Origin of the sequence: Deinococcus hopiensis KR-140 (genome assembly GCF_900176165.1) — a bacterium.
GTDB lineage: Bacteria > Deinococcota > Deinococci > Deinococcales > Deinococcaceae > Deinococcus > Deinococcus hopiensis.
In genome coordinates, this window is sequence record NZ_FWWU01000009.1 from 85,001 (window position 1) to 139,612 (window position 54,612).

Consider the following 54,612-nt stretch of genomic DNA (forward strand, 5'->3'; position numbering starts at 1 on the left):
ACTGGCCCAGTGGGCCGATGAGACCGAGCTCCTCGGCCATCCGAATGAACCGTGTAGGTGGGACCGGTCCGTACCGCCGTGAGTTCCAGCGGAGCAGGGCCTCGAAGCCATGGAAACGTCCACTTCGCGTCTCCTGCACTGGCTGGTAACACACCTGAAATTCGCCGTGTTCGACAGCATTTTTAAGTTCGCGTTCCAGTTGGAAGCGCTCGCTCGCCTGGTCTTGCCACTGCGGGTTGTAAAAGCGCCAGGTATTCCGCTCCGCCCGCTTGGCCTGGTACATCGCGAGGTCTGCAAACCTCAGGGCCTCTTCGAGGTCAGAAGTATCGTCGGGTAAGCAGGCCACACCGAGACTCGCGCTGAGCGAGAGCCGCTCGCCCATGATGTCCAGAGGTGCGGCCAGGGCTTGAAGGACCCGCTGCGCCGTCCGTTCCGCATGCCGGAGTTCAGAGAGCTGGGCCAGCACCAGCACAAACTCGTCGCCGCCCATACGGATCAGCAGGTCAGGGGGACCAACGCAGCGTCTGAGGCGTTCAGCCACCTGCATCAGCACCTGGTCTCCCACCGTGTGGCCGAACGAGTCGTTGATCTGCTTGAAACGGTCGAGATCGATGAACATCACCGCGAGTTGTTCTCCCCGGACCAGGGCTTCCCGGGCCAGTGCGGGCAGTTGAGTCTGTACCACGCTGCGGCTGAGGGCACCTGTCAGGGCGTCATACCGCGCCTGCTGATCGAGCCGCCGGGTCAGTCGCCGGTTGTGAATCTCGGTGAGCACAAACCGGAGCAGGGCCAACACCGCCACGACGGCCGTTTGCAGATGGGGTGACCCAGCGTGTGCGGAGCCGTTCAGCGGCTGCGGCAGGGGAACGACAAAGGCCACCACGACGGCGACGTAAGGCAGAAGCGGCAGCAACAGCGCGGTGGTATCGGCGAGGACGGCCTGCACACGGGGAGGCAACGGCGGACGCCTACCCGGCTTCAGGGTGTCGCTGGCGGCCCAGCCGAACAGGAAGGCCGCCCAGCTCCAGGTCAGGTCCAGCCAGCCCCCGACCTGGTAGTGGCTGTGGGTGACCAGGGTACCGTAGCCTACCGATCCCCACAAAAACAGCAAAATCCCGAGTCCCAGCAGTGGGTTGTGCCCGCGGGTGGCTTCCCGGGGGCTCCACAGCGCCATGGCGAGCGCGACCGCGATCATCAAGATGTCGGTGGCTGGGTAGGCCGTGGCGAGCAGCAGGGCCAGCGGCTGCCCAGCGTAGGTGTGCCAGGAAACGGTCACATAATCGATCCACAGCAGGTGGGCGAACGTGACGATGAGCAGCGCGATGTCCAGCACGAAGGTCAGGCGTTGCAGACGACTTGCTGGCGGCTGGAAAAACTGCAGGATGCCCAGCAGAAACAAGACGGGCAGCAGCACGAACCCCAGGTCCGCCACGGAGGGGAAGGTGGTGCGGCCGAGCAGGTCCAGAACGGTGAAGACGACCTCACCAGCCGCCCAACAGACCAGACCGGCCGCGATGGTGCCCCACGCGCGGCGCTGCTGGGGTTGTCCGCGAACCGCCCGAAAGGCCAAGGCCGCGGCCAGCAGGTAGGGCAACAGAAAAAAGAGATTCCCAAACACCTTGCGCGTCAGCCCCGGAGGAGGTGAGGCGGCGACCCACAGGGTATGTCCCGCGGCGATCAGGAACAGGAGCGGCAGCAGCCGTCCGCGTCCCGCACCGGTGAAGTTCGTCCTTTGCCCCATCCTCCACTTATAACGGCTGTAGTAGAGAAAGTCTTGATGGGCACCAGGGATGTCTGGCCCCATCCGTTTCAAGCCCCTGTGCCCGCCCCCGCACCCTCGTCCGCTCGGCTTGATTTTTTCAGGAGGTTCACCGGCGGCCGTGCAATACGCGTTTCCTGGAGCATTTGTCCGAATGGCGCGTGGAAGGGCACCCCTCACGGCGCCATTCTCCCCCACGCGCGTTTCGCTCGCCGGACCCGGTCAAAAAGAAGTCCGCACGTTGACACATGCGCTAGAACGCCCCGTCCCCAAACACCCGCCGAATCTCGGGCACCCCCCGCCCCAGGCTGAGCAGCACCAGCAGCAGCAGCCTGGCCTTGTGGGCGTTGAGAAAGCTGGCGGGAATCGCCCCGGCGTTTACCAGGGTCGCGCCGCCGCCCGCATAGCCGTAGACGGGGATGACGGGGCCGGCATGGGTCCGGGTGGCAATCACCACAGGTTTAGCTGCGCGGGCCGTACGGGCGATCAGGGGCAGCAGTTCGGCGGGCAGGTTGCCGGTGCCCAGCGCAGCGATGACCAGCCCGTCAGCCCGCGCCTCGGCCTCGGCGTAACCCTCGCCGGTCCAGCCCGCGTAGGCGTACAAAATCTCCACGTGGGCAGTCAGTTTGGCCGGCGCATAAGTCGGCCGCAGTTCGGGGGTGGCGAAGTAGCGCAGGTGAGGGGTGTCTCCGGTACGGTCGATCCGGCCAATCGGCCCCGGGTAGCCCCCGAAGGCGTCCACCGCGGTGGTGTGCACCTTGGTCACCGTACGGGCATCGAAGATGTCTCCCCCAAACACGGCCAGCGGACCGCGCCCCTGCGACTGGGCGTGCAGGGCGACGTGGGCAGCGTCCAGCAGGTTGCCGGGACCGTCCCACGAAACCTCCGCCGCGTGACGCATGGAGCCGGTCAGCACGACGGGCACGTGGGTGGCAAGGGCCAGATGCAGGAAAAAGGCCGTCTCCTCCAACGTGTCGGTACCATGGGTGACCACGAGACCATCGTGTGTTTCCGCCAGGCCCTCGATCAGGTGCGCCAGCAGCAGCATGTGCGCGGGTGTGACGTGCGGGCTGGGCAGCTTGAAGGGCTGGTGGTCCGTAATCTCCACGCCCCTGAGGCCGGGGACGGTGGGGGCCGACTGCGGCGTGACGCCCACGCCGTCAGGAGCAGGACGGCTGGCGATGGTGCCGCCCGTGTGAATGACCGCGAGGCGTTTCATAGAACTGGCCTATTGTGACTGCTGGAAGACAGAGGGGCGACGGCAGAGCGCAGCCGCCGACGCGTCTTCTCTGCCACCCTTCAGCGCCTTCGCCATACAGTCAGCACGAGCGCCACCACGAACACCACTGCCGTCAGCGGCAGTTCCGCCACAAGGGCAGCGGGCAGGGGGGCGCCGCCCTGGGTGCGCTGCACGGTGCCGATGCCCAGCCACAGGAAGGCCGCGAGGGCTGCCGTGAGCAGTGTGGTTGCGCTGACGCCCCTCATTCCCGCGCCGAGTCAATCAGTGCCTGTGCGCCCTGCCCCAGCATGTCGGATGCGAGTTCCGCGCCCAGGTCGGCGCATTCGGCGGGGTCGCCGGAGGTGGTGGCGCGGATGACCTGAGAGCCGTTCACCGCGCCCACCCAGCCTTCCAGCGTCAGCATCCCGCCCTTGAGGTTGGCGTGGGCGCCAACCGGAGCCATGCAGCCCGCTCCCAGTCCGGCGAGGAATTCGCGCTCGGCGGTGATGCGGTCGTCCGTGGTGTGGTCGTGGATGGCGTAGGCCACCTCGATGTTCAGGTCGTCGTCGCTGCGCGTTTCCAGTGCCAGCGCGCCCTGCCCCGGCGCGGGCAGCACGATGTCGGGGTCCAGAAACTCGTCGATGCGGTGACGCATCTCGGTGCGGATCAGCCCGGCCGCGGCCAGGATGATCGCGTCGTAGTCAGGGGTGCCCAGGGCCGCGAGGCGCGTGTCGATGTTGCCGCGCAGATCCAGAAGTTGCAGGTCCGGGCGGTAGGCCCGGAGGAAGGCCTTTCGGCGAACGCTGCTCGTGCCCACGCGCGCGCCCTGAGGCAACTCCGCCAGGCGCTTCATGCCTTCCTTGCCGATCAGCACGTCCCGCGCGTCCACCCGTTTGGGGATGGACGACACCTCCAGGCCTTCGGGCTGCTCGGTCGGGAGGTCCTTGAGGGAATGCACCGCGATGTCGATGCGTTTTTGCAGCAGCGCGTCCTCGATCTCCTTGACCCAGAAGCCCTTGTCACCTCTGGCTGCCATCGACTGCAGGCTGGCCCGGTCCCGGTCGCCCTTGGTGCTGATGGTCTGAATGCGGAAATCCGTTTCCGGCCATTCCTCCTTCAGGCGGGCCACCACCCACCGCGTCTGCGCGAGCGCGAGTGTGCTGCCGCGCGTTCCTACCGTCACCGTCCGCATAACCTGGGCAGTATAAGGGGTCAGGGCCCGGGCACGTGCCCCGGGCCCTGACCCCGCTCCTGCGAAGGCCTTAACCCTTGCTCGGCAACCCTTACAGGTCGTCGTCGCTGTCGGGGCCGTCGAGCTCGGCGGCTTCCAGGTCCGTTTCTCCGGTTGTGGTGGGTTGCGGGCGGATAAAGCGCAGGTAGTCCAGCCAGGGCGGCGTGTGCTCCAGCTGCCGGATCAGCAGCGCGATCTGCGCCGTGTGGCGCACCTCGTGGGTCATCACGTGCCACAGCAGCTGATCGAGGGTCACCGTGTCGCTGGCCGGGTCGTCCTGCACCAGCTTGACGGGCCGGGTGAGGTCCGGCTCGGCGTCCAGCAGGGCGCGGGTACGGGCGCTGACCTCCTGGCTGTAGGCGATGATCCAGCCCAGCTCATACTGCTCGGCGCGCGGCTGCACCCAGTCGTGCGGATAGTTGCTCGACACGCCCCCACCCAGCGCGATGCCGTGGACCCAGTGGTCTTCCACGTCCACGATGTGCAGCAGCAGGTCCTTGATGTTGCGAAAGCGGTCCCCGTCGATCAGAGGACGGTCCAGGTCTGCCACCGGGAGGGCCCGCAGGAAGTTCTGAAGCTGCTCCCGCGCCGCAGACAGGTAGGCGTAGTACTCGCGCACGTTCATGGGTGCCTCCCAGCATACTCCGCGGCCGCGGGAAGCCGGGGAGAGGCGGGCGTACCCTCCATCCCACCCTGCTTCAGCAGCGGCGCGAGCGTTTCCCGCACGTCCTCCACGGTGTTCACCTGCACCAGCGCCTCCCGCAGTTCCGGGTGGTCCGGCAGGTACCCCGGCAAGACCTTGCGCAGCGCCCGCACGCTGGGCACGCCGAAGCGGTCCAGGCCGTAGAAGTCCGCGTGCAGCTGGGCATGACGCAGGGCGGTGGCCGCCCGCTCGGGGGCGGGGGGAAGCGCGTCTTCACCGGTGGCGAGCGCCCGGAAGATCCAGGGATTGCCCACCGCACCGCGCCCGATCATCACGCCCGCCACCCCCAAGCGCAGCCTGGCCCGGGCTCCGGCAGCGCTCGTGATGTCGCCGCTGCCGATCACGGGAACGGGCACGGCGCCTGCCACCCGCGCGATCGCTTCCCAATCGGCCTCACCCGTGTAGCGCTGGGCACTTGTACGCCCGTGGACGGTCAGCAGTCCGACGCCCGCTTCCGCCAGTCCCTGCGCGATTTCGACGCTGCGGTCATGGTCCCAGCCCAGGCGGATTTTGGCGCTCACGTCCAGCGTGGTGGCCGAGCGCATCGCCTGCACCAGGGCGTACGCCACCTCCGGCGTCTGCAGCAGGCAGGCGCCGCCCTTGCCGCGCACCTTGGGCACTGGACAGCCCATGTTGAGGTCGATGGCAGCGGGAGAAAACCACGCTTCGGCCTTCTGGACAGCCCGCGCCAGAATGTCGGGCTCGGCTCCGAAGAGTTGCACTGCACGCCGCGTCTCGCCCGGATAGGGACGGCCCAGCGAGAGCTTTTCCGTATCGCCACCCAGCACCAGGCCCCGGGAGCTGATCATCTCGCTGACGGTCCAAAGCGCGCCTTGCTCGGCGGCCAGCTGACGCAGGGGAGCGTCGCTGTAGCCGGCCATGGGCGCCAGCACCGCGCCAGGCCGGGCAAGCTGATGGGCATAGAAGCCGGGACCCCCACGACCAGGACGGGTGGGGACGGCGCTGGTCTGGTCTGGCCTGATTTGGGCAGCGCTGATGGGGCCGGGGCCGCTCGTCATGGGGGCAGGGTAGCGTAAAGCCTGCCCCCCCCGTTCAGGTGAAGCGAGCATCAAGCGCGGGCTGCGAGCAAATTCACCCACGGGCCGGGAGGAGGAGGCGTATGCTGAGGGCCGTCCGGTTTCTGCGCATCCCTATCCTTGATCCACTCCCGGACGGGAGGCTTCCACCTTGAACGTCACGCCGCTGGCGCTTCACCACGCACCCCTGCTGCACGCGCTGTATACCGCCTCGCCCGGCTACTTCGGGCTGCTCGGAACGCGCGTTCCAACGCTAAGCGAGGTGCAGCGCGACGTGGAAATCGCCCTGCTGGACCCCCGCCGCCGCCTGGAACTCCTGCACGACGAGGCTGGAGAACTCGTGGGCAGCCTCGACTGCAAGCTCGACTACCCTGAGCCTGGTGATCTGACCATCAACCTGCTCCTCATCCGGGAGGACCGACAGTCGCAACGCCTCGGCGAGCGGACCGTGCGCGACCTGGAAGCCCGGGTCCCCCCCGGCACCACCCGCATCCTCGCCAGCGTGCTGGGCAACAACCCGCGGGGGGCCCGCTTCTGGGAACGCCTGGGCTACCGCTTTGCCCTCGACGCCCGCCCCGCCCTGACCTGGTACGCCAAGCCCGTCGCGCAGCCCCACCGAACCAAGGCGAAGCTGCTGGGGCTGGCGAGCGATTAGCTGCGCAGGGCGTGGGTTCCGGAGGTCAAGCAGGGTGACCGCCGGACTGCTGAAGCTGGATGGGCGGTTAGACAGTTGGGCGGTCAGACTTCTAGACTCACGCCGTGATTGTCAAATACGGCGGCAACGCCATGAAAAGCCTGGAACTGCGCCGCGCGGTGGCGGCAGAGATCGCGGCGCTGCGGGCCGACTTTCCCGTTGTGGTGGTGCATGGGGGCGGCCCGGTGATCGAGCGGGAACTCGCGGCGCGCGGGATAGAGAGTGAGTTTCGCCAGGGGCTGCGCGTCACCACCCCCGAGGCGATGGACGTCGTGGAGATGGCCCTCTCGCAGCTCAACAAGCAGCTCTCTGAGGAGGTAGGCGGCGCGGTGGGATTGATGGGCCGCGACAGCCGCCTCTTGGTGGCCGAAGTGCACAGCCCCGAACTTGGGCGTGTGGGCCGGGTAACGGGAGTGAACGCGGCCCTCCTGCGGACGCTGCTCGGTGCCGGGATCACACCCGTGGTGGGCTGTGTGGCGGTGGGCGACGGCGGAGCGCTGAACGTGAACGCCGATACCGCAGCCGGAGCTGTGGCCGGCGCGCTGGAGGAAGGCATCGTCTTCCTGACCGATGTGGACGGCGTGTACCGCGCCTACCCGGACCCGGCGAGCCTCGCTTCCCACCTGAGCCGGGCGGAGGCCGAGGAGGGCATCCGTGCGGGTTGGATTGCCGGGGGCATGATCCCCAAGGTGCGTGCGGCGCTGGAGGCGCTGGAGGCGGGCGCGCCCTTCGCCGTGATCGCCAGCGGAATGAAGGCGGGGGTGCTGGCGGCGGCGGCCCGGGGGAAAGCGGGGACGCGGCTGACGCCCTGACCAGCAGGCGAAGAGCAGAGGGCCGAGGGCAGGCCTCCCCACTCACCCCATCACGCTGAAGATCACCGTGACAGGGAGTTGCGTGGGACCGTCTGCCGCCACGTCGTCATTCTTCAGGACGGCGTCCAGGGTGTGGCCCAGGGTTCGGGGAATGCGGGCGCTGCGCCCGTTGCGGGCGTCACGGCGAATCTCGGTGCGGCCAAAGCCCAGGCCGCCGGTGGGGGTGGTGACGCAGGCCCAGTTCGGTGAGGGCGCGCGCCACCTCGGTCGCGTAGCCCTGGCCCGCGTTTCCAGACGAGGAACGGAGGTTCTCGCCCGCTGTGAACGCCCCGGCAGCCCGCGTCAGGTTCTCGGCGGTACCCGGCAGGTCCGGCGGGGCCTGGACCCAGACCGTCCACGGGCGCAACTCGGGCAGCGAGGCGTGGACGGCGGCGTGAACCGCCGGAGCGCGCGGACCTCGCGGAGAACGGGAGGCGGGGGACATGGACTGGACGCCACCGCCCTCCTCCTACGCTCCCCCGCTGAATCGGGAATCAGGGTAATCATGCCTTGGGCGGGCGTGTCAAGCAGGCGTTGGCCGCCCGCCAAAACGGCGGGCGTCAGGGTCGTGAGCGGCAAAAGACGCTTCGTGCCCCAGCGTAAGGAGCGGCGGCTGACGCCCATAAGGCGGCGGTTGGGCGGGTGCGTTGGAGGCCGCCCCTTTCGGCGTCAGGGAATCAGCGTCTCCAGCCTGGCCAACCGCTCGCGCAGCGTCTCCCTGTCTGGCGCGACGAGGTTGACGTGCCCCACCTTGCGCCCTGGACGAGGGGCCTTGTGGTACAGATGCCGCCGGGTGCCGGGCAGCGCGTCGATGGCCGCCCAGTTGGGGGCCGCTCCGTTTGCCGTGCCCACAATATTGACCATCGCGCAGGGCAGCAGCGGGGCCCAATCGGTCAGCGGCAGGCCGAGCACCGCACGCACCTGTGCCCCGAACTGGCTGACCCCACCGCCGTCCTGGGTCAGGTGCCCGCTGTTGTGGACCCGGGGGGCGACCTCGTTGACCAGAAGCCCGCCGTCCGGCAGCTGAAAGAATTCCAACGTCAGCAACCCTTCCAGTCCCCACGCCTCGGCCACCGCGCGGGCGGACTCACGGGCGCGGTCCTCGGTGCCCTCGGGGGCAGCGGTGGGAAACAGGCTCGTGCGGAGAATACCCGCCCGGTGGACGTTTTCGACCAATGGCCCGAAAGCCACCTCACCCGACGCCGTGCGGGCCACCGCGAGGCTGACCTCCCGCTCGAAGGACACGAAGCCCTCCAGCACGCAGGGCACGCGGCCCAGCGCCTCCCAGCCCTGGCGCAGTTCGGCGTCCCCGCTCACGCGCACCTGCCCCTTGCCGTCGTAGCCGAGTTCGGACGTTTTGAGGATGCCCCGCCCGCCCACGGCTTCCAGCGCCCCGGTCAGGTCCGCTTCACCCTCCACCGTCACAAACGGCGCGGTCTCCACGCCCGCCGCCCGCAGCGCTTCTTTCTCCCGCGCCCGGTGCTTGGAGCGGGCCAGCAACTCGCCGCCGGGCCGCACGGGCACCCGGCCCGACAGGGCGGCCAGCGCTTCTACCGGAACATTCTCAAATTCAAGCGTTACCGCGTCGCAGGCAGCGAGGCGCTCCAGCCCAGCGGGATCAGTGTAGGGGGCCCGGAGGTGTTCGGCGCACAGGCGGGCAGGGGCCTGAGGGTCCGGTTCCAGCACCACCACCCGCACGCCGAGCGGCAGGGCCGCCAGGGCGAGCATCTGGGCGAGCTGGCCGCCGCCGAGGATGCCGAGGGTGGGGGAGGTGAAAGGGGTCATTCCGCGCCCGCTTCCACGTGACCCTCGAAAAAGGGATCGCCCAGTACAGCCTGGGTTTGCCTTTCGCGCAGGGCCCTCAGGCGCTCACGCACCGCCTCATCCGTCGTGGCGAGCAGTGCCCCCGCGAAGAGGGCCGCGTTTTTTGCCCCTGCCTCCCCGATGGCGAAGGTGGCGACGGGTATGCCCGCCGGCATCTGCACGATGCTCAGCAGGCTGTCTTGCCCGGAGAGGGCGCGGGACTGTACGGGCACACCGAGCACGGGTACCCGCGTGAAGGCTGCGAGCATGCCCGGCAGGTGCGCCGCGCCGCCCGCCCCCGCGATGATGCAAGAAAAGTTCATGCGCTCGGCCCTCGCCGCGTAAGTGGCGAGCAGGTGCGGCGTGCGGTGGGCCGAGAGCACGCGTACTTCAAAGGGCACGCCGAGATCGCGCAGCACGTGAAGCGCTCCCTCCATCGTCTCGAAATCGCTTCTGGACCCCATCACCACGCCCACGCGGGGGGCAACTCCTGCCTGCTGTCCGTCGGTCACGGCCCGCATCCTACCCGCTCGCCCCCACGGGGACGTTACGGTGGAGCATGCAAATCGAGGAGATGAACTGGGAAGGCGCGGAAGCGTACCTGCGCGTGGATGACTGCTGCGTGCTGCCGCTGGGCTGCACCGAGCAGCACGCCACCCTGAGCCTCGCCACCGACACCATTCTCGCCGGACGGGTCGCGGCGGCGGCGGCGGCGCCGCTGGGCATACCCGTCTTTCCCACACTGCCCTACGGCATCACGCCCACCTTCACCGCCTATCCGGGCACCGTCAGCCTGCGGGTGGGCACCTACCTCGCCCTGCTGGACGACCTCCTGACAGGCCTGCACGCCCAGGGCTTCCGGCGCATCCTGGTGGTGAACGGCCACGGTGGCAACAGCCTCGGTCAGGGCTGGCTGGGCGAGTGGCTGGCCCGGCACCCCGCCGCGCGGGTGCAGTGGCACAACTGGTGGAACGCGCCGCGTACCTGGGCCGCGGTGCAGGCCGTGGATGATCTCGCCAGTCACGCGAGCTGGATGGAGAACTTTCCCTGGACGCGGCTGGAAGGCGTGACCGCCCCCGGGGAGCGCAAACCCATGGTGGACCTTGCCCAGATGCGCCAGTTGCCCCCCGAAGGCGTGCGGGCCCTGTTGGGCGATGGCAATTTCGCGGGCCTCCACGTCCGTCCCGACGAGGAAATGCTGGCGATCTGGCAGGAGGCCGTGGCGGAGACCCGCGAACTGCTGGAGCGGGGCTGGGCGGAATAAAGCCTCGGCCACCCCTCCTGCGCTACCTTCGCCCCATGCCTCCGAATCCCGATCACGACTGGCTGTTTTCCCGCACCCGTGCCGGCCGCGAGCGGGGACCGGTGGGGGCGCGGGCGCTGCTGAACCAGCTGGGAGCGCCGGATGGGCACTTCACCTGCATCCGCGTTGTGGGCACCAACGGCAAGGGCAGCACCTGCGCGATGCTGGAGGCGGGGCTGCTCGCCGCCGGGGTGCGGGTGGGCCGCTTTACCAGTCCCCACCTCCAGCGCTACGAGGAACGCATCCGGATAAATGGGGTGGAGCTGGCCGCCGAACGCACCGCCGCCTTCGTCGACTGGGCCAAAGAACATGCGCCGGACGCGGCCTTCTTCGATCTGACCCTGGCACTGGCCTGCCTGGCCTTCGCAGAAGACCGGATAGAGGTGGCCGTGATGGAGGCCGGGGTGGGCGGGGCTTCCGACGCGACGCAGGCGCTGGCACAGGTGGAAGCTGTAGCCCTGACCAACGTGGCGCTGGACCATGTGGCAACGCTGGGGCCATCGTTGGCCGACATCGCCCGCGATAAGGTGGGGGCGGCAAGGCCCGGCGTGCCCCTGCTGACGACGGTAACGGGCGGGGCGCTGACCGTGGTGCAGGCGGTGACGGCGGAGGTGGGCGCGCCGCTCCTCACGCCGGAGACGCACACCAGGCTGTTCGACCTTCCCCATCCGCCGAGGCTGGTGGGAGCGCACCAGGGCCTCAACGCCGCCCTCGCTGCCGCCACCCTACGCACCCTGGGGTATGCAGCTGGAGTGGAGGCTGCCCTGAATGCCACCCACCCGGCCCGGTTGGAGCGCTTCAAGGTGGAGGGCCGGACTGTCCTCCTCGACGGGGCGCATAATCCCCACGCCACCACAGCCCTCGCCGCCAGCGTTCCCCAGGCGGACGTGCTGCTGTTCGGCAGCCTGGCACGCAAGGACACGGCGGCCACCCTCGCGCCGCTGCTGCCGGTGGCTCCAGTGCGGGTCTTTACAGCACCCGGAGAACCGGCCACCCCACCGGACGAACTGGCCGGACAGTACGGCGGCGAGGCACTTCCCGAACCCCAAGCGGCCTTTGCCCGCGCCCTGGCCCTCACGCCCCCGGGCGGCCTCCTGCTGGTGGCGGGCAGTTTGTATCTGGCGGGCCTGGTGCGGGAGCGGCTCGCTCCCGCTTGACAGGACCCGGCCCGGCCCCTATACTCCCTTTCGCTCTGGGTCGTTAGCTCAATTGGCAGAGCAGCTGACTCTTAATCAGCGGGTTGTAGGTTCGATTCCTACACGACCCACCAGAACAAAGCCCCGCTTGGTGCGGGGTTTTCCCTTTCTTGCCCGGAGTTTCCCTTCAGGTCTCACCGCGCCGGGTGCTCGTCCTGGCGAGACACCTCAGCATGCAGGAAGACTTGGGTCCGCCTTTCCACACCTTGCAATAAGGATGGCGGTTGGTCGGTGACGCAGTTCCGGGCCAACGGGTGCGGACGTGCAAGGCTGCGGCGCAGCGCGGGCAGGAAAAACGGTGACACAGAGTCGAGGAAGTACTGGAGCGGAGGGGACGGAACGGATGATCCGCAAACCGTAGAGCAGGGATGGGAAAGATGCCCGTGTGTGGCCCTGCCGCCCACCTTCTCATCCTGAAAGAAAACCCCCGTCCGGGACGGGGAATCTCTGGCGCACCCTGTAGGACTCGAACCTACGACCGACCGCTTAGAAGGCGGTTGCTCTATCCAGCTGAGCTAAGGGTGCAAAAAGGGGGCCTCCAGAGAGGAGGCCATTTGGAGCGGGATCACGGATTCGAACCGAGGCCAGAAGCTTGGAAGGCTGCTGTGCTACCACTACACCAATCCCGCGAGAACCGCGCGAACACGGTATGTGCTGGTCGAGGCGACAGGATTCGAACCTGCGACCCCTTGGTCCCAAACCAAGTGCGCTACCGGCCTGCGCTACGCCTCGTCCTCATTCGCGCGAAAAAGATGATAGCAGAGAGCCGCGCCGCTGTGTACCTGCCCCGCACGGAAGGGCCACGGGGAAGAGCACGCCCACCCCGGGCACCGATGTGTGCCCTGTCTCGCGGCGGTCCCGGTTCAGGGGACGCTATGCTGCTGCACCGTGAGTGCTGCGGCGCGAGTCAAAACGTACCTGGACCTGGTGAAGTTCGAGCACACGGTGTTTGCGCTGCCCTTTGCCTACGCCGGGATGCTGCTGGCGAGTATGCAGGCCCGGGGCACCGGCTGGCCAGGCTGGTACACCCTGCTGTGGGTGACGGTGGCCATGGCCTCGGCCCGCACAGCTGCGATGGGGGCCAACCGGGTCATCGACCGGTTGATTGACGCGCGCAATCCCCGCACCGCCCGGCGTGAGGTGCCCAGCGGTAAGGTCTCGCCCCGGCAGGCGTGGGTGCTCGTGGTGGTCAGCCTGGCCGTCATGGCCGTGGCCGCCGCGCAGCTCGGCCCGCTGTGCCTGGCGTTGATGCCGCTGGCCGTGGTGTTTCTGATCGGCTATCCCTACACCAAGCGCTTTACCTGGCTGTGTCACGCTTGGCTGGGTGTGACCGACGGGGCGGCGGCGGCGGGTGGCTGGATCGCCGTCACGGGGAAGTTCAGCGTGGGCGCGTGGCTGCTGTGGGCCGTGGTCCTGTTCTGGATGATCGGCTTGGACGTAATCTACGCGACGATGGATTACAGTTTTGACCGCGCCAACGGGATCAGGAGCATTCCCGCGCGCTTTGGCATTCCGCGTGCCCTGCGCGTGGCGGCCGTGAGCCACGTCCTGACCTTCGTGCTGCTGGCCGCCGTGGGGGTGGTCACGGGGGCGAGCGTGTGGTACGCCCTGGCCGTGCTGGTGATGGGCGGCATCCTGTGGTACGAGCACCACATCGTGGACCCGCAGGATCTGGAGCGGGTCAACGTGGCCTTTTTTGACGCCAACATGTGGCTGGCCCTGACGATGTTGCTGGGCGTGGTGCTGGACGTGACGTGGCGGACGCTGACCTGAGGGCGCTCGTTCCACCGGAGGCTGCGAGCGCCTTCCTGGGCGGTGACGAGAAATGGGCCCTGACCCTGCTTTGCCGTACCCGCGATCGCCAGCAGCACGGCTCGGTGGAATGGGCGGTGCTGGAGCGGCTGGCGGGCCTGGTTTTGATTCACCTGCAGCGGGAGGTGGAGGGCACCTTCGCGCTGGAACGGGCCGATGCCGTGCTCGGAACCCAGAAGCGTGACGTGCCCGATCTCGACTGGCTGGAAGCGGCCGGCGGTGGGCCTGAAGAGCGCTAGAATCCCCCAGATGCGGCAGAAGTGGGAGGAGCCGGTTTGATGCTGGAAAGTTCGGAGGAGGAATTCACGGCCCGGTTCCGCGCCTTCGCGGCCGACGGCGAGCTCTATCCCCAGCCCGAGGGCAGCCCCCTGCTTGAATTCGCTGCCGGTGGACGTGTGCTCTATCTGTTTGACCGCAGCGGTCCCTACGCCGCGGTTCCCGGGCCTGCCCGGGTTCTCGTCCACGGCATTCTGGGACCTGGGCAGATCGCGCCGCTTCCCGCAGAGGCAGCGGGCGAGCGGCGCGAGGCCCTGACGGTGGTGGGTGTCTCGGCGGTGGAAGGACGGGGAGAGGTGCTCGCCAGCAGCGCCCAGATCTGCGTGGTTCGGGCCCGCCTGCCCCTGGTCCTGGCGTCGTTCAGCCCCCTCCCGCCGCTGCAGGTGGGCGGGTGGGTCACCTTCCAGACGCTGCCACCGCTGCACGGGTTCGTGCTGTAGTTCACCTCCTTCCACCGGTAAGCTGCCGGTGCCCAGGGTGGTGGGCGGGCCAGAGGAACGTCACGTGGCAGGTGGCTGCACCAACTTCCCGGAAACAGCGCCGGGGAGCGCTCTACCTCCGTCCCCACCACTTTTTGGTCCCTCTGTGACTCGCTCCGCTCGGGGCGATGACGCCGTCATCACGCGTCAACTCTTTTCTTTACCGAACACAAGCGTTGCGGCGGACCGAAAGATTAAACGTCAAAAGAAACAAGAGAAGTCAACTGCTCCATGAGTCTTATGGGGCTTTACTTAAGGAAGGGGCTGAGTCATGATGAAGCCACTCCCCATGAATGATCTCCTCTTGCCTCTGCCTTCCTCTGCGGGGGAGCATCCTGCGGCCTGCCTGGTCACCGTCGATCTGGTGGGCAGCACGCTGCTGGCGCAACGCCTTCCGCTGGAGGTGTACGCGTCCCTGATGGCCGAGTTCGTACAGGTGCTCATCCTGAGCGCCGAGGCGCTCGGTGGCCGGGTGCTGCAGCACCAGGGCGACGCCGTACTCGCCCTCTGGCCAGGAGAACGGACGCAGTCGGGCATCTGGGCCGCGTTGGAGTCCCATGAGCGCACTGGCCGGCTGGGTCTGGCGTCGGCGCTGGGGGTGCAGCTGCAGGTGCGGGCCGGAGTGGCGCTGGGACCGGTCGTGGTGGGCATGGTGGGCGGACAGCTGAGCGCCTACGGCCTGCCAGTCAACTATTCCCGGCGGCTGTGCGACGCTGCCCACGCAGGAGAAACGTTGGTCTGCGAGGGTGTGGTCGGGCAACACGTGGACGGGGCGCTTCTTGCCGCCCGGCCCCTGCCTCACCTGCGCGGATTCGGGCCCGAATGCCGGGCTTATACGGTTCACATGATCAGCCGTCAGTCCCAGTCGCCGCGCAGCGCCTGAAACGACCTGGAGCATGCGTCAAAAAGAGGACTTCTTTTTGACTGGGCCCGGGAAGCGAGCTTGAATGCGCAAGGGGGAGAATGAAGCGGTGTAGGGTGTTCCTCCACGCGCGGCGCCATGCGGACAAAAGCGCGAAGCGGCCCCCTTCCGCTCCGCTCCTCTTCTGGGCACCAGGGAGCAGAACGCGGAACATTGGGCCCATGAAAGCCGGTTAAGGACTGGGGACGGCTTCTCATGAGAACGCTCTCTAGACTGATTCCATGGAACGTAAACCCCTGGTTCTCGTCATCGAGGATGAAAAGGACATTGCCCGCTTTATAGAACTCGAACTCGCCGCCGAGGGGTACGCCACCGAAGTCGCCTTTGACGGGGTGACCGGGCTGAGCAAATTCCGCGAAGTCAACCCGGACCTGGTGATTCTGGACCTGATGTTGCCGGTGCTCGACGGATTGGAGGTCGCGCGCCGCATCCGCAAAACGAGCAACACGCCCATCATCATCCTGACGGCCAAGGACGGCATTCAGGACAAGGTGGAGGGCCTGGACTCGGGAGCCGACGATTACCTGATCAAGCCTTTTTCCATCGAGGAATTGCTCGCCCGCGTGCGGGCCCACCTGCGCCGCGTCAATCCGGCAGTGACCGGTGAGGTGCGGGTGGCAGATCTGGTAATGAACCTCGACGGCCGTGAAATTTTCCGGGGAGGCCGCCGGGTGGAGCTCAGCGCCAAGGAGTTCGAGCTGCTGGAACTGCTGGCGCGCAATCCGGGGAAAGTCTTTTCGCGCTTTGAGATCGAGGAAAAGGTCTGGCCCGAATACACCGGGGGCAGCAACGTCGTGGACGTGTATATCGGCTACCTGCGCCGCAAGCTGGAAGAGGGCGGCGAGCGAAGGCTGATCCACACCGTGCGCGGCGTCGGGTACGTGCTGCGCGAGGAGTGAGCGCCCCGCAGCTCGCCGGCCGGGGAGACGCGCCGTGACCCTGCGCTGGCGACTGACGCTGTTTTACACGGGACTGCTGGCGGTGCTGCTCACGGCGGTATCGGTGGCGGTGCTGGCGCAGATGCAGAACAAATTGATGGCCAGTGTGGACGGTGGGCTGGTCACCACCTACACCCAGTTCACCAACCTGTTTCCGCTGCTCAACCTGCCGATGGTGGGGGAGCAGCCCGCCCGTGGGTTGGAGGTGCAACTCTCGCCTGCCCGCTACTCCTTCCCCGACGAGATCATTCAGTTCGATGGGTTGCCCTTTTACACCGCGGAGAGTCTGGCGGAGGATCTGGACGCCGCACGTACCCCCCAGCAGCGTCACGCGCTGCTGGAGCAGGTGCGCGCCCAAGGGCAGGCGTGGCGGCGGCGACCTATCGGTCTCGATCCGGCGCGCTCCATCCAATTGACCGACGATGAACTCGCGGCGCTGATCGGCGCGCCTGCCCAGCGGCTCACCATCACGCGGCAGATTGAGCAGGCGTACAAAACGGGCAGCGAGACGCATCCGACGCGGTTTCTGGTGGCATTGGGAACGGTCAAGACCGAAGACCAGCTGCAGACCTTCGCCCTGATCTACGTCGGCCGGGACCTCGCGCCGTTGAACGATACCCTGACGCAGCTGCGCAACATCATCCTGATCCTGTTTCTGGTGGGGCTCCCGGCGGCGGGCGTGGGCTCGTACCTACTCGCCGGGCAGGCGCTGCGGCCCCTGCGGCAGGTGCGCAAGGCCGCCGAGGGCATCGGCAGCCAGAATCTGGGCGAGCGGGTGCCCGAGCCTGCCACCGGCGACGAGGTGCAGGCGCTGGCCCAGGCCCTCAACGCCATGCTGGGGCGCTTGGAGGCGAGCTTCGAGGCCCAGCGCCGCTTCACGAGCGACGCGAGCCACGAGCTGCGCACGCCCGTCACGGCCATCAGCGGCCACGCGGGGTACCTGCTGCGCCGCACCAGTCCCAGCGAGGGCCAGCGCGAGAGCCTCAATATCATCCGCAAGGAGTCCGAACGGCTGACCAACTTGATCGCCAGCCTGCTTGAACTCGCCCGCTCGGACAGCGGGGCGCTGACGCTGACCCGGCAGCCCATCCTCTCGGGCCTGTTTCTGGGGGAGGTGGCCCGGGAGCTCGCGCCGCTCGCGCAGGCGCAGGGCACCGAACTGCGGGTGGCGGGCGAGGAGGTGACCTTCGAGGGCGATCCGGACCGCCTCAAGCAGGTCGTTATCAACCTCGTCAGCAACGCGCTGAAGGCGGGGGCCGCGCACATTACGCTGCAGAGCCGTGCCGAGGTGGGCGGCCAGGAAGTGCGCCTGAGCGTGGCGGACGACGGCCCCGGCATTCCGCCCGAACACCTCTCGCGCCTCTTTGACCGCTTCTACCGCGTCGAGGACAGCCGCAGCCGTGATGCAGGCGGCGCGGGCCTGGGCCTGAGCATCGTCAAGGGCATCGTGGACGCCCACGGCGGGCGCATCTGGCTGGAGAGCGAGGTGGGGCGGGGCACCACCGTTCACGTGCAGCTACCTGTGGGGAACGTGCCAGAGCTGGACGAGGACGTGCCGTAGGGCGCAAAGAGCAGCGAGGGGCCAAAGGCAGATTGTTCCGGTGCCCTTGGCCCTCTTTGCCGCTTCTAACCCAGCATCAGCGCGTGAAACTCCTCCATGAGCGCCTCGCCCTCACCTGTGGTGCGGGCGACCACGAAGATGGTGTCCTCTCCGGCGATGGTGCCCACGATGTCGTCGCGGCGTAACCTGTCCAGCAGCAGCGCCACGCCCGTCGCGTGGCCGTCAGCGGTGCGGATGACCAGCATGTTCTCACCCCGGTCCACGTCCTTGACGAAATTCTGAAAGAGGCGGCCGAGTTCTTCCTCCACGTCGCTGTGCCCGGCCACCTGCGCCAGGGCGTAGCGGTGGCGGCCCTTGCCGATAGGCAGGCGCACGAGGCGAAGTTCGTTGATGTCGCGGCTCACGGTGGCCTGGGTGACCTGCACCCCCTCGGCGCGCAGCCGCTCGACAAGTTCGGACTGGGTAGAAATACTCTCGCGGGCAATAATGTCCTGAATACGTTTTTGACGCTGTTCCTTGCTGAGCATTCCTCAGATCCTATGAATATGCAGTGAATAATGCAATGGCGGAAATGTCCCGTGCCTACACAGGGCGAGCATTCTGGGAAAGGCGGACGCGCGCCGCCTCATCCAGCAGCCGCCGGGCCACCTCACGCTTGCTCAGGCGCGGCCACGCCTCGTGTGAACCGTCGGGGCGTACCAGCGTCACCTCGTTGTCGTCGCCGCCGAAAGCCGTGCCCTCCCGGGTGGGATAGTTCAGCAGGATGAAGTCGGCATTTTTACGCTGCGCTTTAAGGGCCGCACGCTCCACGCCCGCGTGGGTCTCCATCGCGAAGCCCACAAGCACGCGGTCTCCCTTGTTCTGCCCCAGTTCCGCGAGGATATCGGGATTGGGAGTGAGGAGAACCGTCACGTCGCCCGCCACCTTGGCCTGTTTCTCACCGGCCCGCTCGGCGGCGCGGTAGTCGGCCACCGCCGCCGTCATCACGACGAGATCAGCCTGTTCCGAGGCCAGGAGGATGGCGTCGCGCAGCTCAAGCGCCGTCTCGATGCGGACCACTTCCACGCCGAGGGGGTTTGGCAGATTCACTGGACCCGTCACCAGCGTGACCCGAGCGCCCCGGTTCCGCGCCTCCTGGGCCACGGCGAAGCCCATCTTGCCGCTGCTGGGGTTGCTGATAAAACGCACCGGGTCCAGATACTCACGGGTGGGGCCGGCGGAAACGACGACGTGCAGGCCCTCCAGGTCACGTGGAGCGGGCGGCGTGAGCAGCGCGAGTACGGCCGCCGCGATGTCCTCCGGTTCGGCCATACGGCCCACGCCCCGGCCTTCACCCCGGGTGCCGAACGCGCCTTCCTCGGGGCCCAGGAAGGTGTGTCCCCACGCCCGCAAGCGCTCGGCGTTGGCCTGCACCGCCGGGTGCCGCCACATCCGTTCGTTCATGGCGGGCACCCACAGGACGGGACCCATCACGCTGAGCAGGGTGGCGGAGGCGAGGTCCCCCGCATGCCCCCCCGCCACCCGCGCGAGCAGGTCCGCCGAGGCGCCCACGATCACCGTCGCGTCCGCCCGCGCGAGGGTGAGGTGCTGGGCGTCGGGGCGCGGCGAGAACCACGTCTTGTCCGTCGCCACCTCGCCGTCTGCCGCCGTCGCCAGGCTGAGTTCGGTGATAAAGGCCAGGGCCGCCCCCGTGGCGATCACGCGCACCAAGGCGCCCCGCTCGCGCAGCCGCCGCAGCACCGAGGGGGCCTTTACGGCGGCGATGCTGCCCCCCACGATGACGAGGACGGTGGGGGCGGGGGAGAGCGCGGCGTCGTTCACAGGCAAAGTCTAGAACGCCAGGACCACGCGGCCATTGGGATGGAGCCACGCGGCTTGACCTGACCCGCGGGGCGGTGATGCTGCGGCCCCCCATGGAAGCGGACGTGCCCGCCCTGCTGGCAATCACCGCGACAACGCCAGAGGAGTGGGCCGTATGGCGACTGCGCCCACCACGCCCAGGTCCTTTCAGACGGCGCTTGGAGGTTCGGCACGGCGAGCGAAGCCCAGCCCTGTCCGTTCCACTGCCCGGCGCGGAGATTTTTGCCCTCCAGCCAAGCGAGGACGGGCAAATCACTCCTCGGCAGGGCAAATGCGGGGGCGTCGGCGCCCGCCCCGGCGCTGCCGGGCGGGTCTTCCAGATTCTGCCTGTCCGTGCCCAGCCAGCGGCTGACACCCAAGTGGTCCTGCCCGGCCCCGTCCTCCTCGATCCACGCGACGACCGGTAGGCCCTGCGCGGGTCAGCAGCAAAAGAGGATGGACGGCGGTTGAGGGCTTCTCCCAACGCCTGCCACTCGCTCCCGGGTCCCTCCTGCACCACGCGCACGTCCATGGTGGCCAAGTCGCCCTTCAGAAAGGCCGCGGTGCGCCTACCCGCTCCATTCACCGCAGTATCCGGCGAAAAACCCACCGGGAGGTGCGGCTCAGGGGCGTCTGCGGAACCCACGTCCCGTTCTGTCGCCGCGAGGGCCGCACCATACCCGCCCATACACCGTGAACGCACAAATCTGTCCAGGTCAGCGTTGGCGTGCCGCCCGGCAGCGCCGCAAACAAGCGTGAATGCCCCGCGTCCCTGGGGTTGCGCCCCACCGCGTACCCGCTGAAATTGCTCCACGGCCTGCCATTCCTGCCGATATTCCGGTACGGGTCCACGTGGGCGGTGCCTGCGTCCTCGGACCAGGGACCAGACCTGCCCTGCGAAGTTGGTGCGGGCGGTGGGTCGGGCAGCGTTGAGGGTGGACGGCGCCGTGAGCAGGGCCTTTCCGCTGGCCTGTGGGGCAGGCATTTCCTGGGGGCGCAGGACCGGGCCAGCGGCGGGGGGACGTCCCGCGCCGCCCGCGAGCGCCAGGCCAGCGGGCAGGAGCGCGAGGGACAGCCCACGCCTCGGAGGGGGTTGCAACCTGGCCCGGCGACGCGGACCGAGGGGCAGGAAGAGCGGCGAGGAGAGGGCCGCACGTTAGACTCGGGCCCATGACCGCAACGCAAGACCGGGTGGAGCAGGTGCTCGCCGTTTCTGAGGTCCAGACCCGCTGGGACACCTACGCCCCCCGCTTCGGGGAGCTTCTCGCCGCCGAGCTGACCGCTGAGGCCGTGCCCGCCTGGCTGAACGGGTGGAGCGCCCTGGACGCCGAGGTGGGCCAGGCCATAAGCAAACTCTCCACCCACGCGGACCTCCATACCGACGATGAGGCCGTACAGGGCCGCTACCAGCGCTTTCTGGAGGAAGTCTCGCCCCAGGTCCAGCGGGCCGAGCAGGCCCTGACCGAAAAGCTGCTCGCCGTGCAGGGCTATACCCCGGCGCCCAACTTCGCCCTGACCTACCGCCGGATGAAGGACGCCGCCGCGCTGTACCGCGAGGCGAACGTGGACCTGGGCGTGACGCACGAGGCGCAGAAAAACCGCCACGGCGTGCTGACCGGCAACCAGAAGGTACGCCTCGGCGACGAGGAACTGACCGTGCCGCAGGCCAAGCAGCGCGCCGACAGCCCGGACCGCACGGTCCGCGAGGAGGCGTGGCGGGCGCTGTCGGCCAGCAACATGGCCCTGGCTCCCGAACTCGACGCTGTGATGACGGACCTGCTGCCCACCCGCCGGCAACTCGCGCGCAACGCGGACCTGCCCTCCTTCCGCGACTTCATGTGGAAGCGGCTGGACCGGGTGGACTACACGCCGGACGACTGCCGCGCCTTTCACGAGGCGGTGCGGGGAGAAGTGGTGCCCCTCGCTGCCGAGATCGTGGGCGGGCTGGCGCAGGCCCTGGGGTTGGACGCCGTGCGCCCCTGGGACTACAACCGCAACAACCTGCTGGACGCCGGTGGCCGGGAGTCGCTGAAGCCTTTCAAGACAGGTGCGGAGCTGGAGAGCATCGCCCAAAAAGCGTTTGATGGCCTGGACGCTGAACTCGCTGAGCGCTTCCGCTCCATGCGTGGAGGGCTGCTGGACCTCGAGTCGAGGTCCGGCAAGATGACGCACGCTTACTGCCAGTACTTCCCCGTGAACAACGAGCCCTTCGTCCTGATGAACGTGGTGGGCACGGCCGAGGACGTGCGGGTGCTGTTTCACGAGGTGGGACACGCCTTCCACGGCTTCCTGAGTGGCGCCGCGCAGCCCCTGGTCTGGAACCGTTGGAGCCCCACCGAGTTCGTGGAGATTCCGAGCATGGCGATGGAGTTCCTGACGCTCGATCACCTCAGGCACGTCTTTGACGCCGAGGAACTGGGCCGCTACCGCGAGAAGCAGCTTCAGGGCGTGGTGGTCTTCCTGCCATGGGCCGCGCAGATGGACGCCTTTCAGCACTGGCTGTACGCCGAGGCGGGAAGTGACGTGACCACCGCAGACCTCGACGCCAAGTGGCTGGAACTGGACCGCACCTTCCACCCCTTCGTGAACTGGGACGGGCTGGACGAGGACATTCGCGCGAAAGGGTGGCAGTACTACCACGTCTTCCAGGTGCCCTTCTATTACATCGAGTACGCCATGTGTTACCTCGCCGCCGTGGGCATCTGGCGCGGGGCCCGGCAGGACCCGGCGGGCGCGCTCGAACGGTACAAGGCCAGCCTGCGCCTGGGCAGCACCGTGTCCGTCCCCGAGCTGTACCGCGCCGCCGGGGTGGAGTTCCGCTTTGACCGCGAGCACATCCGGGAGCTGATGGCGTTTCTGAAAGAGCAGATGGCGTAATACGACCGCCTCCCCCATCGTTTACGAAGGGATTTAGAGCGTTTGTCAAAAAGAGGACTTCTTTTTGACCGAGCAGGGTGGGCGAATTTGGAGGCGCGTTGGGGAGAGTGGCGCCGTGAGTGGAAGGCCATCCTTCACGCCGCCATTCGGACAAATGCTCTAAGCCAGCCGGACTTGCAAAGCTGCGAAGCAGAGTGAGCAGGAGGAAAACGCATTCCAGGCGTGGAGTTGGCAAACCGGTGGAGTTCCGGTGTGTTGACGAAAGAGACGGAGTCCGTATAAGCGGAACGTCAAGCGCGGGCAGGCCAGCCAAGCGGCTGGCCTGCTTTCCCTCGCCTGTGTGGACGCGCGTATGGATATTGCCTCTATGGCCGGGCCATGCTCGCGGGAACGGGGCAGGGCACAGAGGGGCGCCGCTACGGTGGCGTCACAGCGCTGGGCAAGCAGGCGCTCGGTCACCGTAGCGCGGTCCTCGGCGTTGGTGCCGCGCTGGAGCTGATCCGTGTCTGGGCGAGCTGTTCGCCGCCCACACCCTGGAAGACGGCATGACCCAAGGCGCTCCGGACCCCTCGGCCTTCAATATCCGGCGGCAGTTTCTACGCGGTGCCGAACTGTTGGGCGCTGCTCAGCGGTTGCGCGCCCAGCGTCTCGCCCCGCGACGACAAGCCCAACCAGGACGCCGGCATCCTCAACTTCGCCCTGAACCAGGAATACCTGGAGGCCGCCTTCTCCCTCGCCGCCACCGGACGACTGGCGGGGATGCAGGGCGGGGGCGGCGCGGCCCCCATCCTGTTTCCCGCCGGAGTGGACGGCCCCGTCCCCATGCCCTTTCGGACGCCCCAGATCCGGGACTTGCCAGCAAACTCGCCGCGCACGGGCTGGCGCACGTCCGCTTCCTCACGGCGGTGGTCACCGCGCAGGGAGCAACACCCATTCCCCGCCCAGCGCTGGATGCGGGGCCTGCCCCCGTGGCCGCTGCGACGGCGGCCACGGGGGCAGGGCACGGGCTTCAATTCCTTTGCCGATGAGGTGTCCGTTCCTGCTGGCGAGCCACACCCTGGAAGACGTGGGGGTGACGGCCTACAAGGGGCCTCGCCGCTGATCCGGTACCGCAAACCCGGGGGGCGTGCTGGAGCAGGCAGCGGGCATTCTGGCCGTCGAGGGGTACCGCATGGGCTTTACCCGCCATGAGCTGTACAAGCGGCGGACGCTGGAGGCCCCGCCCGGCTTCACGGTGGCCGCCATGTCAAGCGCCATCAGCGCCCTGTGAAAGGCGCTCGGCGGTCCCGAGGACAAGGACCAGGGGGTCACGGATTGGTCCAGGCCGGGAGAATTGAACGTCGTGCCTACCGACGCCAACGGCGTGGTGTTCAGCCGCTCGCGCGGCAGGCGGCTGAACACCACGCCTCTCTCGCCCGGGGCCTCACCGGGCGGGTTCTTCCCAAACGGGGTCAACGGCCTGATTCGCTGACCGTCGCTTCGAAAGGAGGAGGGAAGGTCGCCCGGCTTAGCCCTCCTCCGCCGTTTGGCCCATGCCTCCCTGACGCCCGCCCTGCACACTGTGGCCATGACGACGCAGACGCTGACCGTGACCCCTTTCGACCCTCAGGCTGCGTCGCAGGAGGCGCGGCTCGCGGTGGCGCAGCTTCTCGTCGCCGCCCATGGGTTCGCCTATCCCGACGATCCCCGCCTGATTCCAGAGCGCGAGATCGCCTTTTTGTCGCACGTCTCTCCCGATGACGCCATGCGGCAGTTCGCGGTGTGGGACGGCGCGGCAGCGCTTGGCTGGGCGCGGATCGACTACGGCCTGAAGGAGAACCTGCACGCCGCGCACGCCCGCCTCATCGTTCACCCGGGGCACCGGCGCCGGGGGCTGGGACGTGAACTGGCCCGTGCTGTGGAGACCGCTGCCCAGGCCGAAGGCCGCCGCCTCATCACCTTCGGCACCACGAACAAGGTGCCCGCCGGGGAAGCCTTCGCCCGCTGGCTGGGAGCTGAGCCCGCCTTGCCGATGCGCCAGAGCCAGCTGCTGCTGGACGAGGTACCGGGCGAGCTGCTGAACGCCTGGACGGCCCGCCCCGACGGTGAGCCCTACCGCCTGCACGTCTGGACCCGCATCCCGGGCGAGTTCCTGACCCGCGCCGCCGACATGATGATGGTGATGAACACCGCGCCCCGGGGCGACCTGGACGTGGAGGACTGGACGGTGACGCCCGAGATGATCCGTTCGTGGGAGAAGATGATTGAGGAGGGCGGCGAGGTCCGCTGTCTGATGGCGCTGGAAGACACCCGCACGGGCGAACTTACCGGATACAGCGAGACGTTCTGGTCTCCGGAACGCGCCCCCCTGGTGTTTCAGGGGGCCACCGCCGTCCGGCCCTCCGCCCGTGGGCAGGGCCTGGGCAAGTGGCTCAAGGCCGAGATGGTCCGGCACCTGCGCCGGAACTGCCCCGGAGCCCGTTTCGTCCGCACCAACAACGCGGATGAGAACGCGGCCATGCTGGGCATCAACGTGGCGATGGGCTTCACGCCCTGGGGCACCTTCACCGAGTGGCAACGGCGGCTGGGGCCTGTGGCTGCCTGTTCCTGAGGGCCCAACCGGTCAAGAGGACCCCGCCCGCGCCGAGGGCCAGCGTGACCCCAGCCATCCCCGATCCACCGATCAGTCCACCCAGTGGCACCCGCAGCGCCGCAATCCACTTGGATACCGTGAACACCTGCCCGTGAACGGCGAGATACGCGCCCCGCCGGTCCTCGGGCACCAGTTCGGCCAGCGCCGATTGCCATGTGGGCACGTACAGCAATTCTCCCAGGCTCAGCGCCAGCGTTCCCAGCAGCACGGGGAGGCTGGTGCTAAACGCCATAACGGCAAAGCCCAGGGCGAAGAGGGCGAAACCTGCGTACATGACGGGCCGTTCCTCTCGTCCCTTCAGCCACGCCGCCACCGGAGCCGTGAGCGCCACGATCAGCAAGGTATTTACGGCGGTCAGCACGCTCATGGCCTTGATGCCGTCCAGCCATACACCGAACCACTCCGAGGCGGCAAAATTTTGCGCGAGGTGAACCGCGACGTGGTTGTTGCGCGAAAACTCGGTGCTCAGAATCAGGATGCCGCCCGCCACGAACAGTCCGAACGCCCGGTCCCGCACCACCTGCGCGTAGGAGCGGGCCAGCGGCGCGAGGCCCAGTTCCGCCCGCGCGGTGGGAGAAGCGGCCCGCGTTTCCGTCATCTGCGTCCAGCACAGGGCAGAGGTAATGAGTGACATCCCGACGAGCAGCCCCAGCAAGAGCGTGAAGTGGTCCGCGTACAGCCACCCGCCCGCCACGGTGCCCAGGAGGATGCTCAGGTTCACGGCCCAGCAGTTCGCGGCGTACATGAAGGAGCGCGACTTGGGCGTGCTCACGTCCACCAGCATGGCCTCGGCCGCTGGGTTGATCAGCCCGCTCGCCACGTTGACCAGCACCACTGCCGCGAAGGTGGCCCAGGGGTGAGGGCCGTTTCCGTTCGCCGCGAGCATTGCCGCAAAGGCCAGCAACTTCAGTCCCTCGCCCGTCAGCAGGGTGCGGCGGCCCCAGGCATCGGCCAGGGCACCACCGTACAGCCCGGCGAGAAACTGCACCACGCCCAGCGTCAGCAGCAGCGTGCCTGCCAGCGCCGCACCCAGATGCGCCGTGAAGTAGATTGCCAGGAAGGGAAACACCATGCTGCCCACCACCCGGCTGAGAAACGACGTGGTGATGCGCGTACGGACATTGGGATGCAGGGTGCGCCACATAGGGGGCAGTCTCGCGCCCGTCAACAGGGGGAAAAAGAGGCAGAGTGGGACGTAGATGACCCCTTTTCATACCCTCCAACCCGGCTGGGTATATCTCACCCTGCGGGCCGCCCTGCATGCGCGAGACGGGGTGCGAGCGAGCCATGCGGGGACGGCGACGGAATTGACCACGTGGTGGGCCTGCAGCGGAAAAACGGCGCGGCGGCACCTCGCCCGCTTGGGGGAGGAGGGGCGGGTGAATTACGCGCCGGGACGCGGGCGGGGCAACACGTCGCGGTTGACGTTTTCGGCGGACTTACGGGAAGAACTGGAGGCCCTGACGGAGGCTCTGGCCGGCCAGGGCATGGCGGGCGAACTCGCACGGCTCTCCCGTCTGCCCTTTCCCCGCGCCTGGGTGCTGACAGAGGCGGCGCGGGGTGTGTTCGGCTTGGGCGAGGCGCGGCCCGGGGTGGACCGGCTGCGGACCGTCTATACCCGGGACCTCACCTCGCTGGACCCCCTGCACGCGAGCGCCACGATGGAGGCGCACCTGCTCGCCCAGGTCCTCGATCCCCTCGTGCACTTCGATCCCGATACGGGCGCAGCCGCGCCCCACCTGGCGCACCACTGGAACCCTGCGGAGGACGGCCTGCGCTGGACCTTCCACCTGCGGAAGGGCGTGGCATTTCACCACGGACGGACGCTGGACGCGGGCGACGTACGGGCCACACTGGAGCGGGTGCAGGCGGGGGCGGCGTGGTTCCTCCCCGGTCTGGAGGCGGTGGAGGAGGCCGGGCCGTACGCGGTGCGCCTCCACCTCTCCCGCCCGGACGCCTTCTTGCCGCGCCGCCTGGCCGATACGCAGGCCCTGATCCTGCCGCGTGACGTGCCCTTCGACGAGGCGAGGCCCGTGGGCACCGGAGCGTTTTGCTGGACGCCGCTGGAGGGAGGTTTCCGCCTCAGCGCCTTCGACGCCCATTTTGCCGGCCGGCCCCTCATCGACGAGGTGGAGTTCTACCGGGTAGATCACCGCGATCAAATCACTCTGCTGGACGTGACGGGCGAGAACGCCGAGGCGCACCGCGACACCTGGCAAGCCGAGGTGGGCGTGCAGTTCCTGATCTGGAACGGCCACCGTCCGGCTGCACGTGGCCCCTTCCTGCGCGCTGCCATATGCGAGTTGCACGATGTGGCAGCCTACTGGCGGGAAACGGGGCAGGCGGCCCCCCTCATCCCCGCCACGTCCTTCTATCCCCGGCGGAGTGCCGGGCAGCCTCTCCGCCACCGCTCTGAGGAACAGGCAGCAAAGAGGCTGCGGGCTTCGGGTTACGCGGGAGAACCCCTCTTCCTCTGGGCACTGCCCTGGGCCGAGCCGCTGGCCGAGGCACACTGGCTGGCCGAGCGGGCCGCGCGGCACGGAATCAAGTTGGAGGTGCGTCCCTCCGAGCTGGTTGAGGACCCCTCGGGGGAGGCGGACCTCCTGCTGATGGGCGAGGTGGCGGGGGCCGACGAACATCTGGCTTTCTGGACGGCGATGCGCCAGCCCGAACGCTCGTTTCGCCGCCTGCTGCCTCCGGACGTGCTGAACGCGTTGGACGGGGCGCTGGACGGCTACCGTGCAGCCCTCAGCTTTGAGGAACGTGAGGCTCCATTCTGGACCGGGTAGAGGCCCTGCTCACGGGCACGGGGTACGTCAACCTCACCCACTACCGGGTCAAGGGCCGGGCCGTCCATCCCCTGCTGCGGGACGTGCGGCCCGACGTCTACGGGCGGCTGAACCTCAAGCGGTTGTGGTTGGGCGAGCGGACCCCGGGCGGCCCAGGCGGATGCGGAAGTTCCGCAACTCGTAGCCTTTGACCACCTCGTTGCGGCTCACTTCGGGGCCCGACACCACCTCCAGATCGTTCCAGACCAGCAGGCGGCGTAAAAAGACGTCGCTTTCCTTGATCGCCAGGAACGCCCCGGGGCAGCGGTGGTGGCCGTCGCCGAAGGACAGCACGGGCGCGGTCACGCCCCGGGGCAGGGGCCGGGCGGGGCAAAGGGTGGTGGGGTCCTCGCCCACCACAGCGGGGTCCATGTTCGCGGTCTGAATGTCCAGCGCGATCACGCTGCCGCGCGGAACCGTCTGCCCATTCACCGTCAGGTCCTCCTCCGCGCGGCGGTAGAGGGTGGATACCACAGGCTCCAGGCGCAGGATTTCGTGGAGGATGGCGTGCCGCTCGCGCTCGGTGCCGTGGACGTACTCGCCGCGCAGGTCCGGGTTCTGCAGCAGGTGCCACGCCGCCACCGAAATGAACTCGCGGGTGGTGACCATCCCGGCGGTGCCGTAGGTCAGGCACTCGGTCAGAATCTCGGCGTCGTTGTAGCCCCGGTCCAGCAGGTGGCTGATCAGGTCGTCCCCGCGCTCGCGGCGGCGGGCCTGGATGGCGGGCTTTACGTCCAGCAGGTAGAAGAGCACCACGTCGGCGTACTGCCGCCAGCCTTCCAGACGGCCGCCGGGTGTGGTCTGGCCGGGCGCGCTGTCCCCACCCCCCGAAACAAAGGCCATCACGCGGCGCGACATGCCGGGCAGGCGGCTGTTTGTCAGGCCCACCACCTGGGCGGCCACGTTGACAGCGAGGTCCAGGCTCAAGTCATCCAGCTTGACCTCGCTCCCCCGCATCAGCCGGGCGATCAGGCCGTCGGCAAAGCGGGCGATGAAGGGGCCGTAGCCCTCCACCCCGGTGGGCGTGAAGTACCGGGCGGTGGAGCGGCGCATCTCGTGGTGGTGCTCGCCCTCGGCGTACAGCACGGGCTGGCGCTCCAGACCCGGCGCGGAGGACGCGACCTCGGCCATGAAGCCGGCCTGCTTGACCTGTTCGGAGCGCAGCACCTCGCGGGCGGAGCCAAACGACTGGACGCGGTAGAAGCCGCGCTCGTCGCGCGCTATGGATTGCGCAGGCGGCGTAGGCTGGTGGGTCAGCGGCGTGGAGGCGACTTGGCCGGTGAAGGGGCAGCGGGCGGGTTCGGGGTTGGTGGTCATGGTTGCTCCTGTACGGTGAGGGGGAAGGGCAGGCGGGCGGCCCGCGCGAGGCGGTGCAGGTCTCCGGCAAGCCGTCCCGCGTCCGGTCCCAGAGAGGCGAGAGGAGGCGCGGTCAGGCTGCGCAGGGTGGCCAGCGCGGCTTCCCACAGCGCCCGGCCCTCGGGAGTGACGGTGACCGTGACGCGCCGGCCGTCCGGCGCGGTGGGGGTCCGGGTCACGGTGCCCCGCGCCTCCAGCCCCCGCAGCACACGGCTGACCTCATAGCGCGGCACGCCGAGGTCCTGCGCCAGTTGCGCGGGCTGCCTGCCGCCGTCCGAGATGAAGGCCAGGGCCAGGCAGGAGCGCAGGTCCAGCCCATGCCCCGCAGAGAGATGCGCCTCGCTGAGCGCCGTCATGGCCTGCCAGGCATTCCAGAGGGCCATCAGCAGCCCCAGTTCCGGAGAGGCCAGATCGCCCGCCAGCGGCTCGGATGGAGAAGGGAGAGGATCGGCCACCCAACGATTCTGCTGCAGAGATTTATGAGTCGTTGCAGAGTGCAATCAAATGCGTGAAGACACCGCTATGACCTTCCCCGCCCGTTACCCTGGAGCCATGAGGGTGGCCGTTGCGGACGTGGGTACGAACTCCAGTCATCTCCTGATCGCAGAAGCGCGGGGGGAGGGCGGAAACTACCGCGTGCTGGACGTGCTAAAGGACCGGACCCGGCTGGGAGAATGCCTGGACGCGGCGGGCAAGGTGACCCTGGAAGGCGAAGTCCGGCTGCAGCGGGCGCTGACCCGCTTCCGCCAACTGAGTGCCGCTGCCGGGGTCCCTGAGGTGCAGGTCTACGCCACCAGCGCCCTGCGCGAGGCGCCCAACGGTGCGGAGGTGGCGGAGCGTGCGGGCCAGGAAACGGGCCTCTACCCCGTCATTATCAGCGGCGAGCGCGAGGGCGAACTGACGTACCTGGGCGCGGGGCACAGCGTGGATTTCGGGGAGGACAACGTGCTGCTGGACCTGGGCGGCGGCAGCCTGGAATTTGCCCGGGGCGGCCCCGAACGGGCGTCTGATGTGCTGAGCCTGCCCCTGGGAGCCATCCGCATGACACGCGCCCACCTGCGGAACGAACCGCCCACCCGTCAGGAAGTCCAGGCCATACAAAACGCGGCCCGCGGGGCCCTCGCGCCGCACCGTGAGCGCTTTGCCGTGCGGCCTGGCACGCAGGTGGTGCTGTCCAGCGGCACCGCTGAGGCCGCGGCCGCCCTCCTCGCTGCGGGAGGAGGGCGGCCGCCCGTGTCGGTGAACGGGTGCAGCGTGAACACGGTGCAGCTGGGAGCGCTGCTGGAACGGCTTCGGGACATGAACGCGGGCAGCCGGGCGCGGCTGCCCGGGATCGAGCGGCGGGCGGAGATTATCGTCGCCGGTCTGGCGGTGCTGCACGCGGCCCTGGAAGCATTGGGCGCGCGGGAGGCGGTGGTGAGCGAGGGTGCGCTGCGCGAGGGCATGCTGATCGAGGAACTCCGGCGACAGGCCACCTACGTCGGCGGCCTGAGTGCCCGGCAGCGCAGCGTCCTCACCACTGCCGAGCGCTTCGGGGCCAACCTCGCGCACGCCCGGCACGTGACCGAACTCGCCCGAGACCTCTTCGCGCGGCTGGTCCAGACCGGGGAGCGCTTTCCCGAGGAGGCCCGCAGCCTGCTTACCGCCGCCGCCGGACTGCACGAGGTGGGACAGATCGTGTCGCAGAGCGCGCACCACAAGCACGCGGCGTACCTGATTCGGCACGCGGGCCTGCGCGGCTTTGCTCCCCGCGAGATCGAACTTGTGGCGCAACTCGCCCGCTACCACCGCCGCGGCGGACCCAAGCCCACGCATCCCGAATACGCGGCGCTGCCGCCTGCAGACCGCGGGCTCGTGTCCCGGCTCGCCGCCGTGTTGCGCGTTGCAGATGGCCTGGACCGCTCCCACGCGGGGCAGGCGCACGTGAGGTACCTCACCCGAATGCCCTGGGGCTGGGCCCTCAGCGTGAGTGGCGCGACGCCCCTGGACCTCGTGGGCGCGCGGGACAAGGCAGACCTCTGGGGGCGCGAGTTCGGACCACTGACGGTAACGGCCTCCAACCGCTGACCTTCTCTGACGGGACGGCTATCCTCACTCCATGACCACGTCCACACCCGCCCCGGTCCTGCCGCCCAATATCCTCTCGATTCAGTCCTGGGTGAGTTACGGGCACGTGGGCAACGCCGCGGCCGTGTTTCCGCTGCAACGCCTGGGCTTCGAGGTCTGGGCGATCCATACCGTGCAGTTTTCCAACCACACGGGATACGGAGCCTGGACGGGAACCGTTTTTCCGTCCGAGCAGGTGGCGGAGCTGCTGAACGGCATCGAGGCCCGGGGGGTGCTGCCCATGTGTGCGGCGGTTCTGAGCGGTTACATGGGCTCGGAGGGCACCGTGGGGGCGGTGGTGGAGGCGGTGCACCGGGTACGGAAGGCCAACCCGGCGGCGCTGTACTGCTGTGACCCCGTGATGGGTGACGTGGGGCGCGGCGTGTTCGTGCGCCCCGAGTTGCCGGACCTGATCCGTGAGCAGGCCGTGCCTCAGGCGGATATCGTCACGCCCAACCAGTTCGAGCTGGAACTGCTGACGGGCCGCCATGTGACCACCCTGCAAGAAGCGCTCAGCGCCGCCCGAATGCTGCGCGCCACCCTGCGTCCCGAGGGCCCCCGCATCGTGGTCGTGACCAGCCTCGTCCGGGACGACGCCCCCAAAGGTGTGATCGAGACGCTGGCCGTCACGGAAGACGGCGCGTGGCTGTGCCGCACGCCCCTGCTGCCGTTGGACCCGCCGCGCAACGGCACCGGCGACGCCATCGCCGCGCTGTTTTTCGGGCACTTCCTTCAGACAGGCGACGCCGGGCAGGCGCTCAGCCTCTCCATGAGCGCCCTGTACGCCCTGCTGGACCTGACCCACCGCGCCGGAACGCGCGAGATTCAACTCGTGGCCGCCCAGGACGAATACGCGCGGCCTTCCCGAATGTTCGGCGCCGAGCAGGTGGGGTAACGGGGCCGGGCACGCGCAGATAGAGCCTGGCTCCCGTGGACACGGTGGCGCTGTGTGGGTGTGGCCAGCGGGGGTAGGGCCCGTCCATCTGCCTCGGTCCGGCGATCTACAGGCGGCCGCACGGGCTTTGCCGCGACGCCTCGGTGCCTGGCTTGGCGGTCCCCACTCCGGGTAAAGCCCACACCGTCGCCGGCACCTTTGATTGCAAGGGCCTGCCTGCGCCACCGCCTCCTTCGTCCACATACCGCTGTTGTCGGAGCAGCGGCAGCCTTATTTCTGACAGTGCCGGTGAAGTGGCTGGCAGGGCGGCAGATCTGCTCCACCACTTCCCCTGCCTTGAGCTCTTCTTCATCCTCTGCAACTCGTCCGGTACCCGGGTGGCGGTCACGTTGCCGGGTCGACTGAACCGATTAAGCTTGAGCCCGCGACTTCCCGGGCCCTGGCTAGCGGTCCTCGTTTTCTCTCCTTGTTCCTGGCGGACCCCATGCACACCAATCCCCTGCTGTCTCTCAAAAACGTTCCTGGTTACCTGGGCATGGCGGTCACCGTCTTGCTGCTGGGTTTCGCCACCTCCTTCGCCATGCCGTACATGTCGCTGTTCGGGGTGCAGAAGGTGGGCATGTCGCCGCTGCTGCTGGGCGTGTACCTCACCGTGGTGGCCCTGAGCAGCATCACCATCAGCACCCTGCTGGCCCGCTGGTCTGACCGGTTGCCGGACCGCCGCCCGGTGGTGCTGACCGCTATTGCCGCCGGAACGCTGGGTTTCGTGCTGTTGGCCTTCACCACAAACTACCTCGCCGTGCTGCTGATCGCCGCCGTCTGTCTGGGAACGGGCTCGGCAGCCTTTCCGCAGGTGTTCGCGCTGTCGCGGGCGCAGGCGGGGGCAGCGGGCGAGCAGGGCATGACGGCGCTGCGGTCCGTCTTTTCACTGGCCTGGGTGGTGGGGCCGGGGATCGGGGCGGCGCTGCTGGCGGGCCTGCACTTTCCGGGGCTGTTTCTGGCGACGGCGGCGTGTTACGTGGGGGCGGCCATTCCCGTGCTCCGCCGGATGCGTGCGCCGCTGCCCCCGGCCACCACCTCCGGAGAAGAAGTTCAGGCGAGCGCCCCCGCCACGCCGCCCCGGCCCATGCACTGGGTGGCGCTGAGCTTCGTGCTGTACGGCACGGCCATGAACATGGGCTCGGCCGCGCTGCCCATCCACGTCACCCGGGGGCTGCACGGCAGCGAGGGCAATGTCGGTTTTCTGGTGGGGCTGTGCGCGCTGCTGGAAATCCCCATCATGCTCAGCTTCGTGCTGCGTGCCCGCCGCGCTTCCAACGAGAAGCTGATCCTGTGGGGCATGATGCTGTTTGCCCTGTACTACGTGATGGTGTTTGTGGCCCCGAATATCGCGTGGCTGGCTGTGGCGCAGGCTGTTCGCGCGGTGGTGGTGGCTATTCTGGCGACGCTGGGCATGGCCTACGTGCAGGAACTGATGCCGGACCGGGTGGGCGTCGCCACCACGCTGTATTCCAACACCATGAACGCGGGGTCCCTGCTGGGTGGACTGGGGCTGGGGGTGTGCGCGGGACTGTTCGGGTATCACGCCGTGTTTGTGCTGGCTGGGGTGCTCAGCCTGGCCGCCTGGGGCCTGTTGCTCGCCACCCGTCGGGGGCTGGGGGCGAGGGGAACGGCCGAGATGGTGGGCGTTCGGGCCGGAGATTGACCCAGGCAGATTTTTGAACCGAGTCCACCGTAAACGGGTACACTGCCGCCATGACCTACGAGAGCTTACGCCTCTCCCGCTCAGGTGGGGTGTCGATCTTGACCCTGGCCCACCCCAAGGGCGCGTTCGGCCCGGATACCTGGCGCGAGGTGCCGCTGGCCCTGGCGGAGTTGGAGGGCGCCGACGTCCTGATCGTGCGCGGTGAACGGGCCTTCAGTGTGGGACTGGACCTGAAGGCCACCGCGCCCGTCATCACCCCCGCCCTGGGCAACCGCGAGGCGTTCCGCGCTGTTGTTGCGGAAATGCACCGTGCCATTGAGGGCTTGGCCGCGTTGCCCATCCCCGTGATCGCTGCCATCGACGGCTGGTGTATCGGCGCGGGGCTGGAACTGGCCGCTGCGTGTGACCTGCGGGTGTGCAGCGCGGGGGCCCGGTTCAGTCTGCCCGAGGTGAAGCTGGGGATTACGGCGGACCTGGGCGCTTTGCAGCGCCTCCCCAGCCTGGTAGGAAAGGGCCGCGCCGCTCACCTCGCGCTGACGGGCGAAGCCATCGACGCCGCCACCGCCGAGCGCTGGGGCCTCGTGACCGAAGTTTTGCCCGATGCCGAAACCCTTTACGCCCGCGCCGACGTGCTTGCGGCGCAGCTCGCCGCCCTTCCCGCAAAAGCGCTGGAGGGTACCAAGCGTGTCCTCGGAGACGGCCTGACCCACGCCCAGAGCCTCGCGGCAGCGGTGGACTGGAACGCCGAGCACATGACGGCGGAGGGGCTCACCGCCTCCCTCAGGCCCTGAGCCCGGCGTTAGGCTACCGCTATGGACCTGGAAACGCTCCGACTGCGTCTGCGCCCCCTGCAGGTGACGGACTACGACGCGCATTACGCCGTCATAGACAGTGACCCGGCTGTCACCTGGCTGGGTGTGGCCCGTACGCCGGAGGAAGCCCGGACGTACGTTGCTGCCAAAGCTGGGCTGTGGAACGGGCGCGCCTTCGGTCCCTGCGCGGTGATTGAAAAGGCGACGGGCGCGTTTCTGGGGCATGGCGGCCTGGAGCCCCTGGACGAGACGGGCGAGGTGCAGCTCTCCTACTACCTGGGCCGTCCCGCCTGGGGCCAGGGCTACGCCACCGAACTGGGTTGGGCCGCCCTGGATTTCGGCTTCAGGTCCCTGGGCCTGAGGCGCATCGCTGCCATCGTTCGCCCGCGCAACGCCGCCTCACGGCGTGTCCTGGAGAAGCTGGGCTTTCGCCACGAGCGTGACGGCCACTTCTCCGGCGCGGAGGCACAGTACTGGGCCCTCCTGCCCTCTTCCCAAGAACCTTTCACCTACCCAAAAGGAGCCTCACCATGACCCAACCCCACGGTCCTTCCACCACCTTCCGCCCCGATCTCCTCCGCGGCAAGCATGCCCTCATCACGGGGGGAGGCAGCGGCATCAACCTCGGCATCGCGCAGAGTTTTGCGGCGCACGGCTGCGCGGTCACGATTCTGGGGCGCAACCTCGAAAAAGCGCAGAACGCAGCGCGCGGCATCGAGGAGGCCGGGGGCCGGGCGCTCGGCGTTTCCGCCGACGTGCGCGACTTCGCGGCCCTGCAAGCGGCGGCGCAGTCGGGCGTCGAGGTGTTCGGGCCGCTGGACACCGTGCTGTGCGGCGCGGCGGGCAACTTCCCCGCTCCGGTGGACGGCATTTCCCCCAACGGCTTCAAGACGGTGGTGGACATTGACCTGCTGGGCACCTACAACACCATCAAGGCGGCGGCCCCACACCTCAAGGTGCCCGGCAGCAACATCTTGAGTATCAGCGCCTATGGGATGCCCGTGCCCATGCAGGCGCACGTGGTGGCGGCCAAAGCTGGTGTGGACGCCCTGACGCAGACGCTGGCGGTGGAGTGGGGCCTGCGCGGCGTGCGCGTCAATGCGATCATTCCCGGTCCCATCGACGGCACAGAGGGCATGGCCCGCCTCGCGCCCGACGAGAAGACGAGGCAGCAATTCATCGCTACGGTGCCGCTCGGGCGCTTCGGGGTGCCGCAGGACATCGCCAACGCCGCGCTGTTCCTGGTGTCTGACGCGGCGAGTTACGTGACCGGTGTAATTCTGCCCGTTGACGGCGGGCAGAACATGCTCGGCGGTGCGCCGCAGTACGGGATGTACCTGCGGATGCAGCGGGCCCAGAGCCAAGAGCAGCGGGCAGACGGCTGACAGCTGGGCTGGCCCCCTGCTCGCTGCCCTGGGCAGTCTGCCTTATCCTGCCCCCGTGCGTCCTTTCCTCGTCTCCCGCCTGATCCGCCTGGGCCTTGCCTGCCTGGGGCTCTGGGGCGGGTTGGGGTGGGCGGGCCCCGCAGGGGCCGCGGGACCGGAGACGGCCACAGTCACGCTCGTCCGCGAACCGGGGCTGAGCGTGGGCGTTCGCCGGGTCCTTGCGGGATTGCCGGGAGGGGTACGGACCGGCCTGCTTGTGCAGGACCTGACCACGGGGGAGGTACTGGAGTCCCAGAACGCGGCCCTGTCCCTGATTCCCGCCAGCACCATGAAGCTGGTCACCGCCTCCTCCGTCCTGCTGGACCGGGGCGGCAATGGGGGCTGGTGGAGCACCGAACTCACCGTTCCCGCCGCCGAGGTGGGCCGCTCGCGCGTCTCGCACCTCACCCTGCGTGGAAATGCAGACCCCACCCTGCGGGTGGCCGGGAGCGCGAACAGCCTGCGGGCACTGGCCGGGCAGGTGTTCGCCCGGGGCATCCGCGAAGTCGGTGCGGTGCGGCTGGACGAGGATAGGCTGGAGGCGTCCACCTGGAAGGACCTGCCGCTCGGTGTGCCCATGACTGCCCTGCGGCTGGCCGACTGGCACGATGCCCCGCCCGCTTCGGCCGCCCAGGCACGCGCCCGGCTGGGTGCGGCGCTGATTCACGAGCTTCGCCGCCTCGGTGTGCGCGTCACTTCGGGGGTGGTGGGGAAGGCCCCCGCCTACGTGCCCTACATGCCGCCCGCGCGGGTGGACGGAGGCGGTCGCCCACTTCCCCCCGATCTCGTGGTCCCCATTTCGCGCCGTCCCGAGCAGGGTGTCGCCTCGGTTCGCAGCGCCCCTCCTTTTGGATTCCTGGCGGACACCCTGCGGCCCAGCGACAACCTGCAAGCCGAGGAGCTGCTGGCCACGCTCGCCGTGCGGCCGGTGGGAAACGGCACGCTTCCGGGCGCGCTGAGCCGGGAACGCAGCGCCCTGCGCCGCCTGGGGGTGGAGCTGACGGGCGTGCAACTCGCCGACGGCAGCGGCCTAAGCCGGGAAAATCGCCTGACTGCCCGCGCGCTGGTGGCGCTGTTGACCACCCACTATGGGTTGCCCTATCCGCTGGGGCGGCCCCGGGCCGAGCTGCCGGACCAGACCTACCGCGCCCGGCGCAACGCCTTTGCCGAGGCGCTGCCTCAAGCGGGCACCGGCGAGCGGGACCCAGAGCATGACGGGCGGGGGGGGACGCTGGCGCTGCGACTGCAGGGTCGCGGGCTGGACGTGCGGGCGAAAACGGGCACCCTGCCGGGGGTCAGTGCGCTGGCGGGGTACGTGACGGGGCGCAGCGGGCATGTGCTGGCCTTCGCGGTGCTCTCAAACGGACCGGAGGATACGCCGATTCTGACGCTGCGGGCGGTGCAGGACGAGGTGGTGCGGGTGGTGGCGCGGGCGGTGTATTGAGGGGCAGGGGAGCGTAGGTAGGCTCGGCTCCCTCGTTCGTCTGAAGGCGCGGCTGTGTGCCTCGCCCCGTTGAAAGAGGCCCAGGCGCTGCGCGTAGGGGCGGCCCCTTCGCGGGCATGAGGCAAAGGTGGGTGGAGGCGGCCGATTCTCTTTCCCGTTGCGCAGCGCTGCGCAACGGGAAAAGTCTGGCGAAGCCCGCGGTAACGGGTACAGCTCGAAGAGCGGGAGCCACCCCACCGGCCCCACCCCCTACTCCCCCCGAACCCCCACCGCGCCATCCGCGAATTCCAGCGTCAGCGCCTCGCCCGGCTGCACCTGCGCCGCGCGGGTCACGGGCTGGCCGTCCGCGTCCCGCACCAGGGCGTAGCCGCGTGCCAGGGTGCGGGCGGGCGTGAGGCCCAGCGCCTGACGCATCAGGGCGTCGGTGTCGGCCTGTGCCGCGTCCACCTGTCGCCGGGCAGCGTTGCGGGCCCGGTCCACCGCCCACAGGGCCGCCGCGTCTGCGCTCACCAGCACCTCGCTGGCCTGGGCCCGGATGGCCCGGACGTGCTGTTGGGCCTGAGCGGCGGCCCCCGCCACCGTGCGGACGATCAGTCCGGCGGCCTTGCTGGGTGTGTCGGTACGGATGCAGGCCACCTCGTCGGGCAGGGTGTCGTCGCGGGCGTGGCCCAGACCCGTGATGACGGGCGCGGGAAAGGTGGCGAGCGCGCGGGCCACCTCCAGATCGTTCAGCCACGCCAGATCGGTGACCGCCCCGCCGCCCCGGATCAGCACCAGAGCGTCCAGCGGTTCCTTCCCATGCGCCTCCCGCGCCCCCGAGATTGCCCCCGTCAGGCTGCGTGACGCCTCGCGGCCCTGAAAGGTCGCCTCCAGATACACGAACTGGGTGACGCCTGCGCGCGCTAACGCGTCCACCTCACGGCGGAAGTCACCAAGTCCGGCGGCCTCGCTGGGGCTGATGACGGCCACACGGGCGTAGTCGCTGGGGGCCGTCATCAGGCGGTTCAGGCCGTACACCCCCTCGCGTACCAGCGTTTCCCGCAGGGCTTCCAGCCGCAGGGCCACGTCGCCTACGGTGAACTCGGGGGCCACGTCGAGCACGTTCAGGGAAAAGCCGTACTGCGGGTGGAACTCAGCCGTGCAGAAGAGCAGCACCTTCAGGCCCGCCGTGAGGGTGCCGCCTGTGGCCTGGCGGAACTTGCCCTCCAGCGCGTAGCGTTCGCGCGCCCAGACCGTCGCCCGGCATTTGGCGATTTCGGTGCCGTCCTCCAGTTGCACGAGGTCCAGGTACAGGTGGCGGCGGTCGGTCAGCGAGGCCACCTCCGCCCGCACCCACACTGCTCCCGGCATGCCCCGCGCGATCACCTGCCCCACGTAGGCCAGCACGTCGGCCAGATCGAGAAACTGCTCGGGTGGGCGTGTGGTCTCGGCCTTTTTGCCCCGCTTGCGGCCCGTCACAGCCGCGCCCCCAGTGTTCGGCCCACCATGGCGGCCAGCACGCCGAGCCCCACGCTAAGGGCCATATACAGCGCCGCCAGCCCTCCGGCTCCTCGGGTCAACAAGCCGTCCACATCCACGCTGAAGGTGGAGAAGGTGGTAAAGGCCCCCAGCACCCCGGTCCCAAAAGCCAGCCGCGCCGCCTCGGGCCACACCCCACGCCCCACGAGCGTCACGGTGAGGCCCAGCAGAAACGAGCCCAGCACGTTGATGCCCAGTACCGCCACCGGAAAGCCCGCACGGGCCACGAGCGGCGCGAGGGCCAGCGTCACGCTGTACCGCGCCGCTGCGCCGAGCGCCCCCCCCACCATCACCCACAGCCAGGCCGACATGGGGCACAGGGTACGCGGTTTTGGGGCGGGGGTTTGGGAGTGTGGAAGAGGGTCCTTTATCTTTTCCCACGCTGTGCTCCCCACTTCCCACTACCATCTCCCCATGATTCGCGCCAGGACCCTTACCGGACAGGACCTCGACTGGAATGGGCAGGCGGAGAACGTGTGGGTGGACGTGCAGGACGTGGCCGAGGAGGAACTCGCGCGGCTGAGCGCCGCCTTTGCCCTCAACCGCCTCGCGGTGGAGGACGTGCGCGAACACGGGCACTGGAGCCGTGCGGAAGCCTACCCGGAACACGGTTTTATCACCGTCCGTTCTTTTTCGCGCCCGGAAGAGGCCGAGGAATTTACCGAACGCGTCAGCCTCTTTCTGTATCCGCACGCGGTGCTCAGCTTTAGCACCACCGGAACACGCGCTCTGGAGGCGGTCTGGAAGTTGGTGGGCCGCGAGAGCGTGAACACCGCGCCCGAGGTGGCCTACGAACTGCTGGACCACACCGCCGACACCTTTTTCACCCTGGCCGACGCGCTGGAAGGCCGGGTGGACGCGCTGGAGGAACAGGTCTTTACCGACGTGCGCCTGAACCCGGTCGCGGAAGTGTTTGAACTCAAGCACCGGATCGCCCAGGCCCGCCGCCTGAGCACCGACGCCCGCGAGGCCGTGACCCTGCTGGCGCGCCACATCGAGGGTGACCCGGCGGATCTGGTGCGTTTCCGCGACGTGCAAGACTCCTTTGCCCGCGCTACGGCCCGCTTCGACAGTCTGCGCGATCACCTCACCGGCCTGCTGGACCTGCACCTCAGCCTGCAGGGCCAGCGCATGAACGAGGTGATGCGGACCCTCACCGCCGTCAGCGTGATCTTCCTGCCCCTCACCTTTCTGGCCGGCGTGTGGGGCATGAACTTCGGGCATATGCCGGAGCTGCCCTGGCGCTACGGTTACGCGATGGCCTGGACAAGCTTCCTGGTGGTGGGCGCGCTTCTGGCCTACTACTTCAAGCGGCGGGGATGGTGGTGAGGTGCAGGGCGGCCGAAGGCCGAACGGTCTGACAAGAATCCGGGTTCATCCGTGATGAAATAACGGGTTGACCGGAGCGGACGTGCAACGCTGCGCAGCAGAGCGAGCAGGAAAAACGGTGACACAGAGGCGTGGAATCACCGGAGCAGAGGGGAGGGGACGGATGATCCGGAACCTGTATGACCGGCTCACCGTCAATCCACCTCCACGGACTTCGTCGCACGGTTTGACCTGTGGGGCGTGGCCTGCCGCGCTTTTGAAGGCCGCCTGGCGCGTGGGTCAACGTGCGGAGTTCTTTTTGACCGAGCCCGGCGAGCGAACTTGAATGAACGTTGGGGAGAATGGCGCCGTGAGGGGTGCCCTTCCACGCGCGGCGCCATTCAGACACATGCGCTAGTACAGCACCTCGCCCCCCATCTTCCACGCAAAATGCACCCGCCGCTGCGCCACGTGTCGCGCGCGGGAGAGTGGTTCGCCCCGAGCCAACCGGTGTAGCGCGCGCATGGATGGCGAAGCGGTGTGGGGCGTCGGTGTCGCTGGTCCCCGTGTACTCGAAGGGTGCGGCTGCCCCAGGCCATCTACGCGCGCGTCGAGCCGTTCCAGCGACGGTGGTTTCTGCCGCCCCGGCACATCAGGTTTTCGGCATAGCGGCGCACGTGGAACTCGCGATCACTGAGCGCGCGAAAGCGCGTGGCCCAGGGCAGCGTGGGTGAGGGCCACCCGGATCGCCTCGCGCTCGGCCCGGCGCTCGTGGCCCTCCCCTGCCCCGAAGAAGGTGGCGTAGGGCGTGCCATTCAGGCTGTGGCCCACCGACAGGCTGCCGTCCGCCTTGTCGGCGCCGCCGCTGGCGTGAATCACGACTTCGGGGGTGGAGGGCGTGGGGTGGGCCTGACGGAGGGTGTGCAGATCGGCGTCTGCCAGCGGCTGACCCTCTGCGACTCGGCGCAGGGCCAGGGTGAGGCGGGCGGCCTGAAGGGCTGGGGTCACCCACCGTTCCGGCGGCCCTCAGGTGCAGGCCCCTCGGCCAGCTCCGGGGCAGGGGAGGGGCCACCTCCAGTTCCAGCAAGTCCAGCGCCGCCGCGTGCAGCAGGGCCACCCGCCACGCTTCCCCGGGCGCGGCTCTGCTCCTCCCGGCCACACCAGCCTGTAGGCCACTGGCGCAGGCCCCGGCCTTCCGCGAGGGCCAGCAGGCGGGCGCGCTGGTGGCTGGGAAAGGGCGAATCCACGCCTACTCCAACGCGCCCTGTCCAGTCAGATGCCGTCCGACGATCAGGGTGTGGATGTCGTGGGTGCCCTCGTAGGTGTCCACGGTTTCGAGGTTCAGCATGTGGCGAATGACCGGGTACTCGGTGGTGATGCCGTTGCCTCCCAACAGTTCGCGGGCCAGCCGCGCGCCCCCCAGGGCCACCCGCACGTTGTTGCGCTTGGCGTAGCTGACCTGCGCGTAGTTCATGCGCCCGGCGTCCTTCAGTTGTCCCAATCGCCACGCGAGCAGCAGCCCCGTGGAGTGGTCCGTCGCCATCCGCACCAGCTTGTCCTGCACGAGCTGCCGGGAGGCGAGCGCCTTGCCAAAGGTGGTCCGGCTGCCCGTGTAGTCCAGGGCTGTCTGGAGAACGGCCTCCAGCGCCCCCATCGCCCCCCACGCGATGCCGAAGCGGGCCGAGGTCAGGCAGGAGAGGGGCGATTTGAGTCCCCCGGAGCCCGGCATGAGGTTCTCAGCGGGAATGCGGCAATCGTCCAGTACGATCTCGCCGGTAATGGACGCGCGCAGGCTCATCTTGCGGCTGATCTTGGGAGCGCTGAAGCCGGACGCGTCCGTAGGCACGATAAAACCCCGCACCACGCTCTGGTCGTCCTTCGCCCACACCACGGCGAGGTCCGCCGCCGGGCTGTTGGTGATCCACATCTTGCTGCCGCTCAGCACGTATCCGTCGCCGTCGCGCCGCGCCCGCGTCCGCATCGCGCCGGGATCCGAGCCGCCGTCGGGCTCCGTCAGGCCGAAGCAGCCGATCAGCTCACCGCTGGCAAGGCCGGGCAGATACTTCCGCTTTTGCTCCTCGCTGCCGAAGGTCAGGATGGGGTACATCACCAGGCTGCCCTGGACGCTGGCCGCGCTGCGCAAGCCGCTGTCCACCCGCTCCAGTTCGTACATCATCGCTCCGTAGGCGCTGTAGCTCGTGCCCGCCCCGCCGTATTCCTCCGGGGTGGTGGGCCCGAGCAGTCCCATTCGGCCGAACGCGCGCATCACCTCGCGCACGGGCAGATCACCTCTGTCCCACCAGTCCGCCACCTGGGGCAGCAACTCGGCGTCGCAGAAGGCGCGCACGCTCTCGCGCACGAGGCGCTCGTCGGGCGAAAGCAAGTCAAAGACGGCAAATTCGTCGATCATGGAAAGCTCCGGGGAGAGGAGAGTGGGAAACGGATGGTGGGCGGTAGGAGGGTAAAGCATACCGGAGCGTGGGTTTTACCCCGCTCTCCCGGGGGACGGGCACAACCCGCAGGGAGGGGGCGTGTCGCCCGCAAGGCCGCACCACAGCTGCAACCCGAAGGAAAATCGCCGCGCCACATGCGTGGTCCTCCGCGCCCTAGAGGGGCAATCCATACACCCGCCGCGCGTTTTCGTCCGTCACCCGCTCCAGTTCCGCCGCGTCCACACCGCGCAGCCCGGCGATAAACTCCAACGTGTGCCGCACGTAGCCGGGGCGGTTGGGCTTGCCACGTTTGGGCACAGGCGCAAGGAAAGGCGCGTCCGTCTCCACAAGCAGGCGGTTCGGGGGCACCGCGCGGGCGGCCTCCTGAATCCCATGGGCATTCTTGTACGTCGCGTTGCCCGCAAAGCCGAAATAAGCGCCGCGCTCCACCCCATACGCCAGCAGCTCCGGGTGTCCACTGAAACAGTGCAGGATCACGGGTACGTCCGGCCAGGCCCGCAGCATGTCCAGCACCCCCCGGTGTGCCGAGTCCTGCCCCGCCTTGTCGCGCACGTGAATGACCAGCGGCTTGCCCACCCGCGCGGCGAGGTCCAGCTGCCACCCGAACGCTGAGACCTGCGCCGACCGTTTCGTGTCGTCCCAGTAGTCGTCGAGTCCGCTCTCGCCAATGCCTACCACACGTGGGTGTAAGGCCAGCGCTTCCAGCCCAGCGCGTGCATCGGCGCTGTCCTCGTCCGTTTCCGTGGGGTGTAGGCCCACGGTGGCCCACACGTCCCCGAACTGCTCGGCCAGAGCCACGGCGTTGCGGGCATGTTCTGAACTCGCCCCGATGCAGACCATGGCCGTCAGGCCCAGCTCGCCCCGCGCGGAGGCCGGCTCATCAAGGTAATCGAGGTGGCAGTGGGTGTCGATCATGGGAAAGAGGGTAGAGGGTGGCCGCCCGAAGTGGATGGGGAAGGGCGTAGGCGGGGCGAGCTGGGCCTGAAGCGCGTTTTCGGCGCGGTATACACGGCGGGATGGGGGCGCCCTTCCTGCCCGTGCCCGGCTCGCCGCGTTGCCTCTCGTGCTGCTCGGCGCGTGTCCGTAGGGCCCGCGGCCTGGGTCGGAGAACCGGAGAAGTTGCCCGCGGCGAGCGAGGCGTTTCTGGGCACGCCCGCGGCCCTCTCGGGGCACGTGCTGGACTTTGGGCTTGGGCAGGGGGCCAGCGCCTGCCAGGCCCGTGCCGGTGACGTGGACGCAGGAGCAGATGGTCCGCGAGGTGCGGGCAAACGGCTCACTTGAAGTCACGCTGGGCGAACAGGGCTTCTCCCCCCTGCGGGACATCGGGCAGGTGTTGTGGCGGGGGTCTTCCCCTTCCGGCGAGAGGAAACCCGGCGCGTCCTGTCCGGTTCGTGCGCTGCGCGCCGAGCCGCCCGGCGCTCTGGGGATCAGGGTCATGGGGTTCCTGGTGCCCCTGGCCAAGAGCGCCGCCCTCCGGCCGCAGACCTCCCCGGTGCCTGCCCCGTACCGCTTCCTGGAGCCGCAGGGCTGCCCCGTCTACTGGGACCGGGGCGTGAAGGTGCTTCAAGGTCTATGGCGAGCAGGCCAAACCCCAGTACGACGCCTCGGCCAAGCTGACCGTGCGCTGCGGCTGGAACAGCAGCGAGGTGGAACGCGTCGCCGCCGATGGGGTAGGCGGCTTCACGGTGTCCTGCACGGTGCCGGAGGCGCGGCCTGTGCCCCTGCTGCAACACCGGCTCATGACCCGGTAATTCCCCCGCCCTCACTCCTGTCAGCCTCGGCCCATCACTCTCATGAGGAGGGCACGCTAGAGTGCGCGCGTGCTGAAAGCCGGGGGATACGCGCTCATCGCGTTTGCTGTCTTCGCGCTGGTGTTCGCGCTTCTGCCTGTGTCCCGGGTGGCAGGCGCGCAGACCGGGGCCACGCTCTCAGGCGTGGCGCTGAGCCTGTATCCGTCTCGCGATGCGGACGCGGTGTGGAGGTTCCGGGCGGCGTCGGTCACCAACGATCCGCTCACTGGGGAGACCCGCCTCACCGGACTGTCGGAAGGTGGGCGCTGGATCACCGAACGCGACAAGGCGGGGCAGCCCACGGGCCGCCGCGTGCTGGACGCCACCCTGGCCGCGCCGGACCTTACCATCGACAGCCAGGACAACCTGAGCACCCATCAGGCCCTGATCACGCTGGTAAAGGAATGTGCAGCCATCCAGTTGACGGGCACGCCGCAACAGCCGGTCCGGGTGGAGCAGGGGAATGGCTTCAGCGCGCCCCTGACGAAGATCGACGCACCCTCCCTCAAGGCGGAGATTCCGCAATTGCGGATGGGTTTCGACTTCGTGATTCAGGATGCTGGCCCTTCCACCGTCATTTCCGACCTCGACGTCACGGAAACCTGTGAAAACGGCAAACGCGTCTCGCACAAGCCCTCTTCCCGTAAGTGAACGAAGGAGACCCACCATGCAGAAAACCACCGCCCGTCTGTCCCTGATCCTCGCCCTCACGGCCACCACGGTGCTCGCTCAGGGCGCCGAGAACCGCGTCATCAACATTCAGGGTGCGCCGAAAGGGGACGTCCGCAACGGACCGCTCACCTTCTCGGGCAGCCCGGTCAAGGCCACAGTGAGTAGCCTGCAGATTCAGGCGTCGCAGGCCACGCTGGCCGCACCCGCCGGAACGCCCCTCACCACCGCAAAGGGCAAGCGCACGGCGAACTTCACCGATAATGTGGTGGTCACACGCAAGCGCCTGACAGCCAAAGGCTCCAAGCTGATCTACAGCGAGTCCACCGGCCAGGGTGTGCTGAGCGGCAACGCCTCGGCCACCTTCGTGCCCGATGCCAAGGACAAGGCCGACGGGGACACCGTGACCATCAGCGCCGGGCAGATGAGCCTGGACGTGGACAACAACATGTCTACCAGCAGCGGCAGCGTCCGCATGACAAGCGGCAGCCAGAGCGGTCAGGCCGAGAAGCTGGTGTTCGACGAGGACCGGGAACTCGCGCAGTTGACCGGCACGCCGTCGCTGACCCGCGCCGCCAAGGGGAACCAGAAGGAACTGACCATGACCGGGCAGGAGGTCCGCGCGCTGACGGGCAGCAAGACGCTGTACGTCCGTGGCGGCGTCAAGCTGGTACAGGGCACGCTGACCACCACCGGTGACGCCGTGTACTACGACGACAAGAAGAACGTGGCCTATGTGGTGGGCAACGCGGTCAGCGTGGACAGCAAGACCAAGGTGACGGTCAAGGCCCCGGCGAGCGGCGCGCTGGAGCAGCGCACGGACCTTGCCCGCGTGCGTGCCCTGAACACGCCGTACAAGATTCCCGCGGAACAGTTCAAGTTCGGCACCGAGAAGTAAAATCACCTGATGCGCTTCCTGCTGTCCCTCACGCTGCTCCTCGCTCTCGGGGCGGCCCTGCCAGCCGGCGTGCGGGCGCAGAACACGGCCGCGCCCGGAACGCCGGATCCCGGAACCGCGGAGCCGGCACCCGACCCGGCAGGGCCCCGAACACCGCTGACCCCCGAATCTGCTCCTGCCAGCGCGGGAGGCGAGGCCGAGAACGCGGTGCTGGAACTCGTCCGCAAGGACAAGGACGGGCAGGAGCACCGCATCCGCATCGTCCGCACCGGTACCACCGACGAGACGGGCATCTTCACGGTATGCAGCCCTCAGGATGACGAGCCGCAGGACGCGCCCAACGTCGCCGTGTTCAGCGAGACGGGGGCGGGTGGCGTCCGCATCACCATCGACAAGAACGTGATCCGGGTGCCGCTCGCGGTGGTCACGCAGCGTCAGCCCAAGGAAGGGCAAGAGGGCAGCGACGGCCGGGTGGAGGCCAGCGCGGGCACGGCGCAGTTTCTCGACACGTCCCCGGAGGGCAAGACGGACCGCCTCAGCCGCTGCGCGGTGGGGGTAGACCCCAAACCTGCGCCCGAAACCGTGTTCGTCACCCAGGGCAAGACCGAACTCAAGGGCCAGAAGCTGGTGTACGACGAGACCGACGGCATCGCCCGCATTGACGGCCCGATCACCTTCGCGCGTCCCAGCGACGACGGCCCCCTGACGGGCCAGAGCGAGCGCATCGAGGTAAACGTTGATCAGGAAAAGACCACCCTCGTGGGGGGCGTGGTCCTGAACAGCAAGGGTGGACGCGTCAGCAAAGCTGCCCGGGTGGAGTACGACGATCAGGCCAACATCGCCCGCCTGATTGGCACCCCCGAGCAGCCTGCCGAGAGCCGTCAGGGCAACGACGTACTCAGCGCCCAATTGCTGATCTACAACCTCGATCGCGACGAGGTGGTGGTGCGCGCCGGGGAGAACGGCAATATCACCGGTGAGTTTCAGGATGAACAGGGCAGCTCCAGTTCGGGCCCGTCCTCCTCGCCCTCGCCCGCCAGCAGGCCCCCCGCCCCCTGAGCGGGGTTTTTTACGCCTTCAGCCGCTCTCCCCGCTTCTGCAGGACGTCCGCACTCTCTTGCAGCGCCGCCGCCTCCTGCGGGGTCAGGGTGGGGAGCAGCGTGCCCTCCACGCCACCCGCTCCCACGATGCGCGGCAGGCTGAGGCTGACCCCGTATTCCGGCGTGGGAGCGCTGACCGTCAACACCGAGCGGCGGTCCCCCAGTACCGCTTCCGCGATGCGGGCCAGGGCTGCGCCGATGCCGTAGTAGGTGGCGCGTTTGCCCTGGATGATGGTGGCGGCAGCGTCCCGCGTGCCGGTGTCGATCTCCCCGCGCAGTTCGGGCGTCCACTCCAGGCCGCGGGCAGCCATAAAGTCGGCCACAGGCAGCCCGGCGACGGCGGCCGTGCTCCAGGCCAGCACCTCGCTGTCGCCGTGCTCGCCCAGCACATAACCGTGGACGTGCCGGGGATCTACATTGGCCCGCTGGGCGATCATGTGCCGAAACCGGGCGCTGTCCAACACCGTGCCGGACCCCAGTACCGACTGCCCGGGAGCAAGGCGGCCTGCCAGGTCCGTCAGGAGGTCCACCGGATTGGTGGCGATCAGCAGCACCGCTTGCGGCGCGTGGTGGGCGATCTGCGGGATCACCGCACGGAAGATGGCCGCGTTCTTGTCCAGCAGGTCCAGACGGCTCTCACCGGGCTGCTGGTTGGCCCCAGCGGCCACCACGACCACCCGCGCGTCCGCCAGAGCCGCGTAACCGCCGCTGCTCACCCGCGTGCCGTGGCTCACGGGCGCGGCGTGGGCAATGTCTTGCGCTTCGGCCTGCGCGCGGGCCTCGTCGCGGTCCACGAGCACGAGGTCACTGCACGAGCCGCGCAGGGTCAGGGCGTAGGCCGCGGTCGCGCCGACGAGGCCCGCGCCGACCACAGCCACCTTCATGCCCGTACCCTCATGCGGGACCCCGCACAGTCAGCACGGGCAGGGGACTGCGGGCCACGAGCTTCTCGGCGCTGCTGCCCACGAGGAAGTGTTCCACCGCGCCCTTGGCGTGGGTGCCCACCACGATCAGCTCCGCGCCCCAGCGTTCAGCCGCATTTAGGATGCCCGTCACCGGGTCCCCCACGAGCAACTCGGTTTCCTCGCCCTCCTGCACCACTTCCGCCAACCTGTCTGCATCCGCGCCCTCCAGCACGTTCAGCATGGCAGGGTCCGGGCCGGCAGGCATGACTCCCCCGCCGAAGTCTGCCCGGGCCGTCGCGCGGGCGTCGGTTACGTGGACGAGGTGCAGTTGCGCGCCCGGAAAGCGCGTGCGGGCCAGGTTCAGCGCGTACAGCGAGGTGGGTGAAAAGTCGAGGGCCACCGTGATGCGCGCGAAGGGGGGTGCAGAGGCTGGCCCACCGGTCTGGCTGTCCGTGTCGTGGGAGTCCGAACCGGCCCCGGCCCTGATGATCAGCGGATCGCTCATGCGCCGAACGTACACCTGCCCCCGCCCTGCGGCCCACAGTCTGAAGGGCTGGTAAAGCCGGGAGAAAGGTTAGGCGCGTCACACTGCCGGTATGCATCTTCAAAGCCTGGGGGCGGCCCTTACCGTGACGGGCAGCGCACACCTGCTCAGGACGCGGAGCGGCGGAATGGTCCTGATCGACTGCGGCCTGTTTCAGGGCAGCGACGAGTTGGAAGCCCGCAACCGCGAGCCCTTTCCCTTCGAGCCGTCCGATCTGGCGGCCGTGATCGTCACGCACGCGCACCTCGATCACGTGGGGAGGTTGCCGCTGCTCGTCAATCGGGGCTACCGGGGACCGATCTTCTGCACGCCTCCCACGGCAGCCCTGGCCGAGACGGTGCTGCTGGACTCGGCCCGCTTGCAGGTGGAGGGCTTTCGCCAGGACCTGCGCCGCGCCCGCCGCCAGGGCCGTGAGTCCGAGGTCCTGCCCCCCCTGTACGAGGAAGAAGATGTTCACCGCACCCTCGCCCTGCTGCGCCCCGCCCTGGAGTTCGGAGAGGCCGCGAACATCGGGCCGCTGCGCGTTACGCCGGGGCGGGGGGGACACATCCTGGGCAGCGCTTACCTGCTTATCGAGGCCGATGGCGAGCGCCTGATCATGTCCGGCGATCTGGGCAACCGCGAGAGCGGCCTGCAACTGGACTTCACCCTGCCGCCTCCCGCCGACGCGGTGGTCATCGAAACCACCTACGCCAACCGCACCCACCGCTCGCTGCCGGAAACGCTGGCCGAATTCCGCGACGCCCTGCACAAGAGCGTTCGTGCGGGCGGCAAGATCTTGATTCCGACATTTGCCATCGAGCGGGCGCAGTTCATCCTGTATGAACTGAAGGCCCTGATGGACGCGGGCGAGGTGCCCCGGATTCCGGTGTTTCTCGACTCTCCGATGGCGGCCCGCGCCACCCACGAGTATTTCGAGTACGGCGACGAGCTGATCCCCGAGGTGCGGGACGCGCTACGAAGCGGGGAAGACCCCTTCCGGCCCTCCACGCTCCACACCGTGGTCACGAGCGCCGAGTCGCAGCGCATCAACCGCTACGACGGCCCGGCGATTATCCTGGCGGGCAACGGCATGATGACCGGAGGGCGCATTCAGCACCACCTGCGCCACCACCTCTGGAAGCCGGGCACCAGCCTGATCATCGTGTCCTACCAGTCGCCCAGCAGCCTCGGTGGACGCATCGTGGCGGGGGCACAGACGGTCCACATCATGGGTGAGGAAATCGCCGTCAAGGCCCAGATTCACACCATTGGCGGCTTTTCCGCCCACGCCGATCAGGACGACTTGCTGGACTTTCTGGAATCTACGGGCCAGCCGCGCGTCTGGCTGGTCCACGGCGAGCCGGACGTGATGGGAGCCTTCCTGCCCGTGCTCTCGGAGCGCGGTTTGACCGGCAACATCGTGCCGGACCACCACGAGGTGGACCTGCTGAGCACGTCGTTCTCGGAAGGGCGGCCTCCGGGAATGCTGGAGCACACGGGAGATGGGAAAGGCAGCGAAGGCGGCGAGTAGGCTCAGTCCTCGCGTACGGCGGGAGCCGCCACCCGCAGCAGTTCCGCATACAGCTTCGCCGTCACCGTCGCGTCTTCCAGCGCGTCGTGGGCCTGGTATTCCAGCCCAAAATGCTTGGCGAGTTGATCAAGCGGTGTGCCCAGCTTGCGCGGCAGCAGACCCGCGTGAATCAGGAACTGGGCGGTCAACTTGGTGTCCACCCGCCCGCGCCGAAATACCTGCCCCAGGTCCGGCAGCAGGGCCCGCAGAAAGCCGGTGTCGAAGTGCAGGTTGTGCCCGCCCAGAACCACCCGCCCGACTTCGCGGGCATAGGCGCGCACCGCGTTTGCCGCTTCCTCTGGCGGCAGGGCCTCGGCGTGGTGGGCCACCAGATCAATGCCGTTGACCTGCATCGCTTCCTCGTCCACGTCGTAGCGCTCGTGCCGCACTTGGACGTGCAGGGGCCGTGTGATTTCGCCCCCGGGGGTCAGCGTGACCAGCCCCACCGTCAGCAGAGGATGGCGCGCAGGGTCACGTCCGCCCGTCTCGGTGTCGACAAAGATGATGGGCTGGTGCAGCGCGGCCAGCGGGAGAGAGGCAGGGGCAGTCATAGATCAGCCTTCCACGTCCGCCGCCTGCCCTTCCTTGGGCCAGTCTTCATGTGGGGACGCTACCCTGAGGCTGTGAACCGGACGCTCCTCCTCGCCCTGCTGCCCCTCGCCCTCGCCGCCTGTGGAGACAAGGGCATCCAGGGCCTCAAGACCTTCAAGCACGAGGGCGGTGACCACCGCAGCGGCTCGCTGACCTACGCCGAGACGCCGCCCGCGGGCGGCGCCCACAACCCCGTGTGGCAGAACTGCGGCGTCTACACCCAGCCTCTCTACAACGAGTACGCCGTTCACAGCCTGGAACACGGCGCGGTGTGGATCACCTACCGGCCGGACCTGGGCGCCGAGGGGGTGGCCGAACTCAAGAAACTGGTGGACGGACACACCTACGCGTTGCTCAGCCCCTACGAGGGTCTGCCCTCTCCGGTGGTGGCGAGCGCGTGGAACGCCCAGGTGGCAGTGGAGGGTCCCACGGACGAACGCCTTAAAGCGTTCCTCGACAAGTACGAGCAGGGCCCCACTGCGCCCGAACGCGGCGCGGCCTGCTCGGGTGGGTACGGGGAAACGCGGTAGTCAGCTTCCCTCTCCTGTCGCCACCGGCCTCATGTCCTCGCTGATCCAGTCGCTCCACGATCCGGCGTACAGGCGGTTGTCCGGCCCCAGGGGCACGCCCGCCAGTTCGCGGGCGAGCAGATTGGGGGTGGCGCTCACGCCGCTGCCGCAATACATGATGGTGGGGGCGTTGCCCACGTGCAGCCGGGCGGATTGGGCCTCGCCGCCGCGCCAGTGGCCCCCGTCATCCTGCGCGCCCATCCACTCGCGGTTGATGGCCCCCGGGATGTGTCCGGCCTTGCGGTCTATCGGCTCCACCTCGCCCAGGTAGCGGTTGACTGCCCGCGAGTCGATCAGCACTGTATTCACGCCGCGCTTCATCACGTCCGCCGCCGTCGCCACCATGCCCGGCTGTACATGGGGAATAAAGACGGTGCCGGAGTGCGGGCGCTCGGTGTTGCTGGTGGGCCCGCGTTCCTGCATGTATGCGGGCCAGCCGCCGTCCAGCACATACACCTCGCGGTGCCCCAGCCAGCGCAGCAGCCACCACGCCCGGGTGGCGTAAAAGCCCTGGCCGCCCCGAGGATCGTCGTAGGTCACCACCGTGTGACCGTTGCCTATCCCTACCCGCCCCAGCCACGCCGCCAGTCCTTCAGGGTCCGGTAGGGGATGGCGGCCCCCCGCACCGCTCTCCTGCACGGGCCCGCTGAGGTCCGTTTCCAGATCGGCGTAGATGGCCCCTGGAACGTGGCTTTCCAGATACGCGATGCGCCCTACAAGCGGGTCTGCCAGGGTGTAGCGGCAGTCCAGCACCCGCAAGCCGGGATCGTGTAGGTGTTCGATGAGCCAGTTGGCCGACTTGAGCGGGGACTGGGCCGTCAAGGGAACTTGGGACATACGGGCAGCCTACACCGGGTGGCCGGCCAATAAAAAAGACAGGCCAAAAAAAACCCGCCTCTTTGGGCGGTGATGTCAATTACTTTAGCGCAGAATACACCGGAAGTCAACTTATGCACCTGTATGACGCGGGAGTCGCAAGAGTTGGCGTGGGCACCCAGGGAAGGCCAAGGCAAAAACGTAAACCGGGCTTCAGCAAATCCCGCGTATTTCTGTGAGGGGGCGTCCGAAGAATGGAAGCCACGAAAGGAGCAACAATGCTGACCCGAGCGGATATCCAGAGGATTCAGAGCCTGCCCGACGACGCGATGGTGCTGATGGCTGTCGTGAACGACAACCCGTCGCGTGAGGACAATATGGGCACGGGCCTCCAGTCGCGCGTGAAAGTGCAGATGACGGAGTCGGGCGTGCCCCCCACCGTCATGAACCAGGTGCTCGAAGACCTGGGCGCGCAGCGGGACCACCACGGCAAGAGCACCCTGTACGTGGTGGGTCAGGATTCATTTGACCGATTCGAGATTCAAGCGGACCTGCCCGAGCGCTTTCATTACGGGCGTCCCCTCAAGTCGCTGCTCGCGGCCATCCTGGAGCTGATGCCGACCGTGGCGGTGCTCGCCGTGGACCAGGAATGGGCGCGCCTGTTTATCCTGCGCCAGGGCGAGCTGACCGAGGTGCGCCGCGAGGAAAACGTGCGCCTGGACGATGGAGACCGCTGGGACACCATGGTCTCCGGCACCCGCCACGTGCCCGGTGCGCCGGGGTCCGGGGGTGCGGGGCGGGGCCAGCCTGGCAGTGGGCCGCGCAGCGACAGCGGCACGGACCTCTTTCAAAACCGTGAGGCCGCTGCACTCCAGCGCTTCTACAACACCATTGCCGAGGACCTGACCGAGCGCTTTCGGCGGGCGGGCATCGAGCAGCTCGTGCTCGTCGGCCCGGTGCAGCGCGTGGCCGAGTTCAAAGCGGAGATTTCCAAGACGGCCCCCTTCGAGGTCATCGGCGAGACGAACGTGTCCGGCGGTACGGGTTGGGTGCACGCAGGCGAGATACTGGAAAAGATCGCGCCCATCGTGGAAGCGCGGCGGCAGCAGGCTGAGGCCGAACTGCTCGCGGAGCTGCAGGAAAAGGGTGTTATGGAGCTGGAGCGCGTGTTGGAAATGGTGCAGGAAGCGCGCATCTACCGCCTCGTGATTCCCGAGGACGGCTCACAGTTCCACGTTTACCGCAGCCATAACCGCGAAGTGCCCTACTTCACGGGCAAGAAGGACCAGACCGAGAGTCCCCTCGACGGTAGCCTGATGGAACGCGTGACCCTGGAAGAGATCCTCCCCGACCTGATCGACCTTTACGGTCTGGAGGTGCGCCGCCTGCACGGTGACCACGCCCAGCGCCTGGTAAAGGAGTTCGGGGGTGTGGGAGGACTTCCCCGCTACTGAGCTGCACCAAAGGGAAGGGGCAGCCAGTGATGTGGCCGCCCCTTTTTCCTTTCCCTGAGCTCACCGCGCGACTTCCACCGCCCGGCTCTCCCGCACCACCGTTACCTGCACCTGACCCGGGTACTCCATGTCCTGCTCGATGCGGCTGGCGATCTCGCGCGCCAGCAGCGTGGCCTGCGCGTCCGTCACCTTTTCCGGCTGCACGATCACGCGCACCTCACGCCCGGCTTGGATGGCGTAGGCCTGCTGCACTCCCGGGAAGGCCACGGCGATCTGCTCCAGCTGTTCCAGGCGGCGCACGTAGGCGTCGAGTTCCTCACGCCGGGCCCCGGGGCGCGCGGCGCTGATTGCGTCGGCAGCGGCCACAAGCACCGAGTACAGCGTCTCGCCGTTTTCGGGATCGTGGTGGTGCGCGATGGCGTCGATCACTTCCGCCGGTTCGCCGAACCGTTTGGCAAGGTTGACGCCGATCTCGACGTGGGTGCCCTCGATCTCGCGGTCGATGCTCTTGCCCACATCGTGCATCAAACCGGCGCGGCGGGCGAGAGCAGCGTCCAGTCCCAGTTCGTCGGCCATGATGCCCGTCAGGTGGGCCACCTGAACTGAATGCTTCAGGACGTTCTGCCCATAGCTGGAGCGGAAGTACATCCGGCCCAGCAGCTGCACCAGCCCGGGCTTGAGGCCCACCACGCCCGCCTCGATGGCGGCCTCCTCGCCCTGGGCGTGGATAAAGGCCTTCATCT

59 protein-coding genes and 4 tRNA genes (2 of these 63 only partly in view) are annotated in these 54,612 nt (G+C 68.4%); 35 read left to right on the forward strand and 28 right to left on the reverse strand.

The genetic code is table 11. The features are described 5' to 3' along the window. The 6 genes from B9A95_RS13650 to B9A95_RS13675 all read right to left on the reverse strand — a co-directional run. Positions 1–1,741: the 5' portion of a putative bifunctional diguanylate cyclase/phosphodiesterase gene (locus B9A95_RS13650; RefSeq protein WP_170928646.1), read on the reverse strand. 611 nt of this gene lie to the left of the window's left edge; the window shows 1,741 of its 2,352 coding nt (coding positions 1–1,741); it begins with the start codon at positions 1,739–1,741; its stop codon lies beyond the left edge, outside the window. Positions 1,742–2,012: 271 nt separating this feature from the next. Then, on the reverse strand, positions 2,013–2,978 hold the full coding sequence (locus B9A95_RS13655; protein WP_084047826.1) for an asparaginase: 966 nt from the start codon (positions 2,976–2,978) through the stop codon (positions 2,013–2,015). 80 nt (positions 2,979–3,058) lie between these two features. Continuing rightward, complete coding sequence (locus B9A95_RS13660) at positions 3,059–3,244, reverse strand: hypothetical protein (RefSeq protein ID WP_084047827.1); 186 nt, start codon at positions 3,242–3,244, stop codon at positions 3,059–3,061. Continuing rightward, positions 3,241–4,170 carry a hydroxymethylbilane synthase gene (gene hemC, locus B9A95_RS13665; protein ID WP_084047828.1) on the reverse strand — a complete coding sequence of 310 codons (930 nt, stop codon included), beginning with the start codon at positions 4,168–4,170 and terminating at the stop codon, positions 3,241–3,243. The genes B9A95_RS13660 and hemC overlap by 4 nt, the downstream gene beginning before the upstream one ends. Before the next feature lie 91 nt (positions 4,171–4,261). Further along, entirely contained in the window at positions 4,262–4,834 is a 573-nt protein-coding gene (locus tag B9A95_RS13670) for a DinB family protein (RefSeq protein ID WP_084047829.1), read from the reverse strand. Continuing rightward, the gene (locus tag B9A95_RS13675; RefSeq protein ID WP_084050729.1) at positions 4,831–5,793 is read right to left on the reverse strand and encodes a tRNA dihydrouridine synthase; all 963 of its coding nucleotides are present in this window, start codon (positions 5,791–5,793) and stop codon (positions 4,831–4,833) included. Before B9A95_RS13675 ends, B9A95_RS13670 begins: the two co-directional genes overlap by 4 nt. Before the next feature lie 307 nt (positions 5,794–6,100). On the opposite strand from B9A95_RS13675, the gene B9A95_RS13680 reads away from it, so the two are divergent. After that, complete coding sequence (locus B9A95_RS13680; RefSeq protein ID WP_084047830.1) at positions 6,101–6,604, forward strand: GNAT family N-acetyltransferase; 504 nt, start codon at positions 6,101–6,103, stop codon at positions 6,602–6,604. A gap of 104 nt (positions 6,605–6,708) precedes the next feature. Then, positions 6,709–7,455: an acetylglutamate kinase gene (gene argB, locus B9A95_RS13685; RefSeq protein ID WP_084047831.1), complete on the forward strand. Its 747-nt coding sequence runs from the start codon at positions 6,709–6,711 to the stop codon at positions 7,453–7,455. A 178-nt stretch (positions 7,456–7,633) separates the two neighbouring features. Here the strand turns inward: argB and B9A95_RS13690 are convergent, their stop codons facing one another. The 3 genes from B9A95_RS13690 to purE all read right to left on the reverse strand — a co-directional run bounded on the left by B9A95_RS13690 (position 7,634) and on the right by purE (position 9,818). Then, entirely contained in the window at positions 7,634–7,939 is a 306-nt protein-coding gene (locus B9A95_RS13690; RefSeq protein WP_245808307.1) for a hypothetical protein, read from the reverse strand. Between the two features lie 224 nt (positions 7,940–8,163). Continuing rightward, positions 8,164–9,279, reverse strand: coding sequence for a 5-(carboxyamino)imidazole ribonucleotide synthase (gene purK / locus B9A95_RS13695; protein WP_084047832.1), 1,116 nt, complete (start codon positions 9,277–9,279; stop codon positions 8,164–8,166). Beyond that, complete coding sequence (gene purE, locus B9A95_RS13700) at positions 9,276–9,818, reverse strand: 5-(carboxyamino)imidazole ribonucleotide mutase (RefSeq protein ID WP_084047833.1); 543 nt, start codon at positions 9,816–9,818, stop codon at positions 9,276–9,278. Before purE ends, purK begins: the two co-directional genes overlap by 4 nt. Positions 9,819–9,856: 38 nt before the next feature. Here purE and B9A95_RS13705 point away from each other — a divergent pair, with 38 nt between their 5' ends. The 3 genes from B9A95_RS13705 to B9A95_RS13715 all read left to right on the forward strand — a co-directional run bounded on the left by B9A95_RS13705 (position 9,857) and on the right by B9A95_RS13715 (position 11,870). Continuing rightward, positions 9,857–10,561 (forward strand): creatininase family protein, encoded by a 705-nt coding sequence (locus B9A95_RS13705; RefSeq protein WP_084047834.1) that lies wholly within the window; start codon positions 9,857–9,859, stop codon positions 10,559–10,561. A 35-nt stretch (positions 10,562–10,596) separates the two neighbouring features. Further along, positions 10,597–11,757 (forward strand): glutamate ligase domain-containing protein, encoded by a 1,161-nt coding sequence (locus B9A95_RS13710; RefSeq protein WP_084047835.1) that lies wholly within the window; start codon positions 10,597–10,599, stop codon positions 11,755–11,757. Between the two features lie 37 nt (positions 11,758–11,794). Beyond that, positions 11,795–11,870 (forward strand) — tRNA-Lys (locus B9A95_RS13715). Positions 11,871–12,244: 374 nt separating this feature from the next. Here B9A95_RS13715 and B9A95_RS13720 read toward each other — a convergent pair. From B9A95_RS13720 to B9A95_RS13730, 3 genes are all read right to left on the reverse strand, one after another. After that, positions 12,245–12,321, reverse strand: a tRNA-Arg gene (locus tag B9A95_RS13720). A gap of 30 nt (positions 12,322–12,351) precedes the next feature. After that, positions 12,352–12,425: transfer RNA gene (locus tag B9A95_RS13725), tRNA-Gly, on the reverse strand. A 26-nt stretch (positions 12,426–12,451) separates the two neighbouring features. After that, positions 12,452–12,528: transfer RNA gene (locus tag B9A95_RS13730), tRNA-Pro, on the reverse strand. A gap of 156 nt (positions 12,529–12,684) precedes the next feature. Between B9A95_RS13730 and mqnP the strand changes: the two genes are divergently transcribed. The 6 genes from mqnP (at position 12,685) to B9A95_RS13760 (ending at position 17,784) form a co-directional block, all read left to right on the forward strand. Beyond that, entirely contained in the window at positions 12,685–13,569 is an 885-nt protein-coding gene (gene mqnP, locus B9A95_RS13735) for a menaquinone biosynthesis prenyltransferase MqnP (RefSeq protein ID WP_084047836.1), read from the forward strand. Next, a complete protein-coding gene (locus tag B9A95_RS13740) occupies positions 13,551–13,847 on the forward strand; it encodes a hypothetical protein (RefSeq protein ID WP_084047837.1) in 297 nt (98 codons plus the stop codon). Before mqnP ends, B9A95_RS13740 begins: the two co-directional genes overlap by 19 nt. A gap of 39 nt (positions 13,848–13,886) precedes the next feature. Beyond that, positions 13,887–14,324, forward strand: a complete 438-nt coding sequence (locus tag B9A95_RS13745) for a hypothetical protein (RefSeq protein ID WP_084047838.1) — start codon at positions 13,887–13,889, stop codon at positions 14,322–14,324. 328 nt (positions 14,325–14,652) lie between these two features. After that, positions 14,653–15,246, forward strand: coding sequence for an adenylate/guanylate cyclase domain-containing protein (locus B9A95_RS13750; protein ID WP_084050730.1), 594 nt, complete (start codon positions 14,653–14,655; stop codon positions 15,244–15,246). 260 nt (positions 15,247–15,506) lie between these two features. Then, positions 15,507–16,184, forward strand: a complete 678-nt coding sequence (locus B9A95_RS13755) for a response regulator transcription factor (protein ID WP_010887388.1) — start codon at positions 15,507–15,509, stop codon at positions 16,182–16,184. Positions 16,185–16,218: 34 nt separating this feature from the next. Beyond that, entirely contained in the window at positions 16,219–17,784 is a 1,566-nt protein-coding gene (locus B9A95_RS13760; RefSeq protein ID WP_084047839.1) for a sensor histidine kinase, read from the forward strand. 65 nt (positions 17,785–17,849) lie between these two features. Here the strand turns inward: B9A95_RS13760 and argR are convergent, their stop codons facing one another. Both argR and coaBC read right to left on the reverse strand, forming a co-directional pair. Continuing rightward, positions 17,850–18,311 carry an arginine repressor gene (gene argR / locus B9A95_RS13765; RefSeq protein ID WP_084047840.1) on the reverse strand — a complete coding sequence of 154 codons (462 nt, stop codon included), beginning with the start codon at positions 18,309–18,311 and terminating at the stop codon, positions 17,850–17,852. A gap of 55 nt (positions 18,312–18,366) precedes the next feature. Then, positions 18,367–19,605: a bifunctional phosphopantothenoylcysteine decarboxylase/phosphopantothenate--cysteine ligase CoaBC gene (gene coaBC / locus B9A95_RS13770; RefSeq protein ID WP_084047841.1), complete on the reverse strand. Its 1,239-nt coding sequence runs from the start codon at positions 19,603–19,605 to the stop codon at positions 18,367–18,369. Positions 19,606–19,682: 77 nt separating this feature from the next. On the opposite strand from coaBC, the gene B9A95_RS13775 reads away from it, so the two are divergent. The 8 genes from B9A95_RS13775 (at position 19,683) to B9A95_RS13790 (ending at position 25,090) form a co-directional block, all read left to right on the forward strand. Continuing rightward, positions 19,683–20,051 carry a hypothetical protein gene (locus B9A95_RS13775; protein ID WP_084047842.1) on the forward strand — a complete coding sequence of 123 codons (369 nt, stop codon included), beginning with the start codon at positions 19,683–19,685 and terminating at the stop codon, positions 20,049–20,051. A gap of 431 nt (positions 20,052–20,482) precedes the next feature. Continuing rightward, positions 20,483–20,797, forward strand: coding sequence for a hypothetical protein (locus B9A95_RS34635; protein WP_139806787.1), 315 nt, complete (start codon positions 20,483–20,485; stop codon positions 20,795–20,797). Beyond that, positions 20,794–22,500: a M3 family oligoendopeptidase gene (locus B9A95_RS13780; protein WP_084047843.1), complete on the forward strand. Its 1,707-nt coding sequence runs from the start codon at positions 20,794–20,796 to the stop codon at positions 22,498–22,500. Before B9A95_RS34635 ends, B9A95_RS13780 begins: the two co-directional genes overlap by 4 nt. 378 nt (positions 22,501–22,878) lie before the next feature. Then, the gene (locus B9A95_RS33745) at positions 22,879–23,049 is read left to right on the forward strand and encodes a hypothetical protein (RefSeq protein WP_170928647.1); all 171 of its coding nucleotides are present in this window, start codon (positions 22,879–22,881) and stop codon (positions 23,047–23,049) included. Next, the gene (locus B9A95_RS32280) at positions 23,046–23,528 is read left to right on the forward strand and encodes a ferritin family protein (protein WP_139806788.1); all 483 of its coding nucleotides are present in this window, start codon (positions 23,046–23,048) and stop codon (positions 23,526–23,528) included. The genes B9A95_RS33745 and B9A95_RS32280 overlap by 4 nt, the downstream gene beginning before the upstream one ends. Positions 23,529–23,626: 98 nt before the next feature. After that, complete coding sequence (locus B9A95_RS33750) at positions 23,627–23,770, forward strand: hypothetical protein (RefSeq protein WP_170928648.1); 144 nt, start codon at positions 23,627–23,629, stop codon at positions 23,768–23,770. Positions 23,771–23,833: 63 nt separating this feature from the next. Continuing rightward, complete coding sequence (locus B9A95_RS33755; protein ID WP_170928649.1) at positions 23,834–23,971, forward strand: hypothetical protein; 138 nt, start codon at positions 23,834–23,836, stop codon at positions 23,969–23,971. A 96-nt stretch (positions 23,972–24,067) separates the two neighbouring features. Further along, on the forward strand, positions 24,068–25,090 hold the full coding sequence (locus B9A95_RS13790) for a GNAT family N-acetyltransferase (RefSeq protein WP_084050731.1): 1,023 nt from the start codon (positions 24,068–24,070) through the stop codon (positions 25,088–25,090). Here B9A95_RS13790 and B9A95_RS13795 read toward each other — a convergent pair. Beyond that, positions 25,044–26,276 (reverse strand): MFS transporter, encoded by a 1,233-nt coding sequence (locus tag B9A95_RS13795; protein ID WP_084047845.1) that lies wholly within the window; start codon positions 26,274–26,276, stop codon positions 25,044–25,046. The genes B9A95_RS13790 and B9A95_RS13795 overlap by 47 nt on opposite strands. A 55-nt stretch (positions 26,277–26,331) precedes the next feature. On the opposite strand from B9A95_RS13795, the gene B9A95_RS13800 reads away from it, so the two are divergent. Further along, positions 26,332–27,921 carry an ABC transporter substrate-binding protein gene (locus B9A95_RS13800; RefSeq protein WP_084047846.1) on the forward strand — a complete coding sequence of 530 codons (1,590 nt, stop codon included), beginning with the start codon at positions 26,332–26,334 and terminating at the stop codon, positions 27,919–27,921. A gap of 114 nt (positions 27,922–28,035) precedes the next feature. On the opposite strand, the gene B9A95_RS13805 is transcribed toward B9A95_RS13800, so the two are convergent. Further along, positions 28,036–29,277, reverse strand: a complete 1,242-nt coding sequence (locus B9A95_RS13805; protein ID WP_084047847.1) for a cytochrome P450 — start codon at positions 29,275–29,277, stop codon at positions 28,036–28,038. Next, on the reverse strand, positions 29,274–29,771 hold the full coding sequence (locus B9A95_RS13810; protein ID WP_084047848.1) for a MarR family winged helix-turn-helix transcriptional regulator: 498 nt from the start codon (positions 29,769–29,771) through the stop codon (positions 29,274–29,276). Before B9A95_RS13810 ends, B9A95_RS13805 begins: the two co-directional genes overlap by 4 nt. Before the next feature lie 97 nt (positions 29,772–29,868). On the opposite strand from B9A95_RS13810, the gene B9A95_RS13815 reads away from it, so the two are divergent. The 7 genes from B9A95_RS13815 to B9A95_RS13845 all read left to right on the forward strand — a co-directional run bounded on the left by B9A95_RS13815 (position 29,869) and on the right by B9A95_RS13845 (position 37,702). Further along, positions 29,869–31,383 carry a Ppx/GppA phosphatase family protein gene (locus tag B9A95_RS13815; protein ID WP_084050732.1) on the forward strand — a complete coding sequence of 505 codons (1,515 nt, stop codon included), beginning with the start codon at positions 29,869–29,871 and terminating at the stop codon, positions 31,381–31,383. Positions 31,384–31,414: 31 nt separating this feature from the next. Further along, positions 31,415–32,317: a pyridoxal kinase PdxY gene (pdxY, locus tag B9A95_RS13820; protein ID WP_084047849.1), complete on the forward strand. Its 903-nt coding sequence runs from the start codon at positions 31,415–31,417 to the stop codon at positions 32,315–32,317. A gap of 484 nt (positions 32,318–32,801) precedes the next feature. Continuing rightward, positions 32,802–34,022, forward strand: a complete 1,221-nt coding sequence (locus B9A95_RS13825; protein WP_084047850.1) for a sugar efflux transporter — start codon at positions 32,802–32,804, stop codon at positions 34,020–34,022. Positions 34,023–34,072: 50 nt separating this feature from the next. Continuing rightward, the gene (locus tag B9A95_RS13830; protein ID WP_084047851.1) at positions 34,073–34,813 is read left to right on the forward strand and encodes an enoyl-CoA hydratase-related protein; all 741 of its coding nucleotides are present in this window, start codon (positions 34,073–34,075) and stop codon (positions 34,811–34,813) included. Between the two features lie 21 nt (positions 34,814–34,834). Beyond that, positions 34,835–35,368, forward strand: coding sequence for a GNAT family N-acetyltransferase (locus B9A95_RS13835; protein ID WP_084047852.1), 534 nt, complete (start codon positions 34,835–34,837; stop codon positions 35,366–35,368). Beyond that, complete coding sequence (locus B9A95_RS13840; RefSeq protein ID WP_084047853.1) at positions 35,365–36,219, forward strand: SDR family oxidoreductase; 855 nt, start codon at positions 35,365–35,367, stop codon at positions 36,217–36,219. Before B9A95_RS13835 ends, B9A95_RS13840 begins: the two co-directional genes overlap by 4 nt. 55 nt (positions 36,220–36,274) lie before the next feature. Further along, positions 36,275–37,702 carry a D-alanyl-D-alanine carboxypeptidase gene (locus B9A95_RS13845; RefSeq protein ID WP_084047854.1) on the forward strand — a complete coding sequence of 476 codons (1,428 nt, stop codon included), beginning with the start codon at positions 36,275–36,277 and terminating at the stop codon, positions 37,700–37,702. Between the two features lie 249 nt (positions 37,703–37,951). Here the strand turns inward: B9A95_RS13845 and xseA are convergent, their stop codons facing one another. Together xseA and crcB are read right to left on the reverse strand one after the other, a co-directional pair. Continuing rightward, a complete protein-coding gene (gene xseA, locus B9A95_RS13850; RefSeq protein WP_084047855.1) occupies positions 37,952–39,160 on the reverse strand; it encodes an exodeoxyribonuclease VII large subunit in 1,209 nt (402 codons plus the stop codon). Further along, positions 39,157–39,531 carry a fluoride efflux transporter CrcB gene (gene crcB, locus B9A95_RS13855; protein ID WP_084047856.1) on the reverse strand — a complete coding sequence of 125 codons (375 nt, stop codon included), beginning with the start codon at positions 39,529–39,531 and terminating at the stop codon, positions 39,157–39,159. The genes xseA and crcB overlap by 4 nt, the downstream gene beginning before the upstream one ends. A gap of 103 nt (positions 39,532–39,634) precedes the next feature. Between crcB and B9A95_RS13860 the strand changes: the two genes are divergently transcribed. Further along, on the forward strand, positions 39,635–40,549 hold the full coding sequence (locus B9A95_RS13860; protein WP_084050733.1) for a magnesium transporter CorA family protein: 915 nt from the start codon (positions 39,635–39,637) through the stop codon (positions 40,547–40,549). A gap of 669 nt (positions 40,550–41,218) precedes the next feature. On the opposite strand, the gene B9A95_RS13865 is transcribed toward B9A95_RS13860, so the two are convergent. The 4 genes from B9A95_RS13865 to B9A95_RS13880 all read right to left on the reverse strand — a co-directional run bounded on the left by B9A95_RS13865 (position 41,219) and on the right by B9A95_RS13880 (position 43,896). Further along, positions 41,219–41,536, reverse strand: coding sequence for a hypothetical protein (locus B9A95_RS13865; RefSeq protein ID WP_084047857.1), 318 nt, complete (start codon positions 41,534–41,536; stop codon positions 41,219–41,221). Further along, positions 41,533–41,775 carry a hypothetical protein gene (locus B9A95_RS13870; RefSeq protein WP_084047858.1) on the reverse strand — a complete coding sequence of 81 codons (243 nt, stop codon included), beginning with the start codon at positions 41,773–41,775 and terminating at the stop codon, positions 41,533–41,535. The genes B9A95_RS13865 and B9A95_RS13870 overlap by 4 nt, the downstream gene beginning before the upstream one ends. A gap of 2 nt (positions 41,776–41,777) precedes the next feature. Beyond that, positions 41,778–42,938, reverse strand: coding sequence for an acyl-CoA dehydrogenase family protein (locus tag B9A95_RS13875; protein ID WP_084047859.1), 1,161 nt, complete (start codon positions 42,936–42,938; stop codon positions 41,778–41,780). 196 nt (positions 42,939–43,134) lie between these two features. Beyond that, positions 43,135–43,896 (reverse strand): TatD family hydrolase, encoded by a 762-nt coding sequence (locus B9A95_RS13880; protein WP_084047860.1) that lies wholly within the window; start codon positions 43,894–43,896, stop codon positions 43,135–43,137. Positions 43,897–44,600: 704 nt separating this feature from the next. Between B9A95_RS13880 and B9A95_RS36305 the strand changes: the two genes are divergently transcribed. The 4 genes from B9A95_RS36305 (at position 44,601) to B9A95_RS13895 (ending at position 47,397) form a co-directional block, all read left to right on the forward strand. Further along, positions 44,601–44,732, forward strand: coding sequence for a hypothetical protein (locus B9A95_RS36305; protein ID WP_281255870.1), 132 nt, complete (start codon positions 44,601–44,603; stop codon positions 44,730–44,732). Positions 44,733–44,801: 69 nt separating this feature from the next. Then, positions 44,802–45,422: a hypothetical protein gene (locus B9A95_RS13885; protein ID WP_084047861.1), complete on the forward strand. Its 621-nt coding sequence runs from the start codon at positions 44,802–44,804 to the stop codon at positions 45,420–45,422. 16 nt (positions 45,423–45,438) lie between these two features. Beyond that, positions 45,439–46,338: an LptA/OstA family protein gene (locus B9A95_RS13890; protein WP_084047862.1), complete on the forward strand. Its 900-nt coding sequence runs from the start codon at positions 45,439–45,441 to the stop codon at positions 46,336–46,338. Between the two features lie 9 nt (positions 46,339–46,347). Beyond that, positions 46,348–47,397, forward strand: coding sequence for an LptA/OstA family protein (locus B9A95_RS13895; protein WP_084047863.1), 1,050 nt, complete (start codon positions 46,348–46,350; stop codon positions 47,395–47,397). Between the two features lie 10 nt (positions 47,398–47,407). On the opposite strand, the gene B9A95_RS13900 is transcribed toward B9A95_RS13895, so the two are convergent. Next, positions 47,408–48,322 carry an L-lactate dehydrogenase gene (locus B9A95_RS13900; RefSeq protein ID WP_084047864.1) on the reverse strand — a complete coding sequence of 305 codons (915 nt, stop codon included), beginning with the start codon at positions 48,320–48,322 and terminating at the stop codon, positions 47,408–47,410. 10 nt (positions 48,323–48,332) lie between these two features. After that, positions 48,333–48,848, reverse strand: a complete 516-nt coding sequence (locus tag B9A95_RS13905; protein ID WP_084047865.1) for a universal stress protein — start codon at positions 48,846–48,848, stop codon at positions 48,333–48,335. A gap of 91 nt (positions 48,849–48,939) precedes the next feature. On the opposite strand from B9A95_RS13905, the gene B9A95_RS13910 reads away from it, so the two are divergent. Beyond that, complete coding sequence (locus B9A95_RS13910; RefSeq protein WP_084047866.1) at positions 48,940–50,400, forward strand: MBL fold metallo-hydrolase RNA specificity domain-containing protein; 1,461 nt, start codon at positions 48,940–48,942, stop codon at positions 50,398–50,400. 2 nt (positions 50,401–50,402) lie between these two features. Here the strand turns inward: B9A95_RS13910 and B9A95_RS13915 are convergent, their stop codons facing one another. After that, positions 50,403–50,990, reverse strand: coding sequence for a 3'-5' exonuclease (locus B9A95_RS13915; RefSeq protein ID WP_084047867.1), 588 nt, complete (start codon positions 50,988–50,990; stop codon positions 50,403–50,405). A gap of 72 nt (positions 50,991–51,062) precedes the next feature. Here B9A95_RS13915 and B9A95_RS13920 point away from each other — a divergent pair, with 72 nt between their 5' ends. After that, the gene (locus B9A95_RS13920) at positions 51,063–51,560 is read left to right on the forward strand and encodes a thioredoxin-like domain-containing protein (protein WP_084047868.1); all 498 of its coding nucleotides are present in this window, start codon (positions 51,063–51,065) and stop codon (positions 51,558–51,560) included. Here B9A95_RS13920 and B9A95_RS13925 read toward each other — a convergent pair whose 3' ends face one another. Continuing rightward, positions 51,561–52,436, reverse strand: coding sequence for a sulfurtransferase (locus tag B9A95_RS13925; RefSeq protein WP_084047869.1), 876 nt, complete (start codon positions 52,434–52,436; stop codon positions 51,561–51,563). Positions 52,437–52,693: 257 nt separating this feature from the next. Here B9A95_RS13925 and B9A95_RS13930 point away from each other — a divergent pair, with 257 nt between their 5' ends. Beyond that, positions 52,694–53,869, forward strand: coding sequence for a VLRF1 family aeRF1-type release factor (locus B9A95_RS13930; protein ID WP_084047870.1), 1,176 nt, complete (start codon positions 52,694–52,696; stop codon positions 53,867–53,869). Positions 53,870–53,929: 60 nt separating this feature from the next. Here the strand turns inward: B9A95_RS13930 and rny are convergent, their stop codons facing one another. Beyond that, positions 53,930–54,612 carry the 3' end of a ribonuclease Y gene (gene rny, locus B9A95_RS13935; protein WP_084047871.1) on the reverse strand. 1,006 nt of this gene lie beyond the right edge of the window, so the window shows 683 of its 1,689 coding nt (coding positions 1,007–1,689); the start codon falls outside the window, past its right edge; the stop codon is at positions 53,930–53,932.

Bases quoted from the DNA above. Each gene is read 5' to 3' on its own strand.
- B9A95_RS13655 (WP_084047826.1), bottom strand. From the start codon at position 2,978: ATGAAACGCCTCGCGGTCATTCACACGGGCGGCACCATCGCCAGCCGT.
- B9A95_RS13660 (WP_084047827.1), bottom strand. From the start codon at position 3,244: ATGAGGGGCGTCAGCGCAACCACACTGCTCACGGCAGCCCTCGCGGCC.
- hemC (WP_084047828.1), bottom strand. From the start codon at position 4,170: ATGCGGACGGTGACGGTAGGAACGCGCGGCAGCACACTCGCGCTCGCG.
- B9A95_RS13670 (WP_084047829.1), bottom strand. From the start codon at position 4,834: ATGAACGTGCGCGAGTACTACGCCTACCTGTCTGCGGCGCGGGAGCAG.
- B9A95_RS13675 (WP_084050729.1), bottom strand. From the start codon at position 5,793: ATGGCCGGCTACAGCGACGCTCCCCTGCGTCAGCTGGCCGCCGAGCAA.
- B9A95_RS13690 (WP_245808307.1), bottom strand. From the start codon at position 7,939: ATGTCCCCCGCCTCCCGTTCTCCGCGAGGTCCGCGCGCTCCGGCGGTT.
- purK (WP_084047832.1), bottom strand. From the start codon at position 9,279: ATGACCCCTTTCACCTCCCCCACCCTCGGCATCCTCGGCGGCGGCCAG.
- purE (WP_084047833.1), bottom strand. From the start codon at position 9,818: ATGCGGGCCGTGACCGACGGACAGCAGGCAGGAGTTGCCCCCCGCGTG.
- B9A95_RS13705 (WP_084047834.1), top strand. From the start codon at position 9,857: ATGCAAATCGAGGAGATGAACTGGGAAGGCGCGGAAGCGTACCTGCGC.
- B9A95_RS13710 (WP_084047835.1), top strand. From the start codon at position 10,597: ATGCCTCCGAATCCCGATCACGACTGGCTGTTTTCCCGCACCCGTGCC.
- B9A95_RS13745 (WP_084047838.1), top strand. From the start codon at position 13,887: ATGCTGGAAAGTTCGGAGGAGGAATTCACGGCCCGGTTCCGCGCCTTC.
- B9A95_RS13750 (WP_084050730.1), top strand. From the start codon at position 14,653: ATGAATGATCTCCTCTTGCCTCTGCCTTCCTCTGCGGGGGAGCATCCT.
- B9A95_RS13755 (WP_010887388.1), top strand. From the start codon at position 15,507: ATGGAACGTAAACCCCTGGTTCTCGTCATCGAGGATGAAAAGGACATT.
- argR (WP_084047840.1), bottom strand. From the start codon at position 18,311: ATGCTCAGCAAGGAACAGCGTCAAAAACGTATTCAGGACATTATTGCC.
- B9A95_RS13775 (WP_084047842.1), top strand. From the start codon at position 19,683: ATGCTGCGGCCCCCCATGGAAGCGGACGTGCCCGCCCTGCTGGCAATC.
- B9A95_RS13780 (WP_084047843.1), top strand. From the start codon at position 20,794: ATGACCGCAACGCAAGACCGGGTGGAGCAGGTGCTCGCCGTTTCTGAG.
- B9A95_RS33745 (WP_170928647.1), top strand. From the start codon at position 22,879: ATGCTCGCGGGAACGGGGCAGGGCACAGAGGGGCGCCGCTACGGTGGC.
- B9A95_RS32280 (WP_139806788.1), top strand. From the start codon at position 23,046: ATGACCCAAGGCGCTCCGGACCCCTCGGCCTTCAATATCCGGCGGCAG.
- B9A95_RS13790 (WP_084050731.1), top strand. From the start codon at position 24,068: ATGACGACGCAGACGCTGACCGTGACCCCTTTCGACCCTCAGGCTGCG.
- B9A95_RS13795 (WP_084047845.1), bottom strand. From the start codon at position 26,276: ATGTGGCGCACCCTGCATCCCAATGTCCGTACGCGCATCACCACGTCG.
- B9A95_RS13800 (WP_084047846.1), top strand. From the start codon at position 26,332: ATGACCCCTTTTCATACCCTCCAACCCGGCTGGGTATATCTCACCCTG.
- B9A95_RS13805 (WP_084047847.1), bottom strand. From the start codon at position 29,277: ATGACCACCAACCCCGAACCCGCCCGCTGCCCCTTCACCGGCCAAGTC.
- B9A95_RS13815 (WP_084050732.1), top strand. From the start codon at position 29,869: ATGAGGGTGGCCGTTGCGGACGTGGGTACGAACTCCAGTCATCTCCTG.
- pdxY (WP_084047849.1), top strand. From the start codon at position 31,415: ATGACCACGTCCACACCCGCCCCGGTCCTGCCGCCCAATATCCTCTCG.
- B9A95_RS13825 (WP_084047850.1), top strand. From the start codon at position 32,802: ATGCACACCAATCCCCTGCTGTCTCTCAAAAACGTTCCTGGTTACCTG.
- B9A95_RS13830 (WP_084047851.1), top strand. From the start codon at position 34,073: ATGACCTACGAGAGCTTACGCCTCTCCCGCTCAGGTGGGGTGTCGATC.
- B9A95_RS13835 (WP_084047852.1), top strand. From the start codon at position 34,835: ATGGACCTGGAAACGCTCCGACTGCGTCTGCGCCCCCTGCAGGTGACG.
- B9A95_RS13840 (WP_084047853.1), top strand. From the start codon at position 35,365: ATGACCCAACCCCACGGTCCTTCCACCACCTTCCGCCCCGATCTCCTC.
- crcB (WP_084047856.1), bottom strand. From the start codon at position 39,531: ATGTCGGCCTGGCTGTGGGTGATGGTGGGGGGGGCGCTCGGCGCAGCG.
- B9A95_RS13860 (WP_084050733.1), top strand. From the start codon at position 39,635: ATGATTCGCGCCAGGACCCTTACCGGACAGGACCTCGACTGGAATGGG.
- B9A95_RS13875 (WP_084047859.1), bottom strand. From the start codon at position 42,938: ATGATCGACGAATTTGCCGTCTTTGACTTGCTTTCGCCCGACGAGCGC.
- B9A95_RS13880 (WP_084047860.1), bottom strand. From the start codon at position 43,896: ATGATCGACACCCACTGCCACCTCGATTACCTTGATGAGCCGGCCTCC.
- B9A95_RS13890 (WP_084047862.1), top strand. From the start codon at position 45,439: ATGCAGAAAACCACCGCCCGTCTGTCCCTGATCCTCGCCCTCACGGCC.
- B9A95_RS13895 (WP_084047863.1), top strand. From the start codon at position 46,348: ATGCGCTTCCTGCTGTCCCTCACGCTGCTCCTCGCTCTCGGGGCGGCC.
- B9A95_RS13900 (WP_084047864.1), bottom strand. From the start codon at position 48,322: ATGAAGGTGGCTGTGGTCGGCGCGGGCCTCGTCGGCGCGACCGCGGCC.
- B9A95_RS13905 (WP_084047865.1), bottom strand. From the start codon at position 48,848: ATGAGCGATCCGCTGATCATCAGGGCCGGGGCCGGTTCGGACTCCCAC.
- B9A95_RS13910 (WP_084047866.1), top strand. From the start codon at position 48,940: ATGCATCTTCAAAGCCTGGGGGCGGCCCTTACCGTGACGGGCAGCGCA.
- B9A95_RS13915 (WP_084047867.1), bottom strand. From the start codon at position 50,990: ATGACTGCCCCTGCCTCTCTCCCGCTGGCCGCGCTGCACCAGCCCATC.
- B9A95_RS13925 (WP_084047869.1), bottom strand. From the start codon at position 52,436: ATGTCCCAAGTTCCCTTGACGGCCCAGTCCCCGCTCAAGTCGGCCAAC.
- B9A95_RS13930 (WP_084047870.1), top strand. From the start codon at position 52,694: ATGCTGACCCGAGCGGATATCCAGAGGATTCAGAGCCTGCCCGACGAC.